The sequence below is a fragment of the Stenotrophomonas sp. 2YAF26 genome, from assembly GCF_052114625.1.
Lineage (GTDB): Bacteria > Pseudomonadota > Gammaproteobacteria > Xanthomonadales > Xanthomonadaceae > Stenotrophomonas > Stenotrophomonas indicatrix.
Window position 1 is genome coordinate 1 of sequence record NZ_JBFRFC010000012.1, and the last position, 55,435, is coordinate 55,435.

At 65.5% G+C, this 55,435-nt stretch carries 51 protein-coding genes, 7 tRNA genes and 1 pseudogene (1 of these 59 cut by a window edge); 30 read left to right on the top strand and 29 right to left on the bottom strand.

Features of this window, described 5'->3' with window-relative positions; genetic code table 11:
• Positions 1-166 precede the first annotated feature (166 nt).
• Together AB4Y98_RS13770 and ppsA are read right to left on the bottom strand one after the other, a co-directional pair.
• On the bottom strand, positions 167-1,060 hold the full coding sequence (locus AB4Y98_RS13770) for a mechanosensitive ion channel family protein (protein ID WP_442244532.1): 894 nt from the start codon (positions 1,058-1,060) through the stop codon (positions 167-169).
• Positions 1,061-1,210: 150 nt separating this feature from the next.
• On the bottom strand, positions 1,211-3,589 hold the full coding sequence (gene ppsA, locus AB4Y98_RS13775; RefSeq protein WP_312308055.1) for a phosphoenolpyruvate synthase: 2,379 nt from the start codon (positions 3,587-3,589) through the stop codon (positions 1,211-1,213).
• A gap of 145 nt (positions 3,590-3,734) precedes the next feature.
• Between ppsA and ppsR the strand changes: the two genes are divergently transcribed.
• The 3 genes from ppsR to AB4Y98_RS13790 all read left to right on the top strand — a co-directional run bounded on the left by ppsR (position 3,735) and on the right by AB4Y98_RS13790 (position 5,811).
• Positions 3,735-4,556, top strand: a complete 822-nt coding sequence (ppsR, locus tag AB4Y98_RS13780) for a posphoenolpyruvate synthetase regulatory kinase/phosphorylase PpsR (protein WP_154880768.1) — start codon at positions 3,735-3,737, stop codon at positions 4,554-4,556.
• Positions 4,557-4,769: 213 nt separating this feature from the next.
• Positions 4,770-5,282: a DUF1249 domain-containing protein gene (locus AB4Y98_RS13785; RefSeq protein WP_025879261.1), complete on the top strand. Its 513-nt coding sequence runs from the start codon at positions 4,770-4,772 to the stop codon at positions 5,280-5,282.
• A gap of 40 nt (positions 5,283-5,322) precedes the next feature.
• Positions 5,323-5,811, top strand: a complete 489-nt coding sequence (locus AB4Y98_RS13790) for an NUDIX hydrolase (RefSeq protein ID WP_093819148.1) — start codon at positions 5,323-5,325, stop codon at positions 5,809-5,811.
• Positions 5,812-5,848: 37 nt separating this feature from the next.
• Here AB4Y98_RS13790 and AB4Y98_RS13795 read toward each other — a convergent pair whose 3' ends face one another.
• Positions 5,849-6,496 (bottom strand): class I SAM-dependent methyltransferase, encoded by a 648-nt coding sequence (locus AB4Y98_RS13795; RefSeq protein WP_442244533.1) that lies wholly within the window; start codon positions 6,494-6,496, stop codon positions 5,849-5,851.
• Between the two features lie 345 nt (positions 6,497-6,841).
• Here AB4Y98_RS13795 and AB4Y98_RS13800 point away from each other — a divergent pair, with 345 nt between their 5' ends.
• From AB4Y98_RS13800 to AB4Y98_RS13845, 10 genes are all read left to right on the top strand, one after another.
• Positions 6,842-7,456 (top strand): CDP-alcohol phosphatidyltransferase family protein, encoded by a 615-nt coding sequence (locus AB4Y98_RS13800; RefSeq protein WP_025879258.1) that lies wholly within the window; start codon positions 6,842-6,844, stop codon positions 7,454-7,456.
• A 22-nt stretch (positions 7,457-7,478) separates the two neighbouring features.
• Positions 7,479-8,567, top strand: a complete 1,089-nt coding sequence (gene phaE, locus AB4Y98_RS13805; RefSeq protein ID WP_442244534.1) for a class III poly(R)-hydroxyalkanoic acid synthase subunit PhaE — start codon at positions 7,479-7,481, stop codon at positions 8,565-8,567.
• 3 nt (positions 8,568-8,570) lie between these two features.
• Entirely contained in the window at positions 8,571-9,638 is a 1,068-nt protein-coding gene (locus AB4Y98_RS13810; RefSeq protein WP_442244535.1) for a class III poly(R)-hydroxyalkanoic acid synthase subunit PhaC, read from the top strand.
• A complete protein-coding gene (locus AB4Y98_RS13815; protein ID WP_442244536.1) occupies positions 9,635-10,003 on the top strand; it encodes a YfeK family protein in 369 nt (122 codons plus the stop codon). Before AB4Y98_RS13810 ends, AB4Y98_RS13815 begins: the two co-directional genes overlap by 4 nt.
• A 50-nt stretch (positions 10,004-10,053) precedes the next feature.
• Positions 10,054-10,257 carry a PspC domain-containing protein gene (locus AB4Y98_RS13820; RefSeq protein ID WP_025879254.1) on the top strand — a complete coding sequence of 68 codons (204 nt, stop codon included), beginning with the start codon at positions 10,054-10,056 and terminating at the stop codon, positions 10,255-10,257.
• The gene (locus AB4Y98_RS13825) at positions 10,254-10,706 is read left to right on the top strand and encodes a hypothetical protein (protein WP_312785654.1); all 453 of its coding nucleotides are present in this window, start codon (positions 10,254-10,256) and stop codon (positions 10,704-10,706) included. The genes AB4Y98_RS13820 and AB4Y98_RS13825 overlap by 4 nt, the downstream gene beginning before the upstream one ends.
• Positions 10,707-11,322: 616 nt before the next feature.
• On the top strand, positions 11,323-11,538 hold the full coding sequence (locus AB4Y98_RS13830) for a hypothetical protein (RefSeq protein ID WP_025879252.1): 216 nt from the start codon (positions 11,323-11,325) through the stop codon (positions 11,536-11,538).
• 208 nt (positions 11,539-11,746) lie between these two features.
• On the top strand, positions 11,747-14,140 hold the full coding sequence (locus AB4Y98_RS13835; RefSeq protein WP_363733637.1) for a Tex family protein: 2,394 nt from the start codon (positions 11,747-11,749) through the stop codon (positions 14,138-14,140).
• Positions 14,141-14,340: 200 nt separating this feature from the next.
• On the top strand, positions 14,341-16,542 hold the full coding sequence (locus AB4Y98_RS13840; RefSeq protein WP_442244537.1) for a PAS domain S-box protein: 2,202 nt from the start codon (positions 14,341-14,343) through the stop codon (positions 16,540-16,542).
• Positions 16,543-16,604: 62 nt separating this feature from the next.
• On the top strand, positions 16,605-16,913 hold the full coding sequence (locus tag AB4Y98_RS13845) for a hypothetical protein (RefSeq protein WP_442244538.1): 309 nt from the start codon (positions 16,605-16,607) through the stop codon (positions 16,911-16,913).
• Here AB4Y98_RS13845 and AB4Y98_RS13850 read toward each other — a convergent pair.
• Both AB4Y98_RS13850 and AB4Y98_RS13855 read right to left on the bottom strand, forming a co-directional pair.
• Complete coding sequence (locus tag AB4Y98_RS13850; protein ID WP_442244539.1) at positions 16,859-17,818, bottom strand: right-handed parallel beta-helix repeat-containing protein; 960 nt, start codon at positions 17,816-17,818, stop codon at positions 16,859-16,861. The genes AB4Y98_RS13845 and AB4Y98_RS13850 overlap by 55 nt on opposite strands.
• 56 nt (positions 17,819-17,874) lie before the next feature.
• Complete coding sequence (locus AB4Y98_RS13855; protein ID WP_442244540.1) at positions 17,875-18,963, bottom strand: DUF5694 domain-containing protein; 1,089 nt, start codon at positions 18,961-18,963, stop codon at positions 17,875-17,877.
• 160 nt (positions 18,964-19,123) lie between these two features.
• Between AB4Y98_RS13855 and AB4Y98_RS13860 the strand changes: the two genes are divergently transcribed.
• Both AB4Y98_RS13860 and AB4Y98_RS13865 read left to right on the top strand, forming a co-directional pair.
• Positions 19,124-19,417 (top strand): hypothetical protein, encoded by a 294-nt coding sequence (locus tag AB4Y98_RS13860; RefSeq protein WP_312107448.1) that lies wholly within the window; start codon positions 19,124-19,126, stop codon positions 19,415-19,417.
• 254 nt (positions 19,418-19,671) lie between these two features.
• On the top strand, positions 19,672-21,513 hold the full coding sequence (locus tag AB4Y98_RS13865; protein WP_442244541.1) for a methyl-accepting chemotaxis protein: 1,842 nt from the start codon (positions 19,672-19,674) through the stop codon (positions 21,511-21,513).
• A 148-nt stretch (positions 21,514-21,661) separates the two neighbouring features.
• Here the strand turns inward: AB4Y98_RS13865 and AB4Y98_RS13870 are convergent.
• Positions 21,662-22,081 (bottom strand): annotated as a pseudogene (locus AB4Y98_RS13870) (GNAT family N-acetyltransferase); the annotation flags it as partial.
• Here AB4Y98_RS13870 and AB4Y98_RS13875 point away from each other — a divergent pair.
• Both AB4Y98_RS13875 and AB4Y98_RS13880 read left to right on the top strand, forming a co-directional pair.
• Positions 22,080-22,439, top strand: coding sequence for a hypothetical protein (locus tag AB4Y98_RS13875; protein WP_442244542.1), 360 nt, complete (start codon positions 22,080-22,082; stop codon positions 22,437-22,439). The pseudogene AB4Y98_RS13870 and the gene AB4Y98_RS13875 overlap by 2 nt on opposite strands.
• 145 nt (positions 22,440-22,584) lie before the next feature.
• A complete protein-coding gene (locus tag AB4Y98_RS13880) occupies positions 22,585-23,610 on the top strand; it encodes a hypothetical protein (RefSeq protein WP_442244543.1) in 1,026 nt (341 codons plus the stop codon).
• 249 nt (positions 23,611-23,859) lie between these two features.
• Here the strand turns inward: AB4Y98_RS13880 and AB4Y98_RS13885 are convergent, their stop codons facing one another.
• A complete protein-coding gene (locus AB4Y98_RS13885) occupies positions 23,860-24,531 on the bottom strand; it encodes a hypothetical protein (protein WP_442244544.1) in 672 nt (223 codons plus the stop codon).
• A 318-nt stretch (positions 24,532-24,849) separates the two neighbouring features.
• Here AB4Y98_RS13885 and AB4Y98_RS13890 point away from each other — a divergent pair.
• Positions 24,850-25,973, top strand: a protein-coding gene (locus tag AB4Y98_RS13890; protein WP_442244545.1) for an IS3 family transposase whose coding sequence is annotated in 2 segments (ribosomal slippage) — positions 24,850-25,126 and positions 25,126-25,973 — 1,125 coding nt in all. Because the reading frame shifts where the segments join, the coding sequence is not laid out codon by codon here.
• A 321-nt stretch (positions 25,974-26,294) separates the two neighbouring features.
• Here AB4Y98_RS13890 and AB4Y98_RS13895 read toward each other — a convergent pair.
• Together AB4Y98_RS13895 and AB4Y98_RS13900 are read right to left on the bottom strand one after the other, a co-directional pair.
• Entirely contained in the window at positions 26,295-26,780 is a 486-nt protein-coding gene (locus AB4Y98_RS13895) for a hypothetical protein (RefSeq protein WP_442244546.1), read from the bottom strand.
• Positions 26,781-26,942: 162 nt separating this feature from the next.
• Positions 26,943-27,028: transfer RNA gene (locus tag AB4Y98_RS13900), tRNA-Leu, on the bottom strand.
• A 138-nt stretch (positions 27,029-27,166) separates the two neighbouring features.
• Between AB4Y98_RS13900 and AB4Y98_RS13905 the strand changes: the two genes are divergently transcribed.
• Positions 27,167-27,547 (top strand): response regulator, encoded by a 381-nt coding sequence (locus tag AB4Y98_RS13905; RefSeq protein ID WP_025879243.1) that lies wholly within the window; start codon positions 27,167-27,169, stop codon positions 27,545-27,547.
• Between the two features lie 9 nt (positions 27,548-27,556).
• On the opposite strand, the gene AB4Y98_RS13910 is transcribed toward AB4Y98_RS13905, so the two are convergent.
• Positions 27,557-28,513 (bottom strand): SOS response-associated peptidase family protein, encoded by a 957-nt coding sequence (locus AB4Y98_RS13910; protein WP_442244547.1) that lies wholly within the window; start codon positions 28,511-28,513, stop codon positions 27,557-27,559.
• A 78-nt stretch (positions 28,514-28,591) separates the two neighbouring features.
• Between AB4Y98_RS13910 and AB4Y98_RS13915 the strand changes: the two genes are divergently transcribed.
• Positions 28,592-29,008 carry a GNAT family N-acetyltransferase gene (locus tag AB4Y98_RS13915; protein ID WP_230110411.1) on the top strand — a complete coding sequence of 139 codons (417 nt, stop codon included), beginning with the start codon at positions 28,592-28,594 and terminating at the stop codon, positions 29,006-29,008.
• Between the two features lie 63 nt (positions 29,009-29,071).
• Here the strand turns inward: AB4Y98_RS13915 and AB4Y98_RS13920 are convergent.
• The 7 genes from AB4Y98_RS13920 to AB4Y98_RS13950 all read right to left on the bottom strand — a co-directional run bounded on the left by AB4Y98_RS13920 (position 29,072) and on the right by AB4Y98_RS13950 (position 30,448).
• A tRNA-Glu gene (locus tag AB4Y98_RS13920) sits at positions 29,072-29,147 on the bottom strand.
• Between the two features lie 49 nt (positions 29,148-29,196).
• Positions 29,197-29,272: transfer RNA gene (locus AB4Y98_RS13925), tRNA-Ala, on the bottom strand.
• A 44-nt stretch (positions 29,273-29,316) separates the two neighbouring features.
• Positions 29,317-29,392 (bottom strand) — tRNA-Glu (locus AB4Y98_RS13930).
• A 49-nt stretch (positions 29,393-29,441) separates the two neighbouring features.
• Positions 29,442-29,517 (bottom strand) — tRNA-Ala (locus AB4Y98_RS13935).
• A 183-nt stretch (positions 29,518-29,700) separates the two neighbouring features.
• A tRNA-Glu gene (locus AB4Y98_RS13940) sits at positions 29,701-29,776 on the bottom strand.
• Positions 29,777-29,829: 53 nt separating this feature from the next.
• A tRNA-Ala gene (locus AB4Y98_RS13945) sits at positions 29,830-29,905 on the bottom strand.
• Positions 29,906-30,049: 144 nt separating this feature from the next.
• A complete protein-coding gene (locus AB4Y98_RS13950) occupies positions 30,050-30,448 on the bottom strand; it encodes a MerR family transcriptional regulator (protein ID WP_089235984.1) in 399 nt (132 codons plus the stop codon).
• A 183-nt stretch (positions 30,449-30,631) separates the two neighbouring features.
• Between AB4Y98_RS13950 and AB4Y98_RS13955 the strand changes: the two genes are divergently transcribed.
• The 8 genes from AB4Y98_RS13955 to AB4Y98_RS13990 all read left to right on the top strand — a co-directional run bounded on the left by AB4Y98_RS13955 (position 30,632) and on the right by AB4Y98_RS13990 (position 40,656).
• Positions 30,632-31,699, top strand: a complete 1,068-nt coding sequence (locus AB4Y98_RS13955; RefSeq protein ID WP_353098342.1) for a GlxA family transcriptional regulator — start codon at positions 30,632-30,634, stop codon at positions 31,697-31,699.
• 85 nt (positions 31,700-31,784) lie between these two features.
• Positions 31,785-32,588, top strand: a complete 804-nt coding sequence (locus tag AB4Y98_RS13960) for a redoxin family protein (RefSeq protein ID WP_442244548.1) — start codon at positions 31,785-31,787, stop codon at positions 32,586-32,588.
• Between the two features lie 30 nt (positions 32,589-32,618).
• The gene (gene dsbG / locus AB4Y98_RS13965; RefSeq protein ID WP_394197238.1) at positions 32,619-33,461 is read left to right on the top strand and encodes a thiol:disulfide interchange protein DsbG; all 843 of its coding nucleotides are present in this window, start codon (positions 32,619-32,621) and stop codon (positions 33,459-33,461) included.
• Positions 33,462-33,981: 520 nt separating this feature from the next.
• Complete coding sequence (locus tag AB4Y98_RS13970; protein WP_442244549.1) at positions 33,982-35,436, top strand: DcaP family trimeric outer membrane transporter; 1,455 nt, start codon at positions 33,982-33,984, stop codon at positions 35,434-35,436.
• 78 nt (positions 35,437-35,514) lie between these two features.
• A complete protein-coding gene (adiC, locus tag AB4Y98_RS13975) occupies positions 35,515-36,867 on the top strand; it encodes an arginine/agmatine antiporter (RefSeq protein WP_223495435.1) in 1,353 nt (450 codons plus the stop codon).
• A 20-nt stretch (positions 36,868-36,887) separates the two neighbouring features.
• Positions 36,888-39,176 carry an Orn/Lys/Arg decarboxylase N-terminal domain-containing protein gene (locus AB4Y98_RS13980; RefSeq protein ID WP_025879234.1) on the top strand — a complete coding sequence of 763 codons (2,289 nt, stop codon included), beginning with the start codon at positions 36,888-36,890 and terminating at the stop codon, positions 39,174-39,176.
• 28 nt (positions 39,177-39,204) lie between these two features.
• Complete coding sequence (locus AB4Y98_RS13985) at positions 39,205-40,107, top strand: cation diffusion facilitator family transporter (RefSeq protein WP_442244550.1); 903 nt, start codon at positions 39,205-39,207, stop codon at positions 40,105-40,107.
• A gap of 114 nt (positions 40,108-40,221) precedes the next feature.
• The gene (locus tag AB4Y98_RS13990; protein WP_025879232.1) at positions 40,222-40,656 is read left to right on the top strand and encodes a RidA family protein; all 435 of its coding nucleotides are present in this window, start codon (positions 40,222-40,224) and stop codon (positions 40,654-40,656) included.
• On the opposite strand, the gene AB4Y98_RS13995 is transcribed toward AB4Y98_RS13990, so the two are convergent.
• The 5 genes from AB4Y98_RS13995 to AB4Y98_RS14015 form a co-directional block, all read right to left on the bottom strand.
• A complete protein-coding gene (locus AB4Y98_RS13995; protein ID WP_442244551.1) occupies positions 40,653-41,366 on the bottom strand; it encodes an energy transducer TonB family protein in 714 nt (237 codons plus the stop codon). The genes AB4Y98_RS13990 and AB4Y98_RS13995 overlap by 4 nt on opposite strands.
• Before the next feature lie 659 nt (positions 41,367-42,025).
• A complete protein-coding gene (locus tag AB4Y98_RS14000) occupies positions 42,026-42,580 on the bottom strand; it encodes a hypothetical protein (protein WP_442244552.1) in 555 nt (184 codons plus the stop codon).
• An 85-nt stretch (positions 42,581-42,665) separates the two neighbouring features.
• Complete coding sequence (locus AB4Y98_RS14005; RefSeq protein WP_312787415.1) at positions 42,666-42,890, bottom strand: hypothetical protein; 225 nt, start codon at positions 42,888-42,890, stop codon at positions 42,666-42,668.
• Positions 42,875-43,588, bottom strand: a complete 714-nt coding sequence (locus AB4Y98_RS14010; protein ID WP_442244553.1) for a glutamine amidotransferase — start codon at positions 43,586-43,588, stop codon at positions 42,875-42,877. The genes AB4Y98_RS14005 and AB4Y98_RS14010 overlap by 16 nt, the downstream gene beginning before the upstream one ends.
• Positions 43,585-44,358, bottom strand: coding sequence for a YggS family pyridoxal phosphate-dependent enzyme (locus AB4Y98_RS14015; protein WP_428705000.1), 774 nt, complete (start codon positions 44,356-44,358; stop codon positions 43,585-43,587). Before AB4Y98_RS14015 ends, AB4Y98_RS14010 begins: the two co-directional genes overlap by 4 nt.
• A gap of 75 nt (positions 44,359-44,433) precedes the next feature.
• Between AB4Y98_RS14015 and ptsJ the strand changes: the two genes are divergently transcribed.
• On the top strand, positions 44,434-45,717 hold the full coding sequence (gene ptsJ, locus AB4Y98_RS14020; protein WP_428704999.1) for a MocR-like B6 salvage transcription factor PtsJ: 1,284 nt from the start codon (positions 44,434-44,436) through the stop codon (positions 45,715-45,717).
• 10 nt (positions 45,718-45,727) lie between these two features.
• Here the strand turns inward: ptsJ and AB4Y98_RS14025 are convergent, their stop codons facing one another.
• From AB4Y98_RS14025 to AB4Y98_RS14055, 7 genes are all read right to left on the bottom strand, one after another.
• Positions 45,728-46,234, bottom strand: a complete 507-nt coding sequence (locus AB4Y98_RS14025) for a hypothetical protein (protein ID WP_353098355.1) — start codon at positions 46,232-46,234, stop codon at positions 45,728-45,730.
• A gap of 82 nt (positions 46,235-46,316) precedes the next feature.
• Complete coding sequence (locus AB4Y98_RS14030; RefSeq protein WP_442244554.1) at positions 46,317-49,427, bottom strand: error-prone DNA polymerase; 3,111 nt, start codon at positions 49,425-49,427, stop codon at positions 46,317-46,319.
• 5 nt (positions 49,428-49,432) lie between these two features.
• A complete protein-coding gene (locus tag AB4Y98_RS14035; protein ID WP_033831382.1) occupies positions 49,433-50,842 on the bottom strand; it encodes a Y-family DNA polymerase in 1,410 nt (469 codons plus the stop codon).
• A 9-nt stretch (positions 50,843-50,851) separates the two neighbouring features.
• On the bottom strand, positions 50,852-51,466 hold the full coding sequence (gene imuA / locus AB4Y98_RS14040) for a translesion DNA synthesis-associated protein ImuA (protein ID WP_154880740.1): 615 nt from the start codon (positions 51,464-51,466) through the stop codon (positions 50,852-50,854).
• Between the two features lie 362 nt (positions 51,467-51,828).
• The gene (locus AB4Y98_RS14045) at positions 51,829-52,836 is read right to left on the bottom strand and encodes a cyclase family protein (protein ID WP_442244555.1); all 1,008 of its coding nucleotides are present in this window, start codon (positions 52,834-52,836) and stop codon (positions 51,829-51,831) included.
• A gap of 34 nt (positions 52,837-52,870) precedes the next feature.
• On the bottom strand, positions 52,871-53,521 hold the full coding sequence (locus AB4Y98_RS14050) for a DsbA family oxidoreductase (protein ID WP_442244556.1): 651 nt from the start codon (positions 53,519-53,521) through the stop codon (positions 52,871-52,873).
• Between the two features lie 92 nt (positions 53,522-53,613).
• Positions 53,614-54,564, bottom strand: a complete 951-nt coding sequence (locus tag AB4Y98_RS14055; protein ID WP_428704993.1) for a LysR family transcriptional regulator — start codon at positions 54,562-54,564, stop codon at positions 53,614-53,616.
• Positions 54,565-54,671: 107 nt separating this feature from the next.
• Here AB4Y98_RS14055 and AB4Y98_RS14060 point away from each other — a divergent pair, with 107 nt between their 5' ends.
• Positions 54,672-55,435, top strand: the 5' portion of a protein-coding gene (locus AB4Y98_RS14060; RefSeq protein ID WP_428704992.1) for a sterol desaturase family protein. It continues 115 nt past the right edge of the window; the window shows 764 of its 879 coding nt (coding positions 1-764); it begins with the start codon at positions 54,672-54,674; its stop codon lies off the right edge, out of view.

The following is a 55,435-nucleotide window of genomic DNA, read 5'->3' on the forward strand; positions in this document are numbered from 1 at the left end:
TTGCCGGCCAGCGGCCGGCACTACCGGGATGGATCAGTTGCCGGCCAGCGGCCGGCACTACCGGGATGGATCAGGGCTTTTCGCGATCATGGGCGTTGCCGGCCAGCGGCCCGCACAACCGGGGACGGGGATGGGGTGGGTGCCGACCGTTGGTCGGCACTGCCGATCAGGGCTTGTCGCGCACCAGTGCGTCGGCCTCGATCACGCCACCATCCTTGCCATGCAGGTACAGGTGCATGTCCTGCTGCGGATACGGGATGTTGATGCCGGCCTTGTCGTAGCCCAGCTTGATCTGTTCGAGCAGGGTGACCTTGGTGCCGAAGTGATCGGCCGACTTCACGTAGCAGCGGATGCCCAGATTGATCGCGTGCGCACCCAGCTCGTACACCACCACGTCCGGCGCCGGCGTCTGCAGCACGCGCGGGTCGGCCTTCATCAGCGCCAGTGCGGTATCACGCGCCAACTGGATGTTGTCTTCGTAACCGATGCCCACCACCAGCTCGACGCGGCGGGTGGGCTCTGCGGTGAGGTTGATGATCGGTGCGGCGGTGATCAGCGTGTTCGGAATGGTGGTGTGCTGGTTGTCCGCGCCGGTGATCACGGTCTGGAAAATGCGTACCTCGCGAACCGTGCCGGTCTGCCCGGCGATGGTCACCACATCGCCTACGCGGAACGGACGCAGGGTCACCAGCATCACGCCGGAGGCGATGTTGGACAGCGAATCCTTCAGCGCCAGGCCAACGGCGAGGCCGGCGGTACCGAGCACGGCCAGCAGCGGAGTGATCTGCACGCCCAGCGTGCCGATGGCCAGGATCACCACGATCACCAGCGAGGCCGCGTAGACCACGTTGCGCAGGAAGCTGCCCAGCATCGGGTCCACGCCCATGCGCGAGGTGGCGCGCGGCATGGCATTGGACAGTCGTCGTGCCAGCCACATGCCGACCAGCAGCACCACGATCGCGGCCAGCAACGGCACGCCGTAGGTCTCCAGCAGGCGTTCCCAGTCGAGTGAGCGGAACCAGGAGGTCGTGGCGGGGGAGGGTGGGGCAGCGGCGATCATGCGGACTCCTTTGCAACGGCAACAGGTGCGACGGGAACATGGCGTACGCGGACGCCAGAAACAGCAAGCCCCGCAGAGGCGGGGCTTGCGTGCAGCTTCAGTATGGGCAGACGTCGATGAAAGCGACGTCAGCCATCACACGTCAACAGGTCAACCTTTGGCCTTCAACTTGGCCAAGCGCAACCAGGTATCGACCACGGTATCCGGATTCAACGACACCGACTCGATGCCTTCCTGCATCAGCCATTCGGCCAGATCCGGATGATCGGACGGGCCCTGGCCGCAGATGCCGACGTACTTGCCCTTGGCACGTGCCGACTTGATCGCCATCGACAGCAGCTTCTTCACCGCCGGGTTCCGCTCATCGAACAGGTGCGCCACGATCGACGAATCGCGGTCCAGGCCGAGGGTCAGCTGGGTCAGGTCGTTGGACCCGATCGAGAAGCCATCGAAGATCTCCAGGAACTCATCGGCGAGCAGCGCGTTGGACGGCACTTCGCACATCATGATGATCTTCAGGCCGTTCTCGCCCTGCTTCAGGCCATTCTGTTCGAGCACCTGGACGACCTTGCGGCCTTCTTCCAGGGTGCGCACGAACGGGATCATGACCCACAGGTTGTCCAGGCCCATCTCGTTGCGCACGCGCAGCACGGCCTTGCACTCCAGCGCGAACGCGGCCGAGAAGCTCGGATCGACGTAACGGCTGGCGCCGCGGAAGCCGATCATCGGGTTCTCTTCGTGCGGCTCGTAGTTGCTGCCGCCGATCAGGTTGGCGTACTCGTTGGACTTGAAGTCCGACAGTCGCACGATCACCGGGTTCGGCGCGACCGAAGCGGTCAGGGTGGCGATGCCTTCGGCCAGACGGTCCACGTAGAAGCCGACCGGGTCGGAATAACCGGCGATCTTCTCGTCGATCTTCTTCTTCGTCGCCGCATCCTGGCGGTCGTATTCCAGCAGCGCGTTGGGGTGGATGCCGATGTGGCTGGCGATGATCATTTCCAGGCGCGCCAGGCCGATGCCCGCGTTCGGCAGCTGGCCGAAATCGAAGGCACGTTCCGGGTTGGCCACGTTCATCATGATCTTCAACGGTGCCGGCGGCATGTTGCCCAGATCGGTGGTGGTGCGCTCGAAGCCGAGCTTGCCTTCGTAGATGAAGCCGGTATCGCCTTCAGCGCAGCTGACGGTGACCAGCTGGCCATCCTCGATGACCTTGGTGGCATTGCCCGAACCGACCACGGCCGGCACGCCCAGCTCGCGCGCGATGATCGCCGCGTGGCAGGTACGGCCGCCGCGGTTGGTGACGATCGCCGAGGCACGCTTCATCACCGGCTCCCAATCGGGATCGGTCATGTCGGCGATCAGCACGTCGCCCGGCTGCACGCGGTTCATGTCTTCCAGCGTCTTTACCACGCGCGCCACGCCGGCACCGATCTTGGCGCCCACTGCGCGGCCTTCGGCGAGAACGTTGCCGCCCTTTTCGGTCAGCGCGAAACGCTCGATCTGGGTGGCGTGGCTGCGCGACTTCACGGTCTCCGGGCGCGCCTGCACGATGAACAGCTTGCCGCTGACACCGTCCTTGGCCCACTCGATGTCCATCGGGCGGCCGTAGTGCTTTTCGATGGTCAGCGCCTGGCGCGACAGTTCGGCCACGTCTTCATCGTTGATCGAGAAGGTGGTGCGCAGTTCGGCCGGGGTGTCCTCGATCCTGACGCGCTCGCCGGGCACATCCGAGTACACCATGCGGATCGCCTTGCTGCCGAGCGAGCGGCGCAGGATCGCCGGCTTGCCGGCCTGCAGGGTGGGCTTGTAGACGTAGAACTCGTCGGGGTTGACCGCGCCCTGCACGACCATTTCGCCCAGGCCGAACGAGGAGGTGACGAACACCACGTCGCGGAAGCCGGACTCGGTGTCCAGGGTGAACAGCACGCCGGACGCGCCCACGCCCGAACGCACCATCAGCTGCACGCCTGCGGACAGGAACACGTCCTCGTGCTTGAAGCCGTGGTGCACGCGGTAAGCGATGGCACGGTCGTTGTACAGCGAGGCGAACACTTCCTTGACCTTGTGCACGACGTCGTCGGCACCGGTGACGTTCAGGAAGGTTTCCTGCTGGCCGGCGAAGGACGCGTCGGGCAGGTCTTCAGCGGTGGCCGACGAACGCACTGCCACGGCCACGTCGCCGCCGCCGTTGTCGGCGCTCAGCTTGGCGTAGGCGGTGCGGATGTCCTGGTCCAGCTGCGGCTGCAGCGGCGCGTCGATCACCCAGCTGCGGATCTCCTTGCCGGCTGCGGTCAACGCGTTGACGTCCTCGACGTCCAGCGTGGCCAGCTTGTCGAAGATGCGCTTGGACAGGTCGTTGTGCGCGATGAAGTCCTTGAAGGCTTCAGACGTGGTCGCGTAGCCTCCCGGAACGGAGACGCCCAGACCGGCAAGGTTGCCGATCATCTCGCCCAGCGAGGAATTCTTGCCGCCTACGCGGGCCAGGTCGGCCAGACGCAGTTCGTGCAACCACAGGATGTTCTCGTTCAAGCGCGATGCTCCGTTTGGCCATCGCCCGAGGCGGGCTTTGATGGCCGCGTCCGTAGGAAGAAGCCGATATGATGCCGGGCAGACCACCGTCGGCACAAGCTTGTGTTGGCGGCCCTTTTAGGCTTCGTAGGGGGTAAATGCGCGCATGTCGACCATCCGTCCGGTGTTCTACGTTTCCGATGGAACCGGTATCACCGCTGAAACCATTGGGCATAGCCTGCTGACCCAGTTCTCCGGGTTCAGCTTCATTACCGATCGGATGTCATTTGTCGATGACCCCGAAAAAGCTCGGGAAGCCTGTGTCCGGATCCAGGCGGCGGGGGAGCGCTACCAGGTCCGGCCGATCGTGGTGAACTCCTGCGTGGACCAGAGCCTGAGCGTGATCCTGTCCGAAAGCGGGGCGCTGATGCTGGATGTGTTCGCCCCGTTCATCGAGCCGTTGGAGCGCGAACTGTCCAGCTCGCGCCTGAACCGGGTCGGCCAGGCCCACGGCATGGTCGACTTCGACACCTACCACCGGCGCATCAACGCGATGAACTTCGCGCTGACCCATGACGATGGCATCGCGGTCAATTACGACGACGCCGACGTGATCCTGGTGGCGGTGTCGCGGGCGGGCAAGACGCCTACCTGCATCTACCTGGCCCTGCATTACGGGGTGCGCGCGGCCAACTACCCGTTGACCGACGAGGATCTGGAGAGCGACCGCCTGCCGCCCCGCCTGCGCAACTACCGGCGCAAGCTGTTCGGCCTGACCATCGACCCGGACCGCCTGCAGCAGATCCGCCAGGAGCGCCGGCCCAATTCGCGCTACGCCAACCTGGACACCTGCAAGCGCGAGGTGGCTGCGGCGGAGGTCATGTTCCAGATGGAACGCATCCCGACCCTCAGCACCACCCATACCTCGATCGAGGAGATCTCCAGCAAGGTGCTCGGCACGCTGGGGCTGCAGCGCGAACTGTATTGACGGGGCGCCACGACCAACGGTCGTGGCCCACCTGCGCGGTTGACGGGGCGCTACGAGCCACAGTCGTGGCCCACCTGCGCGGTTGACGGGTGCGCTACGACCCACGGTCGTGGCCTACCTGCGCGGTGGGTATCGACCGTTGGTCGATACAGGGCCCCTTTGGCCGGGGACGAGCAGTCCCCACGTTGAAGGGCCAACGTGTAGGATCACCCCATGGCCCGAGCATTGCCCCGTACCGAGCGCATTCCCCGCCTGAGCCGGCTGAGCTGGCTCATGGGGCTGTACGCAGAGAACTACCGTCACCTGGTGCGCCTGTTCGCGCCGGCCGAGCTGGTGGCGGGAAGCTATGTCTCTTCGGTGGGCGATGGCCTGGACGTGCGCCTGGACGTGATCGAGTGCCACCGCTACACGGTCGAGCTGCGCCTGACCTATGACCTGGCCGACCCGGTGACCGGTGAACCGGACCCATCGGCCTTCGTCCGCCTGTACCGGGACGCGCGCCAGGCCGAGACCACCCACTGCTACGTCGGCCGCCGCTGGCAGGACACGATGGGCCTGTACCCACCGCCGGCCGAGCTGATCAGCCATCGCATGCGGATGAACACCTTCCTCGGCAAATGGCTGGAATACCTGGCCGAACGCGGCCACGGCGTGGCCACCCTGCGCCGTGATCCAGACGGCAACACCGTGGGTGCCGGCGACCGTCGCCTGTCGCTGGTGCGTTGATCGGCCATAATCCACGGCTGACCCGCCGCCGGACCCGCACATGCCGTATACCCCGATCGTCGCCACCCTGGGCTATGTGCTCTCGCCCGATCGCCGCCAGGTGCTGATGATCCACCGCAATACCCGGCCGGGCGACCACCACCTGGGCAAGTACAACGGGCTGGGCGGCAAGGTCGAGCCGACCGAGGACGTTGCCGCCGGCATGCGCCGCGAAATCGCCGAGGAAGCCGGTATCGACTGCACGGCCATGCGCCTGCGCGGCACCATCAGCTGGCCGGGTTTCGGCAAGCACGGTGAGGACTGGTTCGGTTTCGTGTTCGTCATCGACAGCTTCGAGGGTGCCCCGCACGGCGGCAATCACGAAGGCACCCTGGAGTGGGTGGACGTGGACAAGCTCGACCAGCTGCCGATGTGGGAGGGCGACCGCAACTTCCTGCCGCTGGTGTTCGATGCCGATCCGCGGCCGTTCCACGGAGTGATGCCATACCGGGATGGACGCATGCAGAGCTGGTCCTTCAGCCGGCTTTGACACAACCGGCGTGGGGTAGYGCCGTGCCCGGCCGGCATTACCGCCGGCGCGCCAGCAGCAGGTGGAAGTGCTTTTCCCGCCGCTGGCCGTCATTGCCGGCCGTGCATTCGCGATGCGAGCGCCATGCCGTGACGGTGAAGCCGGACACCCGCAGCGCCAGCTCCACTGCGTCCAGCTCATGCAGCTCAAAGTCGGCGGCAAAGGGCAGGCTGCGCATGAATCCGGCATCGCCGAAGGCCAGGCATAGCCGGCCGCTGCGATGCAGCACCCGTGCCAGTTCATCCAGTACCGGGGCCAGGTCCGGCCAGAAGTACAGGGTGTTGACCGCCAGCGCAGCATCGACGCTGGCATCAGCCAGGGGCAGGGCATGGGCATCACCCTCGCGCAGCGCGGCACGGCCAGCCAGGCCGCTGGCGGCAAGGTGCTGGTTGCCGGCGGCGACCATGGCACTGGACAGCTCGACACCCACGTAGCGACTGCCACTGGCCTGCAGCAGCGGCGCAAAGGCGGCGTTGCCTGGACCGATTTCCAGCACCTGCTCTCCGGCAGCGACGGCCAGCAATGCGATCGCCGCCTGGTTGAGGGCGCCGTTGCTGCGGTTCATCGATTCGCCCACGGCCAGCGCGGCCTCGCCATGGGGCTGCCGCAACTGCGCGGCCAGGGTGCGTGCATCCAGCATCAACATCGTCCGTCGGTAAGGAGTCGGACGTGGCGGCGGCGGGTCCGCCGCAGACCATAGCGCTGGCGGATCGGCTTGGGAAGTAGGGAAACCCCGGCTTGTGGTGATGAGGAAATGTCCAGGGTCGCAGTCGGTGAGAACCAGTTGTCCACAGGGGGTGTGGATTACGCGTGGGCAACTTTGTGGATAAGCGCTGACAGGCGCCACCCCCCTAGGCTGTCAAGATGGGTGGCGAAAAATTCACCGCTGGTGAGGATCGGTGAGTGAAGGGTGAAGGACAGGGGCAGCCCACGCTGTTGCCGGTGGCGGCGCTCGCGGTACCCTGTGGGCCTTGATGCCCCGTGAGACTTCATGAAACGTCACTTCTCGATGCTGCGCGAGTTCCATCTGGCGGACTGGTTCACCCTCGCCAACGCTTTCTGCGGCACCGGCGCGGTGTTTGCCGCAATGCGTTTCCTGCAGGATGGCGAGCGCGGCTACCTGCTGTTCGGCATGGCGCTGATCCCGCTGGCTTTCATTTTCGACGCACTGGACGGCCGCATCGCGCGCTGGCGCAAATCCAGTTCGACCCTGGGCCGCGAGCTCGACTCGCTGTCGGACGTCATTTCCTTCGGTGTCGCGCCCGCAGCGCTGGCCTATGCCTGTGGCATGCAGGGGGGCTGGGACTGGCTGGTGCTGAGCTACTTCGTCTGCTGCGGCGTCAGCCGCCTGGCCCGTTACAACGTGACCGCCGAGGCAATGAGCGGTGACGAAGGCAAGGTGAAGTACTTCGAAGGAACGCCGATTCCCACCAGCCTGGCGCTGGTGATCGTGCTGGCGATCGCCGCCGGCACCGATGCCATCGGCCACGACCTGTGGCTGGGCCAGTGGCAGATCGGCCCCTGGCAGCTGCATCCGTTGGTGCTGCTGTTCGCGTTGTCCGGGTCGCTGATGATCAGCAAGACCCTGCGCATTCCCAAGCCATGACCCAGCCCTGCGGAGGAGCGCGATGACCAGCTCGGCCAATGACGCCGGCAGCAGCGATTTCGAGAACCTCGCCCGGCAGTACTTCGGCGCCTGGGGTGATGCCTTGCGCCATGCAGCCGTGCCGGGAACCCCGGCTGGCGACGACCCGGGCAGCTGGAAGCGCCTGTTCGACTGGTGGGGCCAACTGCTGCCCGGGACCGGTGCTGCCGCGCCCGAAGAGGCGGTGCGGCGGTTCCGCGAGCAGGCTGGCAGCTGGTACGGCACCATGCAGGAAGTCGCTGCACGCTTTGCCGGCCGCGATGCCAGCAGTGCCGAGGTCGCCCAGGCCTGGCGTGAAGCGGTGAAGGGGCAGGGCGACGGCATGCTGCAATGGATGCTGCAGGGGGCCCGCGGCAGCACCCATGTGGACGCTGCTCCGCCCGAGTTTACGGCGTGGTTCCAGCAGTTGCAGACGCTGGCTGGCCCTTGGCTGCAGAGCCCGGCGTTCGGGCCCGGCCGCGAGCACCAGGCACGGTGGCAGGCCCTGCTGCGCGCGCAGGAGGAGTACCAGCAGCATTCGCAGGCCTATGTCGAGCAGATCAAGCAGGCACTGGAAGAGGCGTTCGACCTGTTCGAGCAGCGCCTGGCCGAACACGAGCAGCCCGGCAGCCAGCTGACCAGCGCCCGGGCGATGTTCGATCTGTGGATTGAAGTGGCCGAGGAGGCCTACGCCAAGGTGGCCATGTCCGAGCCGTTCCAACAGGTGTATGCCTCGCTGGGCAACGCACAGATGCGCCTGCGCGCAGGCCTGCAGCGCGAGGTTGAACAGATGAGTGAACGCATCGGCCTGCCCACCCGCAGCGAGATGGATGCCGCCCACCGTCGCATCGCCGAGCTCGAGCGCAGCCTGCGCCGGGTGCAGGCACAGGTGGCGGTGCTTGTCGGTACCGATACGGTCGATCCGGTGGCCCAGCCGGCGCCTGCCAGGGTCAAGCCCGCCGCGCGCAAGCCTGCGGCGAAGAAGGCGGCGAGCAGGGCCGCGCCGGTGAAGAAGCCTGCAGCGAAGAAGGCTGCAGCGAAGAAAGCGTCAGCGAAGAAGTCCACCACCCGCGCGACCACGCGGAAGTCGTAAGCCATGAAAGGACCGCTGGGCTTCAATGCCGATGACCTGATGCAGGAGGCCCTGGCCATGCAGCGCAAGCTGATGGAAGGGTTGAAGCTGTTGCCGCAGGTGGAGGATGTCGACTATGGCGCCACCGCCCGCGAGGAAGTCTGGCGCGATGGCAAAGTTGTGCTGTATCGCTTCGTCGGCGAGAACGCGCCGGTGCGCCGCACACCGCTGCTGATCGTGTACGCACTGGTCAACCGCCCGTACATGGTGGACCTGCAGGCCGATCGGTCGCTGGTGCAGAAGCTGCTGGCCTTGGGCCAGGACGTATATGTGCTGGACTGGGGTTATCCGGACCGTTCCGAACGCTACCAGACGCTTGAGGACTATCTGCTGCGCTACATCGATGGCGCGGTGGATGCGCTGCGCGCGCGCAGTGGTGGAACGGTCGACATGCTCGGCATCTGCCAGGGCGGCGTGTTCGCCCTGTGCTACGCCGCACTGCGGCGGCAGAAGCTGGGCAACCTGATCACCATGGTCACCCCGGTCGACTTCCAGACCGCCGACAACATGTTGTCGCACTGGGCCCAGCAGGTGGATGTGGATCTGCTGGTGGATACGCTGGGCAACATCCCGGCCGATCTGATGAATGCCAGCTACCTGATGCTCAAGCCATTCCGCCTGAACGTGCAGAAGTACGTGGGCCTGCTCGACATCCTCGATGACAAGGCGGCGCTGGAGGATTTCCTGCGCATGGAAAAGTGGATCTTCGACTCGCCGGACCTCGCGGGTGAAGCCTTCCGCGAGTTCATCAAGCAGTTCTACCAGGGCAACGGCCTGGTCAATGGCACCGTGCGCATCGGCGAAGAGGCGGTGGATCTGTCGCAGGTGACCCTGCCGGTGCTGAACATCTACGCCGAACAGGATCACCTGGTGCCACCGGATGCATCGCGCGCGATGCGTGGCCGGCTGGGCACGCAGGACTACACCGAATCCAGTTTCCGCGGTGGGCATATCGGCATCTACGTCTCCGGCCGCGCACAGCGCGAAGTGCCGGCGACCATCGACAACTGGCTGAAGGAACGCACGCCATGAAGTATTCGCCTTTGGTCGCGCTTGCGCTGGCCCTTGCATCGGGCGTTGCCGGCGCAGCGCCGAGCGCCGATGCGCGCCGCGAGATCACGCAGCTGATTGGCAGCCTGGACGGCTCTCAGTGCCAGTTCCAGCGCAATGGCAGCTGGTACGGTCCCGCCGATGCGCGGGCTCACCTGCAGCGCAAGTACGACTACCTGCTGAAGAAKGACATGGTCGACACCGCCGAGCAGTTCATCGAGCGTGCGGCCAGCCAGAGCAGCATGAGTGGCAAGGCGTACCGGATCCGTTGCCCCGGCCAGCCCGAACAGACCTCCGCGGCGTGGTTCGGCGCGCGCCTGCAGGCGTTGCGCCAACGCACGCCGTAGACACGGCAGGCGCTACAGTGGCCGCAGCCAGTCAGCCGGGAGACCTCGCCATGAACGCTGTGCCGCGCACCCTGTCGCGCTCGCTGAACGACCGCATGATTGCCGGGGTGATGGGCGGCATCGCCCATCGTTTCGGCTGGAACCCGACCCTGGTACGGGTGCTGTATGTGGTGGTCTCGCTGGCGTCGGCCGCCTTCCCCGGCATCCTGGTCTACCTGCTGCTGTGGCTGCTGATCCCCAACGAGGCGGATTGAACACCGCGTCCCGTCCCTGGCCGATCTGGCTGCGCGCGCTGCAGCTGCTGGGCGCGCTGTGGACCGTGCCCAATACCCTGATCGGCCTGCTTGGCGGTCTGGCCGGGTTGCTGGGTGGTGCGAAGATGCGCTGGAGCGGTCGTGATTGCGCGGTGGTGTTCGACCATTGGCCGTGGGGACCGGGCGGAGCGATCACCCTGGGCAACGTGATCCTGCACACCGGCCACGACCTGGGCATGTGCTGCCGTACCTACGCGCATCAGGCGGGATGGGGCGTGGAGCCATTGATCCGGCTGGATGACCATGAGCGTGCGCACGTGTACCAGTATCTGGTGCTGGGGCCGCTGTACCTGCCGGTGTATCTGCTGTGTGGTGGTGTCAGCGCGCGTAATCCGTTCGAGCGTGCGGCCGATCATTACGCGCGGTTCGGGCATGGCTGGTGGCCGTAGATTCCGGCCAACGGCGCAGCCCCTCGTGGGTGGTCGCGAAATGCGATTCATGTGATTGGGCCGGGGGGGGGGGGGGGGGGGGGGGGAGAAAAAGAACAGCAGAAGCGGGTCGCGCGCTGCGCTTGCTCGTGCAGAGCCCAGCCTGTGCTCGGCTCTACAAAAAAGCGGCCAGACAGGCCGCTTTTGCTTTTGATCTTCTTTTTCTTTTCCGTGGGTGGCGGCAGGCACCAGGAACTTGTCAGCGGCCGGGTGGGTAGGCATTGCGGGGTGTCCGCGGCATGGATGCCGCGGCCACGCCGCCATGGATGGGTTTACGGCGTCCCCGCAATGCCTACCCACCCGGCCAGCCCCAGTAGTCTGGCTTTTGCATTCCGCGACCAACCAACCCCACCCACGAGGGGCTGCGCCGTTGGCTGAAACCCCGCGGATTCGTTAGCCGGAAGTTAAAGATCCGTAAGCATTCTGCTGCTATCCCGCAGTCATCTGCATGCAACCGATCGTCATTAGTCTTCGTGACGTTCCAGTCAGCTTGGTCGCGGTAAGCTCTATCCCGATGAGCCAACAAGTACCGCTCATCGTGTGCAGTACGCAGTAGCAATTTGGAGGAAGACATCACATGGCAATCGTTCTTTATGTCGGTGGTAGCAAGGATGGCGAGAAGGGCGTGGTGCCCTACGGCTTCAGCAAATCCCGCGCCGATACCGCGCTGGGGCCGGAGTTCTACACGGAGCGGTTCATGGAACTGCAGGGTGTCGGCAAGGTCCGCCTGATGGCGCTGGAGAGCCTGCGTGACGACATCGTCATGCAGCGTGCCGCCCGCCACTACCGCTGACCTTCGCAGTACGCGGCAGGACGCGCCCCACCATCGCGCGTCCGCGCCGGCATCCCAGCCCCCGGGGCCAGTCCGAGCCCCTTTTGCCAGGATGCCGGCGTCCAATCCGGACCCACCGCCTGAACCGCCGCTCTGTCAACGCCTTGTCCCTGCCGCCCGCGCATTGCAAGAATGGGCCTTTCCCGCAATGCGGCCCAGGCCGGAAACAATGCACGACGCCAAGCACGCCCAGCGCCAGCTCGCCCAGCAGATCGCCCAGACCATCGCCGATGAAATCGGTGCCCAGACCGCACAGGTCAGCGCCGCCGTCGGCCTGCTCGATGAAGGCGCCAGCGTTCCGTTCATCGCCCGCTACCGCAAGGAAGTCACCGGCGGCCTGGACGACACCCAGCTGCGCAACCTGGAAACCCGTCTGACCTACCTGCGCGAACTGGAAGACCGCCGTGCGGCGGTGCTGGCCAGCATCGGCGAGCAGGGCAAGCTCAGCGATGAGCTGCGCAACGAGATCCTCGCCGCCGACACCAAGAGCCGGTTGGAAGATCTGTACCTGCCGTACAAGCCCAAGCGTCGCACCCGCGCGCAGATCGCCCGCGAAGCAGGACTGGAGCCGCTGGCCGATGGCCTGTTGGGCGACCCGACACAGGACCCGCAGGTCTTTGCCGCCACGTTCGTGGATGCCGACAAGGGCGTGGCCGACACCAAGGCCGCGCTGGAAGGGGCCCGCGCGATCCTGATGGAGCGCTGGGGCGAGGACGCCACGCTGGTTGGCGAGCTGCGCAGCTGGTTGAGCGAGCAGGGCGTGATCCGTGCCCGCGTTGCCGAGGGCAAGGAAACCGAGGGCGCCAAGTACCGCGATTATTTCGAGCACGCCGAGTCGTTGGCGAAGATTCCCTCGCACCGGTTGCTGGCGCTGTTCCGTGCGCGCCGCGAGGAGATCCTGTTCCTGGAGCTGGACCCGGGCAAGGATGCCGAGGCCGGACATCAGTACGCTGAAGGGCGCGTGGCGCACAACGCGGGCATTCGCGATGCGGGGCGCCCCGGTGATCGCTGGCTGCTGGACGCCTGCCGCCTGACCTGGCGGGCCAAGCTGCACATGCACCTGCTGCTGGACCTGTTCAACCAGGCCCGTGAGAAAGCCGAGGCCGAAGCCATCGCGGTGTTCGGTGACAACCTCAAGGACCTGCTGCTGGCCGCACCGGCCGGCCCGAAAAGCGTGCTGGGCCTGGACCCGGGCATCCGCACCGGCTGCAAGATCGCCGTGGTCGACGCCACCGGCAAGCTGGTCGCCACCGACACCATCTACCCGCACGAACCCCGCCGGCAGTGGGAGCAGTCGCTGCAGACGATCAAGCAGCTGTGTGCCAAGCACAACGTGCAGCTGATCGCGATCGGCAACGGCACCGCCAGCCGCGAGACCGACAAGCTGGCCGGTGAAGCCATCAAGGCGCTGGGTGACAACGCGCCGCAGAAGATCGTGGTCAGTGAAGCCGGGGCTTCGGTGTATTCGGCGTCGGAAACGGCGGCCAAGGAATTCCCGGACCTGGACGTGTCGATCCGTGGTGCGGTATCGATCGCGCGCCGCCTGCAGGATCCGCTTGCCGAACTGGTGAAGATCGAGCCGAAGGCGATCGGCGTGGGGCAGTACCAGCACGACGTGGATCAGTACCGCCTGGCGCGTGCGCTGGATGCGCGCGTGGAGGACTGCGTGAATGCCGTTGGCGTGTACGTCAACACGGCGTCGGCTGCACTGCTGTCGCGCGTTTCGGGTCTGTCGTCGACGGTAGCCGAGAACATCGTGCGCCATCGCGATGACAACGGTCCGTTCAAGCGTCGCAAGGACCTGCTGAAGGTGTCGCGCTTGGGCGAGAAGACGTTCGAGCAATGCGCAGGTTTCCTGCGTATCGCCGATGGCGATGAGCCGCTGGATGCATCGTCGGTGCACCCGGAAGCCTATCCAGTGGTCGAGCGCATCGTGGCCAGCACCGCGCGCCCGATCAAGGCGCTGATCGGCGACGGCAGTTTCCTGCGCGGCTTGAAGGCCGAGCAGTTCACCGACGAGACATTCGGTGTGCCGACGGTGCGCGACATCCTCAAGGAACTGGAAAAGCCGGGCCGTGATCCGCGCCCGGAATTCAAGGCGGCCCGTTTCGCCGATGGCGTCGAGGACATCAAGGACCTGCGCGAGGGCATGGTGCTGGAAGGCGTGGTCAGCAACGTGGCCGCGTTCGGTGCGTTCGTCGATATCGGCGTGCACCAGGACGGCCTGATCCATATCTCGGCGCTGTCTGATACCTACGTGAAGGATCCGCGTGACGTGGTCAAGGCCGGCGACATCGTCAAGGTGAAGGTGCTGGAGGTGGACGTGCCGCGCAAGCGCATCGCCCTGACCCGTCGTCTGGACGACACGCCCGGCCAGGCCACCAGCCGCCCGGGAAGCCGTGACGAACGCAGCCAGGGGCAGGCGCCGCGCCGCGACGCTGGCAACCCCGGGCAGGGACGTGGCCAGGGGCGCAACCCGGGCAATGGCGGACGCCCGGCACAGGCCGCGCCGCCAGCCAACAATGCCCTGGCCGAGGCGTTCGCCCGGGCCAAGCGCAGCTGAGTCCGCCGTCCCCCTCCTGGCGCGATCCGGGTGGGGGACTTGTCGATGTTCCCCGGCAATGCGCACACTTGCGCCGGAAGGGGCGCCTGGGCCCCTGCTGTCGCTGGGGAGGCCATGCCGTCAGCACCATCCGCGCTGTTCCGTGACCGCTGTGGCTCGCCACGGCCTGCGGGCAGCTGCGTCGGCAGGGGAGGCGGCTGATGGCCGATCAGGGCAACAGCGGCAACGCACTGCTGGAGCGCCGGCTGCAGGAACTGGCCGAAGAGCGCCGTCGCCTGGCGATGATCATCGAGGGCACCGCGGCCGGCACCTGGGAATGGAACGTCCAGAGCGGGCAGATGCGGGTCAACGAACGGTGGGCCGAGATCGTCGGCTACCGGTTGGACGAACTTGAACCGATCTGCCAGAAGACCTTCATCGCGCTGGTCCATCCGGATGATCTGGCGCTGTCCGATGCGGCCCTGCAGGACCACTTCGATGGCCGCACCGACCACTATGTCTGCCTGTTGCGGATGCGCCACAGGAATGGGCAGTGGATCTGGATCCACGATCGCGGACGGGTATTCGAATGGGACGGGCAGGGCAGGCCACTGTGGATGGCCGGCGCCCATGCCGACGTCACCGAACTGCAGCAGGCGCGCCAGGACGCGGCCGAAATGCGGCAGCGCCTGCAGGCGATGGTGGATGCTTCCGACGAAGTCGCGGTGATCGCGACCGACACCGATGGCATCATCACCATTTTCAATACCGGCGCGCAGCGTCTGCTCGGCTACACCGCCGCTGAAGTAGTGGGTGCGCGCCGGCTGGATGCCTTCCACGACCCGGTTGAACTGCAGGCGTGGCTGCGACCGCTGGCGACCGCCGATGGACAGGTTCCAGGTGTGTTCGAGGCACTCAGTGCACGTGCCGACGGCCAGACGTATTCGCGGCAGTGGACACTGCTGCGCAAGGACGGTCAGCGTCGCCAGGTACGCCTGTCAATCAGCCGCATGGATGGCACCCATGGCGAGCGCATCGGCTATGTCGGCATGGCCATCGACATCACCGAGATCCTGCAGGCGCGCGCCGAGGCTCGTCTTGCGGCGGAAAAATTCGCCGGTGCGTTTACGTCGGCGGCACTGGGCATGGCGCTGGTGTCGCTGGAAGGGCGCTGGCTGGATGTCAACGATGCGCTGTGCCGCATTCTCGGCTACACGCGGGAGGAACTGCTGCAGGTCGATTTCCAGCGGTTGACCCATCCGGCCGATCTGCAGACCGACCTGGCCCTGGTGCAGGACCTGCTGGCGGGGCGACGCACGCACTATCACCTCGAAAAGCGTTACCTGGGCCGTGAGGGCAACACCATCTGGGCACGGCTGTCGGTATCGCTGGTACGCAATGAGCGCGGTGAACCGTTGCATTTCGTGTCGCAGATCCAGGATGTCAGCGCCCAGCGCAGCAGCGAGCAGCGCCTGTTCGAAAGCGAGCAGCGTAGCCGCATCACCCTGGATGCGGTTGCCGACCTGGTACTCAGCGTGGCCCTGGATGGCCATATCGAGTATGCCAACGCGGCCGCCGTGCGAATGCTTGCCGGCGATGGAGCGCTGTCGCTGGCCGGGCATCTCGTGCAGGACGTGCTGTCGTTGACCACCGAATACGCACCGCAATCGCAGCTCGACGTCAGCGTGCTGTTGGACCCGGAAAGCAACGCCGTGGATCTGCATGCCGATCTGCTGCTGCAGATGGGCACCGCCGTGGTGCCGGTTGACCTGACCCGGGCCTGGCTTCGCGACGACGAGGGCCAGGTGCGTGGTGCAGTGTGGGTCCTGCGCGATGACACCCAGCAGCGTGCACGCGAGCGCGAGGCACGGCACCTGGCGGAGATGGACCCGCTGACCGAACTGGGTAATCGCCGCGGCTTCGAAGTACATCTGCAGCAGGCGATCACCCGGGTCGAGCGGACCGGGCAGGCGGCGTCACTGATGTACATCGATCTGGACCGGTTCAAGCCGGTCAACGATACCTTTGGTCATCTGGCCGGCGACGCCGTGCTGTGGGCCGTGGCCAGCGTATTGCGCCATGGTGTACGCGACTCGGATGTGGTGGCGCGCCTGGGCGGTGACGAATTCGCGGTGATCCTGTCCGGGTGCAGCCCGCGGCGAGCGGCGCGCATCGGCGGCGAGCTGCTGCATACCCTGGCCAACCTGTCCATTCCGTGGGACCAGCACCAGCTGCGGATCGGCGCCAGCATCGGCATCGCACCGCTTGCCGCCGGCATGAGCGTGGACCAGGCCGTCGCCGCCGCCGATGCCCAGTGCTACCGGGCCAAGGCGATGGGCCGCAACAATGTGCAGGTGCAGGGCGAAACCGGCGAACTGCCCGGGGGCTCGCCGGCGGACGGCGGCGACCTCAGCGACGGCTGATCTCAACCTGTGAGAGGGGCGCGGCGAATACTGCGCCAACGCCAACATCCTCAGGTGATCAAATGAACTTCTGCGACTCGGCGGCGATCCGCGCCTTTGCTCCTGCTCTGGTCGGTTGGTGCCTGACCTCGGCGGCCTGCCTGCGCTTGGAACAGCTGCGCGATGACCTGCGCGCGCAGGCTGTTCTGCCCATTCTGCAGGGCGGGGCATTGGTGTTGCTGGTAGTGACGCTGGCGTGTATATGTGTGGCCAGCGTCGTTCTGTGGAAAGCGGGCAGGGACGAGGGGCCTACGGCTTCTGCCCCCTTGGCCGTGCTTCAGGGGAATGAGCAGAGATCGCCCGACGGCATGGATGTATTGCCGATCGACTGAACACCTGCAGTACCTCCCTTTGCATTGATGCCGTTGCAGTTGCCCACGCCCATGCGTCGATTGAGAACAAATCGGTTCGAGCGGAACGTTGCGGTGGCACCGCCGGAAGTTTCAAACACGGCACCACCAAAGTTCGCGCCGTTGACGTAGTTGTTGTCGGCGAGGAATCGGTGTGACCCTTGCACGACGTCGATACCCCATTCTCCTGGTCGTTCAATCACCGAGTTCTTGACGGTGCAGTCGACACAGTTCACTAGATAGATGGCGCTGGCTCCCGAATCGATGACCCGTGCGCCATCAATCATGACGTTGCTGGAGTTGTATATGGCCATCTCACCATCGCCCCCTGGGCCATCCTTGCGGCCTGTGAGCTGTCCGTAAAGGATTGTGACGTCGCGGGAGTCGGTGATCCATAGATTGGGATCCGCCGTCCCATTGCCGGCAATGCCGTTTCCACGCATGAACGTATCCCAGATTTCCACGCCATTGCCTCCAACCACACCAGCGCTGATCTGGAAGCCGATGATATCCAGACTCCAAATGATGACGCGATCCTGGTGGTAGGCCAGCACGCCGAAGTTTCCGCCTGCCCCTGTCGTCAGCGTGAAGTTGTGCAGCATTGTGTTGCTGCCGAGGCCGATGGCCTTCTGTGGTGCGCCGTAGGCTGAGACCACCACCTCGGCCATGGTAGCTCCAAGTCCTTCAATGGTGGTCCCGGCAGGAATCTCCAGGGGCGCCGGGCCGGCGACATACTGACCTGGCCTGAGGCAGATCTTCTTGCCTGGCGCGCTGGCGACGGCACCAGCAAGATCGCCGCCGTTGTCGAGAGTGAGGTCACAAGCAGCGGCCTGCAGCGCCGCGGCCAAGCCGAATGCCGCGAGTGCGGCGGGGATCCATTTCTTCATAACGGTTCCTTCCAGTGGACAGCCCCATCCATGATACCGCAGCTAGCGTTCCTCTCTCAGAGCAGCACTTCGTCCGAGCTGACCAGATGCACGTCGTGCATCATGTTGAGGTAGGCCTCGTAGTAGCCTTTGTGCGAAGCGCCAACGATGGCCAGCAGGCGCGTTCCCGGCCGCTGGCCCAGCACTTCGCGGATGTTGGCGACCATGCGCAGGTTGCGGGTTTCCCAGTAGCCCACATAGTTGCGACCAAAGCCCTGGGGAGAGGGTTCGACCAGCGCGGCTCCGAAGTCCGCCTGGTAGGCCTGCAAGCCGACGCCGGGGCGATTGTAGGCACGGTACAGCTCCAGCACGCCTCCGACCTTGCCGACATTTGCATACAGCGGTTCGTCGGCGTCCCGCCGTGCGTTTGCATGTGGATTGTCCCAGGCCGACATGATCGCTTCGCGTGCTGCCTTCTCGTCCTTGGGCGCGGTTGGCGAATCGGCGGTGTGGTCGTCCACTGCCCACAGGCGTTCCAGGCCCAGGCGGGCAGCGAGGACTGCCGCCACCAGGTTGGTTTCATTGCGGCGGGTCAGGCTCTTGTCGAGAATCTCGACCAGCGCAGCATCCAGCCCGTCGCCGGCGACGCGCTCCTGCACAGGCAGGCGTAGCCATTGCACCTGCGCCGATCCGCGCTCGCCAGCGGCCAGGAACACCGCAGCCAGATGCCGACGCTGCGCTGCTGTGGGGCTTGCCGGCCACGCCGACAGCAGGCGTCCCATCTCGACGTTGGCGTCGGGCACGTCGAGGCCGGTGGCGGCGCGGGCCGCGTCGGTGTCGAAGCAGTAGGTTTCAACGCTTTCGGCATAGCGGCCGGGATTGCGACGCATGAAGTCGCACTGCAGGCCGGACAGGTTTTCGGTGGCAATCGCCTCCGGGCGCCAACGTGCCAAGCGCTGCAGCAAGGGCTCCAGCAGGGCCGGCTCGAAGGTCTTTGGCAGTTCCGACAGATGTGCTGTCCCAAGCACCAGTACTTCGTTGTGGCGACCGGCGGGTGGCCCCTTCAGCTGGTCGGGATGGAAGCTGGGCCGGAACCCCGCGTCACTGGCCAATGCGCCGGCACTGCACAGGCTGAGGATGATGATGGCGCTCAAGCGTCGAAGCATGCTGCCTCCCAGGAAAGATCCAGTCAGTGGGCGCATGCTGCCGGCAGTGCGCAGGCAAAAGATGTCCCGATGGTCATTGCAACCTTATGCGTGCTTGCCGCATCCCCTTTCCGTCGGCGCTGGTCCAGAATGGTGGCTGGAAGACTTCCGGAAGCGCGTCATGGATGAAATCGCCACCATCGTAGCCGCAGGTGCCGTGCTGGGTGCACTGGCCGGCTGGATCGGGCCGGGCAGATGGCGGTGGCAGCTGTTGCGGCTGGCACCGTTGCTGCTGGTGCCGTTCGCGTTGTACATCCTTTCCACCCGCAACTGGTTCCTGGGCGGCGGCGGGCCACTGGTGGAACCCTCCCTGCTGGTCGTCTGCGGCAGTCTGGGCTACCTGCCGGGCGTGCTGGCAACGATGCTGCTGCGCTGGATTCTGCGGCGCGCTGCCGACCAGGGGCTGGCCCCCTAAAGTAGTTGGCCGCCCCGCCGATACCTTCTCTGGAGCCCGCTGCTGGCTCCCGCTGCCGGACCCGAGGCTGCCTCCGATGGGCGGCCCGTGCCGTGTGCTTTGCCGCTGTTTGATGACGATCGCAGCTGCCTTACTGTTTCTGCCAGTCGCTCGAGTGACGCCTTCCGGCGTCTGCAGTCCCAGGCAATCGAAGTTGCCGCCAGGCATCCCGCCCGGCGGGTCGCAACCGCTACCCGGACACCGAGGATCAGACGATGCTTATTTCAGGCTCCATGGAAGGTGCTCAGGCGCCGGCCGAAGTGCTCACCCGTTGGTCTCCCTTGCGCGCGCTGCGGGGGGTGTTGGGCAGGCAGCGCCGCGCCACGGAGGTGGCCGAGCAGCATCGGCGGCACGTCGAGCTTGAGGCCCAGGTGGCCGCACTGCACCGGGTGCAGGCGGTCATCGAGTTCGCCCTCGACGGCACGATCCTGCAGGCCAATGACAACTTCCTGCAGGCAGTGGGATATCGCCTGGATGAGATCCAGGGCAGGCATCATTCCCTGTTCGTCGATTCCGAGGACGCGCGCAGTAGTGGATACCGCGACTTCTGGGCGCGACTGGGTCGCGGTGAATTCGATGCAGGGCAGTACCGGCGCTTCGGCAAGGGTGGGCGCGAGATCTGGATCCAGGCGTCCTACAACCCGGTGCTTGACCAGCACGGGCGGCCATACAAGGTGGTCAAGTTCGCGACCGATATCACGGTGCAGAAGCAGCAGGCGGCCGAGTCGGCGGGGCAACTGGCGGCCATCGACAAATCGCAGGCGGTGATCGAGTTCAGCATGGATGGCTGCATCCTGGCGGCCAATGCGAACTTCCTGGCCGCCACCGGCTATACGCTGGAAGAGGTGCGTGGCCAGCATCATTCGCTGTTCGTCGAGCCCGACTACCGGGCCAGTGTCGAGTATCGGCGGTTCTGGGAGAAGCTCGGCTCCGGCGAGTACGACGCAGGCCAGTACCGTCGGCTGGGCAAAGGTGGCCGTGAAGTGTGGATCCAGGCGTCGTACAACCCGATTCTCGACGCCGGCGGGCGACCGTTCAAGGTCGTCAAATACGCCACCGACATCACCGCACAGGTGCATGAGAGCCAGGCCATGCAGCGCGCCGTGGCGCAGACACGCGAGGTGGTGGCGTCGGCGAAGGAGGGCGACCTGACCCGAAGCATTGCCATGGCTGACAAGAGCGGCCCGATCGCCGAACTCTGTGGCGGCGTCAACGCGCTGGTCGAAGCGATGGCGGGCATCATCGGTCAGATCAAGTTCGCCGCAGACACCATTGCGGTCGGTGCGAGCGAGATCGCCGAAGGCAACAATGACCTGTCCCAGCGCACCGAGCAGCAGGCGGCGTCGCTGGAAGAAACCGCCGTGTCGATGAAGGGGCTGGCCGAGACCGTGCAGCGCACCGCGACCAACGCGCGCCAGGCCAGCCAACTGGCCGGCGGCGCCGCCGATGTGGCCGCACGGGGTGGCCAGGTGGTACATGAAGTGGTCTCGACGATGGAGGTGATCAACGCGTCTTCGCGTCGTATCGTCGACATCATTGGTGTGATCGATGGCATTGCCTTCCAGACCAACATCCTGGCATTGAACGCGGCGGTGGAAGCGGCGCGTGCCGGTGAGCATGGTCGTGGTTTCGCCGTGGTTGCCACCGAGATCCGCGAGCTCTCGCATCGCTCGGCGGGTGCGGCAAAGGAAATCAAGCAGCTGATCGATGCGTCGGTTGCCAACGTCGGCGCCGGAACGGCGCAGGTCGAGAGCGCAGGGCGGACCATGGACGAGATCGTGGTCGACGTGCGTCGGGTCAGTGACCTGATGACCGAGATCAGTGCCGCTGCGCAACAGCAGAGCGACGACATCCAGCAGATGAACCATGCGGTGGATCTGATCGACCAGGGCACGCAGCAGAATGCGGCGCTGGTGGAAGAGGCCTCAGCGGCCGCGCGCAGCATGGAGGAGCAGTCCTCTCAGCTGTTGCAGACGGTGGCAGGGTTCCGTGTGCACGCGGGGGCCGGTGCAGGACATGGCCATGACGTGCATGCGCCGGCGCTGCGGGTGGTGTAGCGCGTAGAGCCGCGCCGGTCCATGGGGCGGCGCGGCTTTCGCCCTGGCCGCCATGCAACTGCGGGGGAGTGTGCGCATACATCCAGAAGTCGCGCGGTTGCCCGCGGACATGGCGATAGGAACGCAGCAATCCCTCGCGTTGCATGCCTGCGCGTTCGAGCACGGCAATCGATCGCAGATTGCTGTCGAGCACCGTGGCCTGGACGCGCACGCAACCCAGTGCGGCATGCGCCCAGGCAATGACCGCGCGCGCCGCCCCGGTCGCCAGCCCGCGTCCCTGGTGGGCCGGGGACAGGTCGTAGGCCAGTTCCGCGCGGTGGTGCTCGATGTCGATGTCGTTGAGGCCGACCGTGCCCAGCAACTGATCGTCGCTGTCGAGGATCGCCCAGCGGCGGCATCGTGTGTTGCGCGAATGGTCGAAGATCTGCCGCTGCAGGGCTTCCACAGAGACATCGCACCAGCTGGTGTGCTTGATCACGTCCGGCAGCGACAGGTAGACCACTAGGCTTCTGGACTCGCTGACGGGCCTCAACGCTGCCGCCTCGAAGGCAGATGCCTTTGGCGGCATGCTTGATCAGCTTGCCGAACTGGAGCGCGAATTCGGCGCATACCAGGCAGCGGCGCTTGCGCTGAGCCTTCGGATCGGGGAGATGGAGAAGCCCTCCCGTGATGTGCTGGCGGCTCAGCGTGATCTCCGGAAGGAAGGCGAGCGGCTCAAGAAAGCACTGAACGAGCAGTGGGAGGCGGTTGGCAACGGCCGTCGCTTCCCGCCGGCTGCGGTGGCTGGGCGAGATGCCGTCGATCCTGTCCGGTCGGGAGATCGCTTGGGCGAATGCGCCAGCTGGGCGTGCGGCGGTTCGTCTGCCATGGCGCGCTGCGCGCCAGGTGCCTTGGGGTGTTCGACCGAAGCCAGATCCTGGCCCTGACCCCGATCCTGGTGCGGGCTTCCCGCCGGGCAATTACGTGGGTCTCAGATTGGGGTGCTCCGTCATCGGCGTTCCAGGTCTCGCGCCCCTCAACCTTGGTATCGCGGCGTGCTACGTGGCGCGCCCTCAACGCAGGACCTATGTCGTGATCAACACGGTCTCTTTCGTGCGACTTCCCGATCGCACTCCCATCGAAGTGACACGCATCTCTCTCGCTGCCAGCCGGGGTGCATGGGGATGGACGTTCGACTTTGAGCTGGCCGATCCCAGCCAGCTTGCATTGCTCAAGCCCACAGCTGCTGGGCCCCGTCAATTCGAGATCACTCTCAACGGCTACGTCTGGACGGGTATTGTCGAGACGTTCCAGAAGCAGCGTGAGTTTGCCGGCGGCGGGGTGCGTCTGAGCGGAAGGTCGCGGACTGCGCTGCTGGCGGCGCCCTATGCTCCGGCACGGGTCAAGGCGAGCAGCGAAGATCGCAGCATGGCGCAGCTGGTCGCCGAGGAGCTGGCCGACACGGGCTTCGCCAGCGACTATCAGACGGTGGACTGGAACGTGCCGGCTGGGGCGTGGTTCTACGACGCCAGCACGCCCCTTGACGCCATCAGCACCCTGGCGGAAGCGAGCGGGGCTGTAGTGCAGTCCCACCCCGCCGAACTGGCTCTCACTGTCCGTCCTGCCTATCCGTCCAGCCCGTGGCTCTGGCGGGAGACCGCGCCCGACCATGTGCTGCAGGAAGACATCGTGCTGACCGAGAGCCTGCAGATGCGCAGCGCCCCGCTTTACGACGCGGTCGTGGTCACGGGAGAGCTGGCGGGGAAAGGGGTGACCTGCAAAGTCCGCCGGGCTGGCGAGGCCGGGCAACTGTTCGCCCCCCAGGCCAGCAGCCCACTGATCAACGTGGCGGCGGCCGGCGCGGAGCGCGGGCGGAACATCCTATGTGATCGCGGCGAGCAGGCAGCCGTCGACCTGACCGTGCCCCTGTTCGCCAAGCCGCTCAAGGTCGGGGAAGTGGGCGTGATTATGCCGCTAGACCTGGTCCAGTTCGTTGGCTCGGAAGGTACCTGGCACGGCCAGTGCGAGTCGCTGCGTATCGAGGTGACGGTTGAGCAGCAGGCCGTCGTGATTGAGCAAACCGCCACCCTTGAGAGGCACTACACCGATGCGGACTGACTTGTGGGATCAATTCGGCGACCTGGTCGGCGGCAGCCCAAGGCTGCTGGCTACCGTGACTGCACACAATACCGATGGAACCAGCACCCTCACCACGTATGACGGCGTGCAGATGAGGGCATTCGGGCAATTGCAGTTGACGATCCCCTATAACGCTTGGGTGCGTGGAGGCCGGTTGGTCGAGGCGGCACCAAACCTCCCACTCTTGGAGATCAGCGTCTGAAGCGAACGACTATCGATTTCGGCTCATTAACAGATCGGTGGCGTGTACAAAAAAGGACGCCAGTTCAGGTGCATGGTCAGGTAGGCGAACGTCGCCAAGGCGACTGAGGCGATCACGAACGCGGCCCACCTCCAGCCAATTGTCTGTTCAGCCTTACCGCCATAGAAAATAATGCTGAATGTAAGTTTTTGGATGGACGATAGAGTCAGGCACAGGGGCAGCATCCACAGGACGGATGGGTTTGCCTTGAAGTGGATTGCAGTTGCTAAGCCCACCCCGCCCACCGCGAGGGGTAGCTGGACGCTGAACTCGGCCATGCCCTTGTATGAGCTCGTTAGAATCTCTCTGAGTAAACCTTGCTTTCCGGTCCTGGGAAGCCAGATGAGACACAGTAGAACGAGTAGGCCTGCTTGAACTAGCAGTAGTTGTGACACCGCCATGAGCGGCAACGAGGCGATGCCCGAAAGTGCTTGGCATGCAACCTCCGAAACGTCTCCTTGGGCTGTTTTGTGGATAAACAGAAGCAGCAGTGCGCCGATGCCAATGCCGACGACGGTAAGTGCAGAGGTAATATTGAATTTGAGCGCGGATTGCCAGAATTCTTTCCAGTCAATAGCGATCTTGTTTGCATTCCTCGACGCTATCAGGGAGCGCAGTAGCCGACTGCCAGTCCGGTCTTTGTCCAATTTGACGTCCATTCTTACTCGGCTCGCTTTGCCCTTCCTGAGTAGCGGCTATCGGCAGTGATGCCTGCTTCTTTAGGTTGGTACCGTTGGTCTAAGTGGTGAATTCGTAGCGACACCGGGTCATTCCAGCGCACTGAGCTGTTCACACTCCCACAACGCGGCCTGCGGCCAGATTGCGGCCATGTGCTATTCCGCCCAAATCGAAGCCGCCTACCAGAAGCTGGTTCGCATGACCGGCGCCACGCTGTCTCTGCAGGAGTTCGCCGCCCTCTACGCCCACCGACGTCCCCCCGAGATTGAGTAGCGAAGCGGTTTGGAGTCCAATCCTCAATGAGAAGGAGATTGGACGTGAAGAAGCGCTTTTCCGAAGAGCAGATCATCGGCTTCCTACGCGAAGCTGAGGCCGGCATGCCCATCAAGGACCTCTGCCGCCAGCATGGCTTTAGCGAGGCCTCGTACTACCTGTGGCGCAGCAAGTTCGGCGGCATGAGCGTGCCCGACGCCAAGCGGCTCAAGGACCTGGAGGCGGAGAACACACGCCTGAAGAAGCTACTGGCAGAACAGGTCTTCGAGAACGACGTCATCAAGGATGCGTTGCGAAAAAAGTGGTGACCGCACCGGCGCGCAGGCTGCTGGTGCGGAGCATGGTCGAGAAGGGATTGAGCGAGCGGCGAGCGCTGACGGTGGTGCGGATGAGCGCTAGCGCGCTGCGCTATGAGCCTCGGGCCGACCGCAACGTTGAGCTGCGCGAGCAGATCGCTGCGCTGGCGCATCGGCACAGACGCTACGGGGTGGGCATGATCCATTTGAAACTGCGGCAGGAAGGGCTTGTCGTGAACTACAAGCGAGTGGAGCGCCTGTATCAGGAAGCGGGCCTGCAGGTGCGTCGCAGAAAGCGTAAGAAGGTGCCGATAGGCGAGCGCCAGCCCCTCCTGCGGCCGTCCGCTGCCAATGAGGTGTGGTCGATGGACTTCGTGTTCGACCGCACCGCGGAAGGCCGGGTGATCAAGTGCCTGACCATCGTCGACGACGCCACCCACGAGGCTGTGGCCATCGAAGTGGAGCGGGCAATTTCCGGGCAAGGCGTGTCCAGGGTGCTGGACAGGCGGGCCATGCAGCGCGGCTTGCCACGAGTGATCAGGACAGACAACGGCAAGGAGTTTTGCGGTAAGGCGATGGTGGCCTGGGCTCACGAAAAGGAAGTTGCCCTGCGTCTGATCGAACCGGGCAAGCCGAACCAGAATGCTTACGTCGAGTCTTTCAACGGGCGTTTACGCGATGAATGCCTCAACGAGCACTGGTTCCCGACATTGCTTCATGCCCGTACCAGCATCGAAAGCTGGCGGCGCGACTACAACGAAGAAAGGCCCAAAAGAGCGCTTGGCGGACTAACGCCCGCCCAGTACGCCGCGCAGTTGGCGACGAAGAAAGATAACATCAGCACCGGACTCTAAACCCGCCCACTACTCAAGCCGGGGGGACGTCGCGTCCACCGAACTGCCTCCGCCGATTCCCGGATTGCCGCCCACCCCGGAGCAGCTGCAACAAGCCCGGCGCTTGGCTGAGGCCGGGACGACGGAGCTCGAACGGGTCAAGGAAGCGCTCGAGCCGCCCAAACCCCCGGCGGGGACCAAGCCCAGAGCGAAGGATCCGCAGAAGGCGCGGGTGAGGGCAGGGCTGCAGCAGATGCGGCGGGGTGTTTAGGCCTTTCCTGCTTCACCCTATCCGCCGCACCAATTGGTGCGGGCGGATAGAGTGCGGGCTGAGAAAAGGGTTTACTGCTCTTGCTCAGTGAGCCATGCCTGGACAGCGCGCAATTCGTCCTGATCTTGGTACTTTGGCTTACACCGCAGCTCGAACACACCGTTGGCAATAGCGGCTTCCAGCGAGAGCCGGGTTGCCTCGTACTGCGGAATGTACAGCCGCTTGATCAGGTCCAGAACTTCTTCTGGCTCTTCGAAGCGCTTATCAGAGAGGAACTCAAGTAGCCGCGTAAGACCGTCAGGGCCGACGAACATCGAGAGCGGGAGGTCCGAAACTGTCCAGCCCTTAAGGGCATGCCAGTGGGCCTCATCGTGATAGCAGGCATTCCTTCGGCCCGCTCGCGGCGAAGAATGTCGAGTGTGGACAAGGCGCAGCTGGTGCAAGCTGCCTTCGATGGGTTCTGCTGAAACCCCGCTCAGCCACTCCACCCAGCCATCCTCAACGCTGAGGATTGGTTCGCCACACTGATCGCATTTCCACGGTGGATTGACTTCCATAGCTCCCCCTACTCCATTGTGAATGCCCCTTTTACCTCGGAGGCAACCGTGCGGCAAGAGAGGTGGAGAGGATCAAGCAGATAGAGGAAAAATGAGTGGAGTCGGACGATTCACGACTTCATTACGCCATTTCCTTGCGAGCCCTTATCACGCAAGGGTCTTTGGTGCCGGTGAAAGGACTCGAACCTTCATGGGGTCACCCCCGGCTGATTTTGAGTCAGCTGCGTATACCATTCCGCCACACCGGCAGCAGCGGGCTAGTGTACCCGAGCCCGGCGGGCGTTCATAGAGGTGCGGGCGAACGGGGCCGAAATGGCTTCAAATTGTCGGTATCGGCCGACTGCTGGCTATACTGGCAAGGCTTAACAGGCACGGAGCGATAGCCTATGTCAGCGTTGCAGGACCTGCGGGTGCTGGTAGTGGAGAACGACGAGATGAGTGCGGCGCTGCTGCAGATGCAGCTGGTGCATTCCGGTGCTCTGGTCGTTGGTCTTGCCGCGTCCGTTGCCGAGGCCCTGCGCCTGCTGGAAGAGGCCAGCCCTGACGTGGCCCTGCTGGATTACCGGTTGGCCCACAACGAGACCAGTGAACCGGTCGCTGCGGCGCTGGCCGCGCGCGGGGTGCCGTTCGTGCTCGCCACCGGCATGACCGCCGAACAACTGCCGGTCGCGATGCGATCGGGTGTGCTGTTGATCAAGCCCTATCTGTCGGCGGAACTGTCCAAGGCCTTGGTTCGCGCAGTGGGGCGTTCCAGCGCCAACGCCTGATCCGACCGCTCAGGCGGCTTCTTCGTAGACATAACGGATCTCCTCGCGGTCGTCGAGGATGGCGTACTGCGCCGCCAGGTTGTCCGGGTCCGGGTTGAGCCATGCGTCCAGATGCTCGGTGCGGATCGGCAGTACTCCCCGGTCATGGCCGGCAGCGGCGACATCGATTGACGGTCCATCGGTGATGGTGGCGAACGACAGCAGGCGTCCTTCCGGACCGTCCCATTCCGCCCACAGGCAGGCCAGCAACAAGTCGCGCGGCGGATCAGGGCGGAACTCCAGCACCACGTCCTGTTCCTTCTCGTCGTTGTGCAAGGTGCGGCCGGCAATGGCGTGGCGAGGCACGTGTTCGTAGAAGGCCTGAACCACCACCACGCCATGGCGCAGCCCGAAGGCCCCGCGCCAATAGCCTTCCAGGCTGTCCCGCCGCGCATTGTAGGTGCCCGGGTAGAGCACATCGTTGCGCGCGGGCTTGTCCGGCAGCCGGCATTGATAGCGCATCGGCTTGATCACGCGCCGGCCCTTTTCGCTGACCATCACCGGCGCGTAGGTGCCGGGAAAAATACGGTTGTCGCGTGGCAGCAGCTGTTCCCGATGCAGGTCGTCCAGCCGTGCCTGCGCGCGGTCGATGCGGTTACCGGCAACGCGCAGGTCATTGCGCGCCTTCTGCGTGGGTCGGGTGGCCAGGGTCGCATTGGCGATGTCGCGACGCTCAAGCTGCCGCTCCAGCTCGGCCTGCAGCTGCTGCCGCTCCTGTGCATGCCATTGCTGGATCTTCGCCACGATGTCGCGGCCCAGTTCGGTGCGCGCACCGGCAAATCCGTCGTCCATCGCTTTCGGCGTTTTCGGTCGTTTCTTGCCGGGATCATGCGCATAGAGTTCGGCGAACTCCTCCAGGGAGAGGACGGCGCCGAACTCGCGCACGAGCTTGGCGTAGTCGGCGCGGATCAGGGCGGAATAGCACATGGGACTCTGCTGGAAGATGGGTCGCAGCGGCTGCGACGAGGATGCGGCAGGATAGCCCGACCTTCCAGGAGACGTTGCATGAATGATCCAGAGACGATCCAGTTCCGCGAAGCGGTGCCGACGGTCGAAGACTACTGCCAGCTGCGCGCATTGGCTGGTCTCAGCGCAAAGACCCACGAGGCGGCGACGCGGGCATTGCCCAACACCGTTTTCGGCGTCTGTGCCTACCAGGGCAGCGAGCTGGTAGCGATGGGCCGGATCATCGGCGATGGCGGTTGCCATCTGCAGGTCTGCGATATCGCCGTGCTGCCGCGTCTGCAGGGGCAGGGTCTGGGCAAGGCGGTGATGCAGCGTCTGAGCGACTGGATGCAGGGCAACCTGCCGCCGTCGGCGTACGTGAGTCTGTTGGCCGATGGCGAAGCGCATCGGCTGTATGCGCAGTTTGGCTTTGCGCCGACCGCGCCAGCCTCGATCGGCATGTATCGCCGGTTCTGAGGTGCGGTCACCGCGGAATCGCAGGCAAAGAAAAACCCCGGCCGAAGCCGGGGTTTCAAAGATTGGCGTCCCCACGGGGATTCGAACCCCGGTCGCCACCGTGAAAGGGTGATGTCCTAGGCCTCTAGACGATGGGGACGCACGAAAAACTTCAAGTTGTAGAACTTTCGACGGCCTAATGCCGAAAGTGGTGGAGCCAAGCGGGATCGAACCGCTGACCTCCTGCATGCCATGCAGGCGCTCTCCCAGCTGAGCTATGGCCCCATGAAACTTCGGATTCCTGCTGGGAGCAGGGTCCTCTTTGAAACTGGCGTCCCCACGGGGATTCGAACCCCGGTCGCCACCGTGAAAGGGTGATGTCCTAGGCCTCTAGACGATGGGGACGCACGAAAAACTTCAAGTTGTAGAACTCTCGACGGCCTAATGTCGAAAGTGGTGGAGCCAAGCGGGATCGAACCGCTGACCTCCTGCATGCCATGCAGGCGCTCTCCCAGCTGAGCTATGGCCCCGTGTTACCGAGCCGCCTATCATACCTGCCTGTTCACATTTGTGGAAGCTTTTTTTGAAGCTTTTTCGTCGAATCGTTCATTGCCACAAGGGCAGGGAGCGTTCCGACGCCACAACCTGAATGCCGGTGGGCGGTGAACAAAAAAGACCCGGTTATCGGCCGGGTCCTCGTTGTTCATGATGAGTGGCGTCCCCACGGGGATTCGAACCCCGGTCGCCACCGTGAAAGGGTGATGTCCTAGGCCTCTAGACGATGGGGACGCAGATCTCATCAATGTTCTTTGCGACCTTTCGACGGCCTAATGCCGAAAGTATGGTGGAGCCAAGCGGGATCGAACCGCTGACCTCCTGCATGCCATGCAGGCGCTCTCCCAGCTGAGCTATGGCCCCACGTCGCTGAGGAGCGAAATAATAGCTGTGCCCCCGGGGGTTGGCAAGCGCTTTGTTGCACTTTTCTTCACGTAGCGCGCGCGGTGGCGCAGCTGCGTTTTCTGCATGCCGGGCAGTACATGTGTCGATGCAGATGCGAAGGGTTCAGCGGTCTTCCCCGGTCAGCGCTGCCAGGATCGGGCACTGGTCGAGCGCGCCATGTCCGGGGCAGGCATCGACCAGCTGGGAGAGCGCGCCATGCATGCGCTGCAGCTCTGCCATCCGCAGTTCGATGTCCTGCAGGCGTATCCGTGCAGTGTCACGCACGCTGCCCATGTCCTGCGGGGGATGGTCGCTGAGGGAAAGCAGTTCACCGATTTCATCGAGACTGAAGCCCAATGCCTTTGCCCGACGGATGAAGCGCAGGCGTCGCAGGTCCTGCTCGCCGAAGATTCGGTAGCCGCCTGCCGAGCGCGCGGCGGTAGGCAGAAGCTGCTGACGTTCGTAATAGCGGACGGTATCGATGGGAACGCCGGCCTGACGTGCCAACTGACCAATGTTCACGGCGGACTCCTTTGGACCTGCCGTGCATAGTCATCCCTGGACTCTGGTCAAGAGTCAAGGCTTTGCCAGCGTCGCCTATTCAGCACACTTTGCAACTTTCTTCATAGCCCCCAGGGCAAGGCAGTTCCTACCCTTCGCCTGAACCGGCCGCTCGACGGCCTGAACCGGAAGAGGAGGTGGGGAGTGGAGGGAATCAGGAACGAAGGATTCGTCGAGGTTGCGGTGGTGGAATACCCCGGAGGCGACCCGTCGGCCGCATCGGTGCTTGCGGAAATGGCGCACGTCGCCAATCGTCTGGTGCAGCAGCAGCGCCGACCCTGCAAACGGGTGCTGGTTACCCGCTGGATCGTGCCCGCCAGCAACACCGGGGTGCATCGCATTGCCGGTGCGGAGATGCTGGATGCGGCAATTCCTGCGGTGATCGCCTTGCCGGGTCAGGTCAGTTCCAGCGCGTCGGTGCGTGCCGAGGATGTTCTGCTGGATTGGTTGCGAGCCCATTACGACGGTGGCAGCCTGCTGGCCGCCGCGGGCGACGGGGTCAGTGTGCTGGCGCGGGCCGGTCTGCTGACGGGGCGCACGGTATCCGGCCCTGACCTCAACCGTCATCCGGCGCTGCAGGTGCAGGTCGGCAGCTGGGCGCCCAGTGAACGCGCGCTCGTCGATGATGGTGATCTGCTTACCGTGGGCGGCGCACAGGCGTGGCGCTTCCTTGGCTTGCGCCTGCTTTACCGGCTCCACGGCCAGGGCGTGGCCAGCGCGGTGGCACAGCAGTTGGGGATCGTGGTGCCAGTGGGCATCCAGCAGGATCTGGAGCGTTTCAGCGCCAATTTCGCTCATGGTGACCGCGACGTGCTGAAGGCACAGCGCTGGCTGCATACCACGGCTGCACGTGGCGCCACGCTGGGTGCGATCTGTGAAATCTCGGGACTGGAGCCGCGGACGCTGCAGCGTCGTTTCCTGAAGGCGACCGGGCTGCGACCCATCGAGTACTGCCAGCGACTGCGCGTGGCCAAAGCACAGACCTTGCTGCAACAGGGCGCCAGCATCGACGAGGTTGCCTGGGGTGTGGGTTACGCGGATCAAAGCGCATTCCGCCGGCTGTTCCTGCGCATCGTCGGCATGACACCCGCCAACTATCGTCGCCACGTCAGCAGCAAGCGCCGCGATCGACCGCTGACGCCTGCCGTGGCCGGCAGCCTGCGTGGGTTGAGCGCCTCACCGGGCACACAACTGGGACGCAACGCCGCTTGATGAACGATGTTGGATGCGTCGTGCTTGCATCGCGGGCACGACGCTTTGACCATGCAGGTCTCTGCAGGCGAGTGCGGGTGAATTGATGTCGAGTATTGGGCCGGTGCCGATGCCGGTGGTGTTGATCCTGATCTTCCTGCTGCTGGCAATGGCCATTGCGCGGATCTGGTCGCGTGGCAAGCCTGGTCCAGCCCGGCCGCCCGCGGCTGGAATGGTGCTGGACATGTTGCTGGTGGGGCTGCTCTGTGGCCGGCTGTCCTTTGTCGCAGCGCATTTCAGCCTCTACCGCGAAGTCCCCTGGAGCGTGCTGCAGATTACCGATGGCGGGTACCACCTGCCCGTCGTCGTTGGCGCTGGATTTGCCTGGGCGCTGTGGCGGTTGCGCAGGCAGCGCCCGTTGATGACGCCGGTGCTGGCAGCTGCACTGATTGGGCTGTTGTTGTGGGGCGGGGCAAGCCAGGGGCTGGCGTACTGGCAGGCAAAGCAGATGCCACTGCCCACACTGCAGGTGGTCGACCTGCAGGGCAGGGCGATTGACCTGCAGCAGTTTCATGGCAAGCCTCTGGTACTGAACCTTTGGGCCAGCTGGTGTGGCCCGTGCCGCCGGGAGATGCCGGTGCTGGCGACGGCCCAGCAGAAACATGCCGATATCCAGTTCGTCTTCCTCAACCAGGGCGAGACCCTGGCGGAGGTCCAGACCTTTCTTGCCGCTGAACACATCGCGCTGGGCAACGTCCTGCTGGATGAGGCGTCGGCTGCGTCGGCCACGCTGGACGTCCGGGCTTTTCCTTCCACGTTGTTCTTCGATGCGCAGGGGCAGTTGCAGGAGCTTCATCTCGGCGAACTGACCCAGGCCGGTCTTGAACACAAACTGCGCCGGCTGCGGTAGCCTGCGCTGGCATCCCACTACGGAGTTTCCATGTTGTCGATTTCCCCGCGCATCGCGCATACGCTGATGCTGCCGGCCATGCTGGCGCTGGCTGCCTGCAGCCAGGCACAGACCCCACCGGGCAAGGGTGCCGCTGCACCGGCAACGGCTTCGGCAACGGCAGCCGCCAGGAAGGGTGAGTTGCCGGCTGTCCTGAAGGGCATCGAGAAGCATGGCTTCGAGGTGGTCTCCGAGTTCGACGCGCCGGGCGGCCTGCGCGGCTTTGCCGGCATGGTTGGCGGCCAGCAGCCGGCGGCGGCTTACGTGACCGCCGATGGCAAGCATGTGCTGGTGGGCAGCCTGTTCGACGCCGAGGGCAACGAAGTTGCAGCCGAGACGCTGGAGAAGCTGGTTGCCGCGCCGATGTCGGCCAAGATGTGGAGCAAGCTGGAGACCAGTGCCTGGGTACGCGATGGCAAGGCCGAAGCGCCGCGCGTGGTGTACACCTTCAGTGATGCCAACTGTCCTTATTGCCACAAATTCTGGGAGGCGGCACGGCCCTGGGTCGACGCAGGAAAGGTGCAGTTGCGCCACATCATGGTCGGCGTGATCCGTGAGGACAGTCCGGCCAAGGCGGCGGCGATCATGGCCGCACGCGATCCCAGTGCCGCACTGCTGGAGAACGAGCATCAGTTCGATCGTGGTGGCATCAAGCCGCTGCCCAGCATCAGCCGGGAGATCGCGGCCAAGCTGGATGCCAACCAGGTGCTGATGGTGGAGATGGGCTTCCAGGGCACGCCGGGCATCCTGTTCCAGGATGCACAGGGCCAGGTGCAGCGACGTGCCGGCCTTCCGCAGGGCAATGATCTGCAGGCGGTACTCGGCCCGCGCTGAGGCCCCCGGGCTGCTGAACCGAGTGACAGGCCCACATGGCGACATGTGGGCCTGTTGCTTTCTGCGACAGTCCCGGCGAAGAGGGCTGCGCACGTCACGAACAGATGTCACGTCTGAATCGTGACTGACATCAAGCATTTCGCTTTGATCCCAATCAAGGCCAAAAACGACAGTCGAACTAGCCTTGGCGCATGGAATACAGCGTCACTGCGCTATGGATGCCGCACACGTCATGCCCTCGAGAGGGCGTGCGCGCAATGCCATTCACGACACTCTCACCCAGCGCTTGTTACCCAGACCCCTGCGGTCGCCACCCCTTAGGCAGCGCTGCCGCAGTGGAAGCGACTCCGGCGCTGTCCGGGCAGGTGGGGCAATGTCATCGCCCTGTTGCCTGCATCGCGCAGGCTGGCGACGGTCGTCGACGCAGTACCCGCATTTCCAGCAACGGCTCGTTGAGGTCGGGGCGGCGCACGCGCGCTGCTCGGCCGCGCGGCGGAAGTTCCAGTCCGGGGAGGATGCAATGCGCTTGGCGGTACTGAGTATGGGGTGCCTGACGGCGATGGCAGCGATGCCGTTGCACGCACAGGAGGATGCGCAGGCATTGCGTCGGGAGATCGACGCGATGCGGCAGACGCTGCAGGGCATGCAGCAGCGTCTGGACCAGCTTGAACGACGCGAAGAGCACGCGGCTGCGGCTCCCGTTGTACTGCCGACGCCGACGCCGACGCCGACGCCCACTGAATCGCAGGCGACCGCGACGGTGTCAACCGCCAGCGGCATCCTGCACCCGACCCAGGTTCCCGGCGTGTCGCCGACCGTGCTGCCCCAGCGTGAATCGGTGGCCGATCCGTCAACGGCGGCCTCGCGCCCGGACAGCGCCGCCGGCCCGACCGATCCGGACCTGAAAGGCTTCTTCGCCATTCCCGGCACCGACACCGTGATCCGCATCGGTGGCTATGCCAAGCTCGATGCGATCGCGGATTCGCGCGGCGCCGGGGACGAGGATCAGTTCATTCCCTCGTCGATGCCGGTGGGCGGCAGCCATCGCGACGTCTCGAACTTCAATATCCACGCCAAGCAGACGCGTTTCAGCTTCGAGGCGCGGCGTCCAACCACGCACGGCAACCTGCGCTTCTATCTGGAGAATGATTTCTTCGGCAGCAGCGATGGCTATCAGTTCCGCCTGCGCCATGCCTACGGTCAGCTTGGCAACACCTACGCAGGCTATGGCTATTCCAGCTTCATGGATCCGGACAGTTTGCCCGACACGCTGGATTTTGCTGGGCCCGGCGGCGCCGGTTACCTGCTGGTGGCCGGCATCCATCACAGCTTTGCACTGGGCAAGGGCAACACCCTGACGCTGGCCGCCGAAGACCCGGACACCGAGCTGGCCGGCGCCAGCGATGCGATGGCGGCAGTCAATCGACTGCCGGATGTGAGTGCCATCGCGCGCATGGAGCGTGACTGGGGCCACCTGCAACTGGGCGTCGTGGCGCGCAGTCTGGCCTACGACGGCGATGCCCGCCGTGACCGCGTCTTTGCCGGTGGCGCGCAGCTCAGTGGCTCGGCCTCGGTGGGGGAACGCGATCTGTTGCTGTTCGGCGCGCTGGGCGGCCGCGGCCTGAGCCGCTATACCGCCGATCTCACCGGTTCCGGTCTTGACGCGGTGGTAGGTGCCGATGGACGCATAGATGCGCTGGACCTGCACGGTGGCTTCGTCGGTTACACCCATTACTGGTCGGATCTGTGGCGCTCGAACCTGATCTACGGCCAGCTGACCCTGGAACGCAATGCGGCGCTGCCCACCGATGCATTCCGGCAAAGCCGCTACGGCGTGTTCAACCTGATCTGGAGCCCGGCACCGTCGTGGACGATGGGCATGGAACTGCTGTACGGCCGCCTGCAGCAGCAGAGCGGAGCACGCGGCGACACGGTCCGGGTGCAGGGCAGCCTGCAATACAACTTCATCAAGTAAGCGCCAGCGGCAGCACGCCAGCGTAGCCATTCCCCACGCCCGGGTTCACCGGGCCCATGCCAGGTACAGGAGATTGTCATGGCAGAAGCAAAGAAAATCGGGGTGGTCGGAGCCACCTTCCTCGTCGCCGGCAACATGATGGGCTCAGGGGTGTTCCTGCTGCCCTCCAGCCTGGCCAAGATCGGTACCGCCTCGATATGGGGGTGGCTGATCACCACGGCCGGTGCGCTGCTGCTGGCCTTCGTGTTCGCCAAGCTCGGCAAGCTGGCGCCCAAAGCGGGTGGCCCGTATGCGTATGCACGCGATTGGTTCGGTCCCTACATGGGCTTCCAGACCAACACCATCTACTGGTTCGCCAACTGGATCGGCAACGTTGCCATTCCCATCGCGGCGGTGGGCTACTTCAGCTACTTCTTCCCGATCCTGTCCGAACCGCTGGTGCGCTGCATCGCGGTGCTGATCCTGGTGTGGGCGTTGAGCTTTGCCAACATGATCGGACCGGCGTTCGTCAGCCGCGTGCAGACGGTCACCACCAGCTTCGCGCTGGTGCCGATCCTGGGCATCGCCATCTTCGGCTGGTTCTTCTTCGATGCCGACATCTTCAAGGGCGCGTACAACGTGTCCGGCGAATCGAACTTCGGTGCGATCTCCAGTGCGGCGGCACTGACCCTGTGGGCCTTCATCGGCGTCGAGTCGGCCTCGGTCACGGCCGGCGTGGTTGAAAACCCGGAGAAGAACGTGGCCCGCGCCACCCTGGCCGGTGTGTTCCTGGCCGCCATCGCCTACATCGCCAGCTCGTCGGTGATCATGGGCATGGTGCCCAACGGCGAGCTGCAGGTGTCTGACGCGCCGTTTGCACTGGCGGCGGCCAAGGCCGTCGGGGGCTGGGGTGGTGCGCTGGTCAGCCTGTGCGCCTTCATCGGCGCCGCAGGTTCGCTGGGCGGCTGGATCCTGCTGACCGCGCAGAGCGCCAAGGCGGCCTCCGATGATGGCCTGTTCCCGAGCATCTTCAGCAAGACCAACAAGGACGACGTGCCGGTCAAGGGCGTGCTGATCGTGGCCGTGCTGATGACCCTGGCGGTGCTGGTGACCTCCACCTCGAAGACCGCTTCGGCCCAGTTCGACGTGATCACCTCGGCGGCGGTGGTGTTGACGCTGCTGCCGTACATCTACTCGTGCGTGGCCTGCTATTTCGTGGTGGAGCGTTCGCACACGCTGGTGCACACCGGTGCGTTCTGGACCCTGACCAGCCTGACGGTCGTGTACTGCTTGTGGGCGATCTACGGCTCGTCGGGAACGATCGTGCAGTACGCCTTCCTGTTCGTGCTGTTCATCACTGTGTTCTATCCCTTCTTCAGCGAGGAGCGCCGCCAGCAGCGGCAGCGTTCCCGCGAGGCGGCGGCGATCTCTGCCGGCGCCCAGCGTTCCTGAGTTAGACAAGGAGAATCAACGTGTATTTCAAGTCCCTGGATTATCCGGTCATCGTCATTGACGGTGACTACGACTCGCCGCGCATCGGCGGTATCCTCATCCGTGCGCTGGTGGAAGAGCTGCGCAGCAATGACCAGCGCGTGCTGTGCGGTCTGAACCTGGATGACGCGCGCGCCGGCGCCCGTACCTACGTGGCCGCTTCGGCGGTGCTGATCTCGATTGACGGCAGCGAGGAGGTCGACGGCGAGTTCCAGCGCCTGACCGCCTTCCTGCGCGAGCAGAGTGCGCGCCGGGCCAACCTGCCGGTGTTCCTGTACGGCGAGCGCCGTACCATCGAGAAGGTGCCGAGCAAGCTGCTCAAGTACATCCACGGCTTCATCTTCCTGTTCGAAGACACCAAGAGCTTCATCTCGCGCCAGGTGATGCGTGCGGCCGAAGACTACATGCAGAACCTGCTGCCGCCATTCTTCAAGGCGCTGATCCACCACGCGGCCGAGTCGAATTATTCTTGGCATACGCCTGGCCATGCCGGTGGCGTGGCTTTCACCAAGTCACCGGTCGGGCGCGCCTTCCACCAGTTCTATGGCGAGAACACGCTGCGCAGCGATCTATCGATTTCGGTGCCGGAGCTGGGCTCGCTGCTGGACCACACCGGCCCGATCAAGGAGGCCGAGGACGAGGCCGCGCGCAACTTCGGCGCCGACCACACCTTCTTCGTCACCAACGGTACGTCGACGGCCAACAAGATCGTGTGGCACGGCACCGTGGCCCGCGGCGACGTGGTGTTCGTCGACCGCAACTGCCACAAGTCGCTGCTGCATTCGCTGATCATGACCGGCGCGGTACCGGTGTATTTCACGCCCAGCCGCAATGCGCACGGCATCATCGGCCCGATCAGCCTGGACCAGTTCACCCCGGAAGCCCTGCAGCAGAGCATCGCGGCCAATCCGCTGGCCAGCCAGGCCTACCAGGCCGGTTCCAAGCCGCGTATCGCGGTGGTGACCAACTCGACCTACGACGGCCTGTGCTACAACGCCGAGAAAATCGCCGAGGAGATCGGCAGCGCGGTCGACTTCCTGCATTTCGATGAGGCCTGGTATGCCTATGCCGCGTTCCATCCGTTCTACGAGAACCACTACGGCATGGCCAAGGGCAAGCCGCGCGAGCAGGACGCGATCATCTTCACCACTCATTCCACGCACAAGCTGTTGGCCGCGTTCTCGCAGGCCTCGATGATCCACGTGCGCAATTCGGCCAGCCGCGACCTGGATGCCGAACGCTTCAACGAATCGTTCATGATGCATACCTCGACCAGCCCGCATTACGGCGTGATCGCGGCGTGTGATGTTGCCTCGAAGATGATGGAAGGGGATGCGGGGCGTTCGCTGGTGCAGGAAATGCATGACGAGGCGATCGCCTTCCGCCGGGCGATGCTGCATGTACGCGACGATCTGGGCCGCGATGACTGGTGGTTCAGCGTGTGGCAACCGACAAAGGTCGAGCGCAGCCTGGACAAGGGCGATACACCGGCGCCGCTGGTCGCCAAGCGCGAGGAGTGGTACCTGCAGCCCGATGCGCATTGGCACGGGTTCGAGAACCTGGTCGATGACTATGTGCTGATCGATCCGATCAAGGTGACCCTGTTGACACCGGGGCTGTCGATGGACGGCAGCATGGGCAAGCTGGGCATCCCGGCTGCGGTGCTGAGCAAGTTCCTGTGGGGCCGCGGCATCACCGTGGAGAAGACCAACCTGTACTCGGTGCTGTTCCTGTTCTCGATGGGCATCACCAAGGGCAAGTGGAGCACGCTGGTTACCGAACTGATGGCGTTCAAGGAGCTGTACGACCGCAACGCGCCGCTGACCCAGGCGCTGCCGTCGCTGGCTGCCGACTATCCCCATGCTTATGCCGGCTGGGGCCTGCGTGACCTGTGCGACGCACTGCATGCGTTCAACCAGGAGTTCGCGGTGGCCAAGGTGATGCGTGAGATGTACGTGGACCTGCCGACACCGGTCATGACCCCGGCCGATGCCTACAACCACCTGGTGAAGGGCGAGATCGAGCGGGTCGACATCGAGCAGATCAGCGGCCGCATCGCTGCAACGATGCTGGTGCCGTATCCGCCGGGCATCCCGACAATCATGCCGGGCGAGCGCTTCGGCGACCGCGACGAACCGATCATCCAGTCGCTGCGCATTGCCCGCGAGCAGAATGCGCGCTTCCCGGGCTTCGAGTCGGATGTGCATGGCCTTATCATCGAGCGCGATGGCGACGTGCCGTCCTACAAGGTGGAGGTGCTGAAGGCCTGAGCCGGTACGGTCGGCCCTTCGGCGAACGATGGATACCGCGCGCGAGCAACGCATCCTGAAGTTCTCGATCGGGGTCACCGTGGCGGTCAGCGCGGTCGGCTTCATCGGTGGTCTGCTGGTGGGATCGCAGGCCATCCTGTTCGACGGCATCTACAGCCTGGTCGACGTAGCCCTGACCCTGGTGTCGTTGTCAGTGCTGCGGCTGGTGGCGCGGGAGCATAGCCCGCGCTTCCAGTACGGTTATTGGCACCTGGAGCCGATGGTCGAGGCGCTGGGCGGAGTGATCCTGTCGTTGGCCTGCGTCTACGCACTGGCCAACGCGGTGATTGGATTGACCACCGGCGGGCACGAAGTGAAGTTCGGGCCGGCGCTGTGGTGGGCGGCGCTGCTGAGTGCCAGCAACCTGGGCATGGCCGCGTTCGTGGCCCAGCGGGCCCGCAGGCTGCAGTCGGCATTGCTGTGGCTGGATGTACGTGGCTGGATGCTGGGCGGATTGATGAGCCTGGCGGTGGTGCTGGCCTTCGTGTTGGCGCTGGTGCTGCATGGCGGTAAGTGGCACCACTGGGTGCCCTATCTGGACTCGATCGTACTGGCGCTGATCAGCCTGGCGGTGCTGCCGGTGCCGGCGCGCAGTGCGTGGAAGGCCATGCGAGAAGTGCTGCAGGTGGCACCCGATGATCTGGACGAACGCGTGCAGCAGGTGATGCAGGCGTTCGCGGCCGAGCATGACTATGCCGGCTTCACCAGCCATGTGGCGAAGATGGGGCGGATGCGCTTCATCGAGATCCACATCCTGACGTCGCCGTCGACGCCGCTGGGCACGGTGGGTGAGGTGGACGCGATGCGCGATGAGATTGCAGTGCGGTTGGACGCGCGAAGCAGCACGTTCTGGCTGACGATCGATTTCACCGCGGACCCGGCGTGGACCTGATGTTGTTCCTGCCGATCGTTGCGTGTGGTGGACCGCTTTGTTGCATGCAGGCGGTTTGACCTCAACAGCAGTTGAGGTCGCAGACTGCGTCGCATTCCCCACGAGGCATGCGGTATGAACCTGCTGACCACCCCGGACTTCAGCCATGGCCTGCTGGATCTGTTCGATCCGCCTGGCCTGCACGATCCCAGTGCCAACGGATATTCGCACGTGGCGGTGGTGCGACTGCCAGCGCGTGTGATCCATATCGCCGGACAGGGAGGCGAGGACGACCAGGGAAGCCTGTCGCCGAGCTTCGAGGAGCAGGTGTCGCAGGCACTGGACAATCTGCAGACCGCGCTGCGGTCGGCGCATGCGGATCTGGCCGATGTTGCACGACTGCGGATCCTGGTGGTCGACCACGACGAGGATCGCCTGGGCATCATCGCCCGCCAGGTGCGGCGACGTTGGGCTAATCGCGCAGCGCCGACCTGCACGTTGATTCCGGTGCCGCGGCTGGCGTTGGACGGAATGCTGTTCGAGATCGAGGCAGAGGCCTACAGCGCTTAGCGCAGGTAGTACTCCACCGGCACCACCAGTTCCTGCGGAGCTGGCAGTTCTTCTGGAATCCGGGGCAGAGGCTGCGCGCGGCGGAATGTCTGCAGCGCGCTTTCATCCAGCATCGGCTGTCCACTGGACTGTTCCAGGCGCAATGCCCGCAGTTGGCCGTCGCGGTCGATGCTGGCCCTGACCCATGCGGTGCCCTGCTGGCGCCGCGACCTCGCTACGGCGGGGTAGTAGCGGTAACGCTCCAGCCGCGCCATCAGGCGGGCTTCCCACTGGTCGCTGGCGGCGCCGGCCTGGAAGTCCGCCGGTGGTGCGTCCGGGGTGGGCGGTGCGGCCGTGATCGATGCCGGTGCGGAACGGGCATCGGTCGCGGCCGCAGGCGGGGCCACAGGCAAGGGCTGGTGGCCGTCGCCATTCTTCTGGCTGGCGGCGAGGTTGCCTTCGGGTGCCGCCGTGGCGCGCGGTGGCGGGGGGGCTTTCCGCGTTTCGGCCGCCCGTGATTGCTGCGCTTGGCTGGGGCGCTCGGACTGCAGTTCTTCCACCGGCTGCGGTGGCGTGGCCGGTGCCAGCAGGTGCAGGCTGATGCGCACGTCCTGTTCCGGCGGCGGCAGCAGCGGCGGGGTGGACACCCAATGGACGAACAGCAGCAACGGCAGCAGGTGCAGCCCGATGCTGATCGTCACCGCTTGCCAGTGCTGCCGACGCTCACTCATCGCTGACTACCCCGGACGGTTCGGCGACGTCGGCAGCGAGCAGAGGGCCAGTGACCGCATCAGCACCTGAGGCAAAGCTGTGTTGGATGAGTTTGCGACGGACGTGGGCGTGCAGCGGCCGGTAGTGGGCTGCGCACAGCTGCGCGGCATCCGTCGATTCGACAGGTATGGGCACGGGGCGGGCGAAGGCTGGGGAAGGGAACAGCCCGCGGCGGCAAGGGCAGCGGCGTCACTTTATAGTAAAGAAGAATCATTTGCATCTTTTCTTGTGTGCGCCCGTCCTGCGGTAGTGCCACGTGAGCCTGCGCTGGCACGCGTAGAGCGGGCTATGGTGAGCGCGCGGCGCGTTCCATCTGCAGCAGCAGGCGATGCGCGGGGAACATGCGCAGGCTGGGGTAGCGGGCGCGGTAGTAGGCATTGCCGTACATGTCCGTCACAGTGACGCGAAAGCAGGCAGAGGCAGAGGGCGCGCGCATCGCCCTGCAGATGGGATGCGAGCCGGAACAGGTCCGTGGCGTCGGCGTAGATGCGATAGGGGAACCACAGCAGCTCTCCCCCGAGGATGAGGCTGCGTTCACCATTGCCCGACAGATTATCGATCCGGCCCAGCCGTTGCTGGAGGTCGGTGCAGGTTGCCTGCAACGCGCGGGGAACGTCGATCAACGCGACGGTTCCGCCAGCGTGGTGCCGCGATGGTCGCAGTGGATCTGCCGGCTTTCCGTGGCGTTGGGGTGCAGATCGAAGCCGCACCGCTGCAGTGCATCCTTGGCCGCTGCAACGGCGTCTGCATGACGGCTGACGCGGTGCTGCTGCCAGCGCAGTGGAGTGAACACGCCCAGCGGAAGCAGGCGTACGCGCCGGCCGTGCAGGACCAGTGAGACATCCACATGGCGACCGTCCAGATCATGGCCGTTGGCGCCGAAAATGGCGTCGATCTCATCGTGGCGATGCCGATAGCAGCAGCGGAACACGGCGATGCCGAGGCGCCGTACCAGACGCCGGAAGCCTCCCAGCTTTCCCTGGCTGCATTCGAAGCCGCGGGTGACCAGCAGGCGCAGCGTGGATGGCAGCAGTGCCTGCGCATCAAGCAGGCACTGCAGGACCTCGGCCTCGAGGATGACCTGTGACGCGGGCCAGCGCGGGGCAATGCGCAGGCCGTCGATGGTGCCGCGTGACAGGGACAGTCTGGAGGTTGGCGGGAGGTGGTCTGGCATGGGGGCGTTCCTGCGGCATCGAGCGGGAACGACTCTACAGGACGTTGCGCAGCATGCGTTGAGTCAATGCCGCATCACCTGGGGATCAGAGATCGCGGTATTGGATCTGCGCGGCCAGCACGCGCAGGCCATCGGCGGTGCTGGAGAGGATGCGCTCTTCGCCGATGCCCTTCTGCCGTTGCAGGGTGAAGCCTTCGGCAGCGGGCAGGCGTGCGGCGATGGCATCGATGTGTTGCAGCGCGTTGGGGCCGTCGCAGTCGAAATGGCCGCAATGGATGCCGTTGTGCTGGATGGTCAGGCGGTAATGCATGGGCGGGTCTCCGGCAGGTCGTGCAGCCACTGGTGGAACATCGCGGTCGCCGCGGCGGCGAGAGGCCCGCCATAGCGACGGGCCTGCGTGCGCAGGTCGACGGGATCGATGCCGGCCTCGGCCAGTTCCAGCGCGTGGCCGATCAGCCAGCGATCGAACTGGCGAGCGTCCAGTTCGGGATGACACTGCAGGGCGAGGGCGTGGTGGCCGATGTCGAAGGCCTGGTGGCGACAGGCGGGCGTGCTGGCGAGGCGCCGCGCGCCCACCGGCAGTTCGAAGGCTTCGCCATGCCAGTGCAGCACCGGGATGCCTTGCAACGCCTGCAATGGCGAGCGCTGGCCCTCATCGGTGAGCAGCAGCGGTGCGAACCCAATTTCCTTGCCACCGGTGGGGGCGACGCCAGCGTGCAGGGCGCGCGCCATCAACTGGGCGCCGAGACAGATGCCGAGCGTCGGTCGCTGCTGCTGCAGCCGACGCTGCAGCAACGCGATGCTGTCGGCGAGGAACGGATAGGCAGCTCCATCGTTGACGCTGATCGGACCACCCAGCACCACCAGCAGATCGGCATCTTCGGCGGCGTCGAGTGCATCCACGCCTGCCTGCAGGACCTTTACCTGCCATCCTTGCGCGAGCAGCAGCGGCTGCAGGGTGCCAAGATCTTCAAAGGCCACGTGCTGCAGGGCAACGGCGCGCTTCATGCCGGTGCTCCCGGGGTAGGCCAGTAGAAGCTGTCGGGCGTGGAGCGTGCACCGAAGATCGCCTGGCCAACGCGGACGACGGTGGCACCTTCCTCGATGGCGACTTCAAAATCACCGGACATGCCCATCGACAGCTGCGACAGGTCCAGGCCTGCCGGCGCCGTCTGCTGAAGCTGGTCGCGCAGCTCGCGCAGGCGCACGAAGCAGGCGCGTACGCGTTCCACCTCGGGAGTGAAGATGGCGAGGGTCATCAGGCCACGCACGCGCAGGCGGTCGAAGGCGGGCAGCTGCTGCACGAAGTCGGCCACCGCCGCCGGCTCCAAGCCGTATTTGCTGGGCTCGGCCGATGTGTTGACCTGTACGAACACATCCAGCGTACGGTCCTCCAGCAGCAGCCGCTGCTGCAGCGCCTCGGCCACGCGCAGGCTGTCCAGCGCCTGGAACTCGCTGGCGAAGCGTGCGACGTACCGGGCCTTGTTGGTCTGCAGGTGGCCAATGACCGACCAGTGCACGCCAAGGTCAGCCATGGCCTCGGCCTTGCGCTGCGCCTCCTGCACCTTGTTTTCCCCCAGCTGGTGGCAACCGGCGGCTACGGCCATGCGGATGCGTGCTTCATCGACGGTCTTGCTGACCGGTAGCAGGCGCACGCTGGCCGGATCACGACCGGCGTGGGCACAGGCGCTGGCGATGCGCTGGTGCACGGTGGCGAGATTGGCGGCGATCTGTTCGACGGACTGGGCGACGGGCCAGTCGGCGGCGGCGAGGGACATGGGGCACCTCCGGTGCGGGGTGGCCAGGGTGGGATACACTGGCACAGGACAATAGATAGTTTGGCATAGGACAAAATGAAAATCACCGGGAACAGCGCCGAAGCGATCTTCGACAGCATCCGCGAGGGCATCGGTAGTGGCCATCTGGCGGCGGGCAGCGTGCTGCCACCGGTGCGGGATCTGGCCGATCAGCTGGGGGTCAACCGCAATACCGTGGCCGCCGCCTACAAGCGGCTGGATGCGGCAGGCTTGGCCAGTACGGCGGGACGTCGCGGCACCGTGGTGCGCGGCCTGCCGGCGACGATGGCACGCGAGGGCAGTGCACCGGGGCTGGCCCTGCATGATCTGGCCGGCGGCAATCCGGATCCACGCTGCCTGCCCAGCCTGCGCGTGGCTGCAACGGCCTCGCGCCTGTATGGGGTGGAGACGGTCGATCCACGCATGCAACGTCTGGCACGGGCCTCGCTGGATGCCGATTGCCCGCTGGACTATGCGCTGGAACTGACCCATGGCGCGGTCGATGGCATCGAGCGCCTGCTGTCGGCGTGGCTGCTGCCGGGGGACCGCATCGCAGTGGAGGATCCCTGTTTCCTGGGCAGCCTCAATGTACTCGGTGCGGCCGGGCACGCGCCGTTGCCGGTGGCGGTGGATGCGCACGGCATGCAGGTGGAATCGCTGCGGCAGGCGTTGGATGCAGGCGCACGTGCGGTGCTGCTGACCCCGCGCGCGCACAATCCCACCGGTGCCAGCCTGGATGCGAAGCGCGCACGTGCGCTGCGCCAGTTGCTGGTCGGTTATCCGCAGGTGGCGGTGCTGATCGACGATCACTACGCGCTGCTCTCGCAGCAGGCCTATCACTCGGTGTTGCCGATGGATGGTCGGCGTTGGGCGTTGCTGCGTTCGTTGTCCAAGGCATTGGGCCCGGACCTGCGCGTGGCCTGGTTGGCCTGCGATGGGCAGACCGCGGCGCGCCTGCGCCTGCGCTTGGCGGCGGGCACCGGCTGGGTGAGCCATCTGTTGCAGGATGCGGTCAGTGCGGTATTGGAGTCAGCGCAGCAACGGGCGAAGGTCGCTGCGGCCGGTGAGCGCTACCAGCAGCGGCTGCAGGGTCTGCAGGCGCTGTTGCAGGCGCGCGGGCTGCCGACACCCTTGCCGATGGAAGGCTTGAATCTGTGGCTGCCGTTGCCGGCCGACAGCACGCCGCAGGTGCTGGCGCTGGCGGCGCGTGGCTGGCATGTGCGCGGGGGTGAAGTGTTTGCGGTGGCTGCTCCGGCGCATGGGTTGCGCATCACCTGTGCGGCACTCGGCCCGCCGCAGCAACGGCGATTGGCCGATGACCTGGCGGCGGTGATGCGCTGAGGGTGTGCGCTCAGGGTGCGGCGCTGGCGCCGGGTCGCACGTAGTAGGACTGGCCGCTGTCGTCGAGGAACACCAGCTCCGGCTTTCCCTGCCAGGAACTCAGCATGGCGCCGGTGTTGTTCTGGTGCTTGACCATTAGGCTGGCACCGCGGTCCGGGTTGGCGACCACTTTGAAGACTTCCGTGGTGCCGGTCGCATCGTCAAGCGTCAGCAGGGCTTCGCCACCTTGGTCGCTGGTGCCGTAGCCGCCGCGCTCGGAACCATCGGGGCCGAGCAGGATCAGGCCGGACAGGGCGTTGGCACGCGGCCCCTGCGGGCGGCCTTGGCTGAGGGGCTCGGGGACCGGTGCGCCGAGGATCACCCGTGGCTGGCCGCTGGCATCGTGGATGATCAAGCCGCGCGCTTCGATCACGCGTTGCGGTGATTGGCTGCGATGCAGGTTCCAGGCGGTCCAGCCGGAAACGATCAACGCGAGTGTGGCGACCACCAGGGTGGTCAGGGTCAGGGCACGGGCCATTGTGTATTCCTTCCTTGGACGTGACCGACGATAGCGGAATCCGGTCGGTCGTGGTCAGTTCGTTGTGTGACGGTGTGTACCGTCAATGGAAGTCGCGGCTGTGGCTGCGCAGTCCCTGCAGCAGTTCGTCCAGGCAATGCATGCGCTGCACGATCACATGCTGTACGCCATCCACGCGTTCCAGTCGGCCGTCGATCTGCATCAGCTGCGTATCTACCAGGATGTGGTGCTGGCGGTCGGCCAGATGTCGCCAGACCACGGCGTTGACCATGCCGGTTTCATCTTCCAGAGTAAGGAAGGTGACGCCGCTGGCGGTCTGCGGGCGCTGGCGCATGCGTACCAGGCCGGCGATGCGTACGCGCCGGCCATGGCCGTGGTTGGCCAGCTGCGCGGCATCCAGGCAACCGCGGGTTCGCAGCTGCGCACGCAGGAACGACATTGGATGGCGGCCGAGGGTGGTGCCGGTGCTGCGGTAATCGGCCTGCATGTCTTCCCAGGCGCTGGGCAGGGGCAGGGCCACGCGTGCTTCGGCAGTGGCGCGGGCCTGGTCGAACAACGGCAGGCGGTTCTCCACGCCGGAGATATCCCAGCGTGCACGATGGCGATGGCCGCTGAGGCCTCGCAGGGCACCGGCATCGGCAAGCAGGCCCTGCTGGCGGCGATCCAGTGCGGTGCGCTGGCAGAGGTCGCCGACATCGTCGAATGGGCGCCGCGCGCGTTCGCGCATGATGACCTGCGCGGCCGGTTCGCTGCAGCCATCGACCAGGCGCAGGCCGAGGCGGATCGCCGCCGCGCCTTTGCTGAAGTCCAACGTGCAGTCCCAGTCGCTGTGGCGCACGTCCACCGGCAGCACGCTGATGCCATGCCGACGCGCGTCCTGCAGCAGCTGGTCGGGGCTGTAGAAGCCCAGCGGTTGGCTGTTGATCAGGCTGGCGGCGAACGCGGCTGGGTGATGGCACTTCAGCCAGCAGCTGGCATAGGTGAGCAGGGCGAAGCTGGCGGCGTGGCTTTCCGGGAAACCGTAATCGCCGAAGCCCTTGATCTGTTCGAACAGGTGCTCGCCGTATTCTAGGCTGAAGCCGTTTTTCAGCATGCCTGTCAGCAGCTTTTCGCGATGGGGCTCCAGGCCGCCACGACGTTTCCAGGCGGCCATCGAGCGGCGCAGGGCATCGGCTTCACCGGCGGTGTAGTTGGCCGCATCCACCGCCAGCTGCATCACCTGTTCCTGGAACAAGGGCACGCCCAGAGTGCGCGCGAACACGCGTTCCAGTCGCGCTGGATACAACGGGTTGTCCGGGTCATTCAACGCATCCGGGCCTTGTTCGCGCAGGATCCGCCGACGTTCCAGGTAGGGATGGACCATGTCGCCCTGGATCGGACCGGGGCGCACGATGGCTACTTCGATCACCAGATCGTAGAACTCGCGTGGCTGCATGCGGGGCAGCATCGCCATCTGAGCGCGCGATTCGATCTGGAACACGCCGATGGTGTCGGCGGCGCAGATCATGTCGTAGGTCGGTTTGTCATCGTCCTCGATTGCATCCATGCGTCCACTGTGCAGACCGTGCTGCTGCAACATCGCCAGGCATTTGCGGATGGCGGTGAGCATGCCCAGCGCCAGGCAGTCGACCTTCATCAGGCCGGTGGCGTCCAGGTCGTCCTTGTCCCACTGGATGACGGTGCGGTCGGCCATCGCCGCGTTCTCCACCGGCACCAGCGTCGACAGCGGATGCTCGGAAATCACGAAACCGCCCGGATGCTGCGACAGATGGCGCGGAAAATCGATCAGCTCGGCGGTCAATGCCAGCAACCGGCGCATCAACGGTGTTTCCGGATCGAAGCCGCGCTCGCGCAGGGTTTCCGGCAGCGGAATGTTGCCGCCCCAATGATCCATTGCCGCGCCCAGTTCGTTGACCTGGTCCATCGGCAGGCCCAGCGCACGGGCGACATCGCGGATCGCGCTGCGGCCCCGGTAGCTGATAGCCACCGCAGTCAACGCGGCACGCTCGCGGCCATAGCGGTTGAACACGTACTGCAGCACTTCCTCGCGACGCTCATGCTCGAAGTCGATGTCGATGTCCGGTGGTTCATCACGCTCTGCGGAAATGAAGCGCTCGAACAGCAGGTTGCTGCGCGCCGGGTCGATCTCGGTCACACCCAGCACGAAGCACACCGCTGAATTGGCGGCCGAGCCACGGCCCTGGCAAAGAATTTTCTGCTCGCGGGCGAAGCGCACGATGTCCTGCACGGTGAGGAAATAGGAGGCGTAATGCTTCTGCTTGATCAGTGCCAGTTCGTGCTCGATCTGCTTGCGCTGGGCTGGCTCGATGCCCTTTTTCCAACGCCAGGGAATGCCGCGCTCGACCAGCACGCGCAGCCAACTGTCCGGGTCGTGGCCTTCGGGCACCAGTTCGCGCGGGTAGGTGTATTTCAGCTGGTCCAGGGAGAAGTGGCAGCGTTCGGCGATGCGCAGGGTTTCTGCCAGCAGGTCGGGCGGATACAGCTGGGCCAGTGCAGTGCGCGGGCGCAGATGACGCTCGCCGTTGGCAAACAGGCGCCAGCCAGCCTCGGCCACGCTGCAGCGGTGGCGGATCGCGGTCAGCGTGTCCTGCAAGGCACGACGCCGACGCACGTGCATGTGCACGTCGCCACTGGCGACCAACGGCAACTGGTGGCGCTCGCCGAAGGCCTGCAGCTGCTGCAGCCGGCGCGTGTCGTCGTGTTCGTGGTGCAGCTCCACGGCCAGCCACAGGCGCAGCGGAAAACAACGGCGCAGCAGTTCCAGTTCGGTGGCCGCCGGTTGCCGGTCCAGCCACAGGCACAGCAGGCCCTCGGACAGTCCCTGCAGATCCTCGCGCAGGCAGCGGTATCCGCCCTTGGCTGCCCGCCGGCGACAGGTGGTGATCAGCTGGCACAGCCCGGCGTAAGCGGCCTGGTTGGTGCACAGCAGGGCCAGCTTGGGCCCGTCTTCAACCTGGAATTCGGCACCGACGATCAGCGCCACGCCGTGTGTCTTCGCCGCCTGCCATGCGCGCACGATGCCGGCCAACGAGCATTCGTCGGTGATGGCCAACGCGCGGTAACCCTGGCCGGCAGCGCGTGCGAACAGTTCCTCGGCGGTGGACGCGCCACGCTGGAAGCTGAAGGCCGACAGGCAGTGCAGTTCGGCGTATCCGGGCAGATCGGTGTGCATGGGGCTCAACCGAACCAGCCGTGCAGCATCCACGGCGCATGCGGATCATTGCGCGTGCGGAAGGCCCAGCCCCGCTGGCCCTGCGCGGTTTCCACCACGTAATAGTCGCGGCGTGCATCGGCCTGGTCCCACCAGCCCGATTCGATCCGTTCCGGCCCGGCGACGATACGCAGGCGCGGATCGCGCAGCGGCTGTGGCGTCTCCAGCAGCCAGCCGGGGCGCAGCGGCCACCAAGCGGGTGGCTTGGCCGGTGGCTGGGTGCCACTGGCGCGTTCGGGGCGGTGGTCGGCCTGCACGGCCAGTGGCTGCACGGCGTCATCGCCGAGGCGGGCACGCAGGCGCTCGCGAAGCTGGGTCCATGGCATCGCCTGCGCCGGGCGGGTATCGAACAGGTCACGTGCGGCCGGCACGAACGGCGGCAGCTGCTCGGCCTGCAGGCGCAACGCACGGCTGCCGGCGGGCAGGGCGAAGGCTTCCATGCGGTTGCGTGCGATCTCGAACAGCAGCGCCGCATCGCGTTCGGGGGCCAGCAGGCCGATGGTCAGCACGCTGGCCGGCAGCAGGTCATGCTCGAAGTGCAGATCGAAACGCTGCACGCCACCATCGCGCGAACACAGGAATGCGGCCAGATCCAGCAGCAGGCGCCGCAGCGGGAACAGCAGGGCCTGGCTGGATTCGATCTCGTATTCGAATTCGATGCGCGCATCGAACCGGTCCGGCGGCTGGTAATAGCGCAGCGGCGCGTTGCCCAAACCGCGCACGGCATCCAGCTGCTGCAGTACCTCGGGGGCGAAGCGGCGGGCCAGGCTTTCGCGCGGCAGGTCGAAGGCCGCCCCCAGCGTGCGCAGGCCGGAGCGTGCCAGCACGGTCACTGCATCAACGGGCAGGCCACTACGCGCCAGTGGCAGCTGTGCCAGTGCGGCGGGCAGCTGCTGCGCATCGATGCCAAGGCCATCGTGCACATTGGCAAGCACGCGCGCGGCATGCGGGTTGGGGGCAGCGACCAGGCGATGGCGGAAGCCCAGGTCGTGCAGGCCGTTGCGCAGGCGTTGTTCGATCGTCAGCCAATCGCCGAACAGGGCACGGCTGGCACCGATTTCCAGCACCAGCGCATGCGGAAAATCGAGGCTGACCAGCGAGCTGGTGGCATACAGCCAGCTGGCCAGCAACTGCCGGGTGTGCTGTTCGGCGCTGGGATCGTAGTCATGCAGCTGCAGGTCCTGCACCAGCACCTGCGCGGCCGACAGCAGCATGCCCGGGCGCAGCCCCGCTGCCCGCGCGGCAGGGCTGACCGCACGCAGCACACGACGCTGCGCCGGCCCCTGCAGCAGTACCAGTGGCCGCTGTGGATCGGGCTGCAGGCGCAGCACGCTGTCCAGCGCCAGCTGCGGCAACAACAGGCAGGCCCAGTGCATGGCGCGGCCTCAGTGGGCGATGGCCAGCGGCAACGGCTGCGCTGGTGGCAGCCCGCCGCGGCACTTCAGCACCCGCACCTGGCCATGGTCGAGCTGCAGGCGCAGGCTGGCCGGGGAGGGGTTGCGGGCGGCGCGGGCCTCGCGGAACACGAAACCCAGGCACTGGCCGCTGTCGGCGGCAACCTGCAGGCGGCGCAGGGCACGATCGTCGGCCTGCTGCGGCCAGCACAGCACGGCGGCGCAGGCGGCAGAGCGCAGGCACTGCTCGGCCGCCCACAGCGCCTGCTTCGGTGCGGCGTGGATGATCTGCAGCTGGGCCAGGTCGAGCCCGGCGGCGGCCCATGCCGGGGCGTGCGGGCGATAGGGTGGGGCGACCAGCACGATCGGCCGTGGGTGCTGGCTCAGCTTTGCCAGCGCCGGCCAGATCAGGGCCAGTTCACCGACTCCAGGTGCGGCCTGCAGTACTTCGCACAGCCCGCTGGCTGGCCAGCCACCGCCGGGCAGGCGCGCGTCCAGCGCCGGGTGGCCACTGGCCAGATGGTCGCTGGCCTGCCCCTGGCGTGCCGGCCCGCGCCAGACCTGGCGGCCGTCCAGCAGGCGGTCGAGGGCGACGACGGCGCCCATCAGCCGGTCCTCCGGGGGAGGCGCCGGGCTGGCGGGAAGCGGCAGAAGTGGGCGGAAACGGCAGGCATGGAGCGAGTATCGACAGGCCGATATCAGGGGCTGAGACCGGACATGCTACTCGGCTTGTGAGTAATATTACTAATGAAATCGAAGGGTGGGGTTTCAGCTTGCTGAAGGGGGTAGAGCATCCACGCATGGCGTGGATCTACTGGGGAGTCAGCGGCCTGGATGCGGAAAAGCCGGCCTTGCCACAGTAGATCCACGCCATGCGTGGATGAGGAAAAGGCGGTGCCGACCAAGATCGGCACCCACCGTGGTTTGCCGGGAATGGAGTGGCCTTCACCTGGCCCGGCGCTATCGGGTCACGGGCGGACCGGCAAGGCCACCGGGCGCAGCGGCGCGGCGTCGCCGCCGCGGATCTTCAGCGGGCCACCGATGAAGGCAAACTCGTAGACCTTGTCGCGCGCCAGTTCATCCAGCGCCACCAGCTCGATGATCGGCGCGCCCTGCTGCGCCAGCAGGTAGGTGTGCAGCGGCACGTAGTCGTCGGACACTTCGGAAGGGAAGGTCTCGAAGCTGAGGTTGTCGGCGCCGACGATCATCGCGCCGCTGTCCTCCACCAGGAAACGCGCCGCATCCAGGCCCATGCCCGGCGGGTTGGCCATGTAGGCCTTGGGCTGTTCGAACAGGCGCATGCGACCGGTGCGGATCAGTACGATGTCGCCCTGCTGCAGTTTCACCTGCTGGCGTGCCAGCGCATCCTTCAGGTCCTGGCGGGTGACGCGGTAGCTGTCCGGCAGCATGTCCATGCCCTTGGCGCCGGCCACGTCGATCAGTACGCCACGCGCGATCAGTGGCGGGAATTTCTCGATGCCGGTGACGTTCCAGCCGCGGTCGCCGAGGTGCTTGTCGGCCTCGAAGCCATTCCAGATCTTTCCATGGATGCCGAAGTGGTTCAGCGCATCGATATGGGTGCCGGTGTGGCTGTACATCGAGAACGCGGTGCCGGTGTAGCTGCGGGTGAGGTTCATCGTCTCGCCTACGCCCATCGGGTCGTCCATCACCGTGCCGCGCGGGGTGTGGGTCATCCAGAACTGGTAGTGCGGGTCGCCGGCGTCCTGCCAGCTGGGCATGCCAACGTAGTACTCGGTAGCCAGGTCATAGGCCTTGCCGCCGCTGACCCGCGACAGGATCGCCGCGCGCGAGGCCTCGGTGATCAGGTTGAGGCGGCCGATCTCGTCCTTCGGCCCCCAGGGGCTGGTCCCGACCTGCTGGCCGGAGGGAGCGCGTTCGTGCGCGGACACGGTGGTGGAAGCCGCGGCGCCGGCCAGCAGCAGGGCCAGTGCGGTGCCCAGGGTACGTGGGGTCATGGGAATCTCCTTGAGGGTGGGGGAACGGTGCGGCTCAGGCCGCGACCAGCGGCGCCAGGGCCTGGCGCAGTTGCGGCAGCGGCAGGGTCTGCAGGCGCAGGCCGTTGCCGGTGATGACGGTGGGAATGGAGCGGATGCCGAGCGCGGCAGCTTCAGCGCGGTCGGCCTGCACGCGCTGGCGCACCTCATCGCTGTGCATCCGGTCGGCGAAGACGCCACGTCGATGCCCCAGCTGTTCGGCGATGTCCAGCAGCACCTCGACGTCACCGACGTTGCGGTGCTGGTGCAGGTGCGCCCACTGCACGGCATCGAACATCGCGCCGTGTGCGGCATTGCCGCCGAGCATGCTGGCGGCTTGGCAGGCCAGCGCACCGAGCCAGCCGGAGGGATACTCGAAGTCCTGGGCACGCATGCCTTCGATGTCGATGCGCGCGCTGTCGTCATGCGCGGCGCAGTCGGCCCAGTGGCGCAGGATGATGGCCTTGGCACGCGGCATCGAGCCGAATACCTCGATCATCTGTTCGCGCGAGTCCTGCAGCACGAAGCTGCGGTGGCGGACCTGGATGCCAAGTTCGACCGAGACCTGCTGCAGACGCGGGGCCAGCACGAAGCACCAGCCGCAGACCACGTCATGAAAGAAATCGACCACCGGTGCAGTGGTGGTCAGCGAAGGAGAGGCGATCATCGGCCTGCCGTCCGTGAGAGGGGAGGCGGCAGAGTAGGCAGTGGCGCCGGGCCGAAACAGCACGCGGCGGGCAGCTCAGTTTTCGCTGGCGGTTACGAATCCAACCCGGCGCAGGCGGGCAGTTCGGCGTGCAGGAAATCGATGAAGGCGCGTACCTTCGCTTGCAGGTGGCGCGCGGTGGGGTAGACCGCGTAGACGAACCGCGGCGGATAGCGATGGTCGGGCAGCACCTGCTGCAGTTCGCCGCTGGCCAGTGCCGGTGCGGCCAGGAACGAGGGCAGCGCACCGATACCGAGGCCGGCGACCAGCAGGTCACGCAGCAGCAGACTGTTGTTGGCGGTGACCCGTGTCGGCAGGGTCACCGTGACCTGGCCATCGGGGCCGAGCAGCGGCCAGCTGCCGGGTGAATCGGACAGGCTGTAGCCAAGCACGCTGTGCGCCTGCAGTTCTTCCACCACCTGCGGTGCCGGATGCTGCTGCAGATAGGATGGTGCCGCGCACAGCACCTGCTGCAGCGAAGCCAGGCGGCGTGCGACCAGCCGCGAATCTTCCAGTTCGGCGCGGATGCGCAGGGATACATCGAACCCTTCGCCAACCGCATCAAGCAGACGGTCTTCCATCACCAGGTCCAGTGCAAGCTGCGGATGCTGCTGCAGGAAGCGTGGCAGCAATGGCGACAGCGTGCTCAGCGCGAATGACTGCGGTGCATTGACGCGCAGACGTCCGCTTACTTCGCCGCGCTGCTGGGCGATGCCGCGCTCCAGTGCGTCCAGCTCATCGAGCAGGCGGCTGCATTCGCGGTAATAGGCATGGCCGGTCTCGGTCAGGCTCATGCGGCGGGTGGTCCGCTGCAGCAGTACTACGCCCAGGTGCGTTTCCAGCGTGCGCAGCTGCTTGCTCAGCCCGGCTGGCGACAGGCCCAGGTCTTCGGCGGCGCGGGCCAGGCTGCCGCGTTCGACGATGCGGCGGAAGGCGCGCATCAAGGTGAAGGAGTCCATGCCGGTCCCGGCCGCGATGAGGTCGTCATTGTAGATCCACGCCATGCGTGGATGGACGACGCGGGGTGTTGCGCCGTTTGTTCAAGTCGACAGTCTGTACGCCCCGCCAACATGCAGGCCTCTCACTTCCCGGGTTGCCCATGAAGCACTGGATGCTCCGCCTGTATGCCCCGTTGTTCCTGCTGGGTCTTGTCACTGCCGCCATCGTATGGGTCGGTTACCATCACGGTGACCCATTGTGGCTGCTTGCCTTGCTGGCTGTCGCCATCGCGGTGTCGTTCGCTGCCGAGCGGATATGGCCATACGATCCGGCGTTCAACCATGACCAGGGTGACCGCCTGCGCGATGTCCTGCATGCGCTGGTCAATGAAAGCCTGAACCTGCTGTCGATCGCCACGGTGCCGCTGCTGGCGGCAATCGTGCCCTGGCACGTATGGCCGACGCAGTGGCCATTCGCGCTGCAGGTGCTGGTGGCGATCATCGCGGCTGACCTTGGCATCACCCTGGTGCATTACGCCAGCCATCGCATCGGCTGGTTGTGGCGGTTGCATGCGGTGCATCACAGCGTGACCCGCATGTATGGCTTCAATGGTTTGATGAAACACCCACTGCACCAGGCCGCCGAAGCGGTGGGCGGCGTACTGCCGCTGCTGCTGTTGGGCATGCCGATGCCGGTGGCCGCGGTGCTGGCGTTTGCCATCGCGATCCAGCTGCTGCTGCAGCACTCCAACGTGGACATGCGCCCGGCAGTGTTGGGCCGGGTGATGGCATGGGCACCGCTGCACCGCTTCCACCACATCCGCTATGGCACCGCAGGTGATGTCAATTTCGGTTTGTTTTTCACCGTGTGGGACCACCTGCTGGGGACCGCGTTTGATGCACCGGGCTATCGGTTGCGGCAGCGTGATCTGGGCAT

Coding starts and splice junctions, on each gene's coding strand:
- AB4Y98_RS13770 (WP_442244532.1), bottom strand. CDS start 1,060: ATGATCGCCGCTGCCCCACCCTCCCCCGCCACGACCTCCTGGTTCCGC.
- ppsR (WP_154880768.1), top strand. CDS start 3,735: ATGTCGACCATCCGTCCGGTGTTCTACGTTTCCGATGGAACCGGTATC.
- AB4Y98_RS13785 (WP_025879261.1), top strand. CDS start 4,770: ATGGCCCGAGCATTGCCCCGTACCGAGCGCATTCCCCGCCTGAGCCGG.
- AB4Y98_RS13790 (WP_093819148.1), top strand. CDS start 5,323: ATGCCGTATACCCCGATCGTCGCCACCCTGGGCTATGTGCTCTCGCCC.
- AB4Y98_RS13795 (WP_442244533.1), bottom strand. CDS start 6,496: ATGTTGATGCTGGATGCACGCACCCTGGCCGCGCAGTTGCGGCAGCCC.
- AB4Y98_RS13800 (WP_025879258.1), top strand. CDS start 6,842: ATGAAACGTCACTTCTCGATGCTGCGCGAGTTCCATCTGGCGGACTGG.
- phaE (WP_442244534.1), top strand. CDS start 7,479: ATGACCAGCTCGGCCAATGACGCCGGCAGCAGCGATTTCGAGAACCTC.
- AB4Y98_RS13810 (WP_442244535.1), top strand. CDS start 8,571: ATGAAAGGACCGCTGGGCTTCAATGCCGATGACCTGATGCAGGAGGCC.
- AB4Y98_RS13820 (WP_025879254.1), top strand. CDS start 10,054: ATGAACGCTGTGCCGCGCACCCTGTCGCGCTCGCTGAACGACCGCATG.
- AB4Y98_RS13830 (WP_025879252.1), top strand. CDS start 11,323: ATGGCAATCGTTCTTTATGTCGGTGGTAGCAAGGATGGCGAGAAGGGC.
- AB4Y98_RS13835 (WP_363733637.1), top strand. CDS start 11,747: ATGCACGACGCCAAGCACGCCCAGCGCCAGCTCGCCCAGCAGATCGCC.
- AB4Y98_RS13840 (WP_442244537.1), top strand. CDS start 14,341: ATGGCCGATCAGGGCAACAGCGGCAACGCACTGCTGGAGCGCCGGCTG.
- AB4Y98_RS13845 (WP_442244538.1), top strand. CDS start 16,605: ATGAACTTCTGCGACTCGGCGGCGATCCGCGCCTTTGCTCCTGCTCTG.
- AB4Y98_RS13850 (WP_442244539.1), bottom strand. CDS start 17,818: ATGAAGAAATGGATCCCCGCCGCACTCGCGGCATTCGGCTTGGCCGCG.
- AB4Y98_RS13855 (WP_442244540.1), bottom strand. CDS start 18,963: ATGCTTCGACGCTTGAGCGCCATCATCATCCTCAGCCTGTGCAGTGCC.
- AB4Y98_RS13860 (WP_312107448.1), top strand. CDS start 19,124: ATGGATGAAATCGCCACCATCGTAGCCGCAGGTGCCGTGCTGGGTGCA.
- AB4Y98_RS13865 (WP_442244541.1), top strand. CDS start 19,672: ATGCTTATTTCAGGCTCCATGGAAGGTGCTCAGGCGCCGGCCGAAGTG.
- AB4Y98_RS13875 (WP_442244542.1), top strand. CDS start 22,080: ATGCTTGATCAGCTTGCCGAACTGGAGCGCGAATTCGGCGCATACCAG.
- AB4Y98_RS13885 (WP_442244544.1), bottom strand. CDS start 24,531: ATGGACGTCAAATTGGACAAAGACCGGACTGGCAGTCGGCTACTGCGC.
- AB4Y98_RS13895 (WP_442244546.1), bottom strand. CDS start 26,780: ATGGAAGTCAATCCACCGTGGAAATGCGATCAGTGTGGCGAACCAATC.
- AB4Y98_RS13905 (WP_025879243.1), top strand. CDS start 27,167: ATGTCAGCGTTGCAGGACCTGCGGGTGCTGGTAGTGGAGAACGACGAG.
- AB4Y98_RS13910 (WP_442244547.1), bottom strand. CDS start 28,513: ATGTGCTATTCCGCCCTGATCCGCGCCGACTACGCCAAGCTCGTGCGC.
- AB4Y98_RS13915 (WP_230110411.1), top strand. CDS start 28,592: ATGAATGATCCAGAGACGATCCAGTTCCGCGAAGCGGTGCCGACGGTC.
- AB4Y98_RS13960 (WP_442244548.1), top strand. CDS start 31,785: ATGTCGAGTATTGGGCCGGTGCCGATGCCGGTGGTGTTGATCCTGATC.
- dsbG (WP_394197238.1), top strand. CDS start 32,619: ATGTTGTCGATTTCCCCGCGCATCGCGCATACGCTGATGCTGCCGGCC.
- AB4Y98_RS13970 (WP_442244549.1), top strand. CDS start 33,982: ATGCGCTTGGCGGTACTGAGTATGGGGTGCCTGACGGCGATGGCAGCG.
- adiC (WP_223495435.1), top strand. CDS start 35,515: ATGGCAGAAGCAAAGAAAATCGGGGTGGTCGGAGCCACCTTCCTCGTC.
- AB4Y98_RS13985 (WP_442244550.1), top strand. CDS start 39,205: ATGGATACCGCGCGCGAGCAACGCATCCTGAAGTTCTCGATCGGGGTC.
- AB4Y98_RS13990 (WP_025879232.1), top strand. CDS start 40,222: ATGAACCTGCTGACCACCCCGGACTTCAGCCATGGCCTGCTGGATCTG.
- AB4Y98_RS13995 (WP_442244551.1), bottom strand. CDS start 41,366: ATGAGTGAGCGTCGGCAGCACTGGCAAGCGGTGACGATCAGCATCGGG.
- AB4Y98_RS14000 (WP_442244552.1), bottom strand. CDS start 42,580: ATGCCAGACCACCTCCCGCCAACCTCCAGACTGTCCCTGTCACGCGGC.
- AB4Y98_RS14005 (WP_312787415.1), bottom strand. CDS start 42,890: ATGCATTACCGCCTGACCATCCAGCACAACGGCATCCATTGCGGCCAT.
- AB4Y98_RS14010 (WP_442244553.1), bottom strand. CDS start 43,588: ATGAAGCGCGCCGTTGCCCTGCAGCACGTGGCCTTTGAAGATCTTGGC.
- AB4Y98_RS14015 (WP_428705000.1), bottom strand. CDS start 44,358: ATGTCCCTCGCCGCCGCCGACTGGCCCGTCGCCCAGTCCGTCGAACAG.
- ptsJ (WP_428704999.1), top strand. CDS start 44,434: ATGAAAATCACCGGGAACAGCGCCGAAGCGATCTTCGACAGCATCCGC.
- AB4Y98_RS14025 (WP_353098355.1), bottom strand. CDS start 46,234: ATGGCCCGTGCCCTGACCCTGACCACCCTGGTGGTCGCCACACTCGCG.
- AB4Y98_RS14030 (WP_442244554.1), bottom strand. CDS start 49,427: ATGCACACCGATCTGCCCGGATACGCCGAACTGCACTGCCTGTCGGCC.
- AB4Y98_RS14035 (WP_033831382.1), bottom strand. CDS start 50,842: ATGCACTGGGCCTGCCTGTTGTTGCCGCAGCTGGCGCTGGACAGCGTG.
- imuA (WP_154880740.1), bottom strand. CDS start 51,466: ATGGGCGCCGTCGTCGCCCTCGACCGCCTGCTGGACGGCCGCCAGGTC.
- AB4Y98_RS14045 (WP_442244555.1), bottom strand. CDS start 52,836: ATGACCCCACGTACCCTGGGCACCGCACTGGCCCTGCTGCTGGCCGGC.
- AB4Y98_RS14050 (WP_442244556.1), bottom strand. CDS start 53,521: ATGATCGCCTCTCCTTCGCTGACCACCACTGCACCGGTGGTCGATTTC.
- AB4Y98_RS14055 (WP_428704993.1), bottom strand. CDS start 54,564: ATGGCGTGGATCTACAATGACGACCTCATCGCGGCCGGGACCGGCATG.